The organism is Streptomyces sp. NPDC054932 (assembly GCF_053610205.1).
Genome location: NZ_JBSGXU010000058.1, coordinates 1 through 42,117 on the forward strand (window position 1 = coordinate 1; position 42,117 = coordinate 42,117).

A 42,117-nucleotide genomic window follows, 5' to 3' on the forward strand; every position below is an offset into this window, starting at 1 on the left:
TCCGTGGGCCGCGGTGCGTGGCGCCCCTGGGCCGTCCGTGGCAATGCGGCCGCGCCCGTGTGCGGCTGTGGCCCGGCGGCCCCCGGCACGATGAACAATCGCGGTCATCACGACCGAGGGGTACCGCCCATGCAGACAGCAGGACGTCCGGCGCGCAGAGCCCTGCTGGCGGGTGGTCTCGCCGCCGGCGCCGCCGCACTCGCGGGATGCGGGGCGGCGAGCACCCCGAAGGCGACGACCGCCGCCCCGCAGCCGCGGCCGGACACACCCGGGGCCGCGTTCGCACGCCTGATGGAGGGCAACGCGCGCTGGGTGAACGGGGACCTCGAACACCCCGACCGGGATCCCGAGCGCCGCGAGCTCGTCGCCGGGGCGCAGGACCCGTTCGGGGTGGTCCTGGCCTGCATCGACTCCCGGGTGGCACCGGAACTCGTCTTCGACACCGGGCTCGGCGATCTGTACGTGCTGCGCACGGGCGGGCAGGCGATCGGCCCGGTGGTCACCGGATCCGTCGAGTACGGGCCGATGACGGGCGGCACCCCACTGATCGTCGTGCTCGGGCACCAGCGCTGCGGAGCCATCGAGGCCGCCTACAAATCGCTCAAGGACGACGCACCCCTGCCCGGGAACCTCCAGGCGATCGTGAAGGCGGTGGAGCCGGCGTACCGGCTGACCGTCAGGAACCCCGGCGCCGACCCCGTGGACACCATGATCCACAACCAGATCAGGGTCACCGCCGACGATCTGCGCGCCAACGGCGACCTGGCGCCCCTCGTGAAGAAGGGCGCCCTGGCCGTCGTCGGCGCCTACTACTCGCTGGACACCGGCAAGGTGGACGTCCTGACGGGGGCGCCCGCCTGAGCCGTCACTCCGGCTTCTGCGCCCCCGGGATCGCGTCGATCGCGGCGAGCAGCTCGGCGTCGAGCGGGCGGTCGGCGACGGCCGCGTTGGCCCGTACCTGCTCGGCGGAGGTGGCTCCGGCGATGACGGAGGCGCAGCCGGGCTGGGCGGAGAGCCAGCCGATGGCGAGTTCGAGGACGGTCCGGTCGTGCTTCTCGGCGAGCGCGGCCAGCGCTTCGACGACGTCGAGGCGCTCCTCGGTGAGGTACGAGTCGCGGCCTTCGAGGCGGGAGCCGGCCGGTACGGCGGCGCCCCGGCGGATCTTGCCGGTCAGCAGGCCGTTGGCGAGCGGGAAGTACGGGAGCACGCCGACGCCGTAGTGCAGGGCCGCGGGGACCAGGTCGCGCTCGGCCGACCGCTCCAGCAGCGACCACTCGTTCTGCGCCGACACGAAGGGGACCGAACCGGTCTCGCGGGCGACATGGGCGGCCTCGGCGAGCTGCCATCCGGAGAGGTTGGAGTGGCCGATGTAGCGGACCTTGCCCTCGGCTACGAGCTCGGTGAGCGCGGCCAGGGTCTCGGCCACCGGGGTGGCCGGGTCGGGGCTGTGCAGCTGGAAGAGGTCGATGTGGTCGGTGTCGAGGCGGCGCAGGGACTCCTCGACGGCCCGCCGGATGTAGGCACGGCCACCGCGGGATCCGGCGGCGGGACCGTACTTCATGTCGACGCCGTCGTAACCGAACTTGGTGGCGAGGACGACCTGGTCGCGACGGCCCTTGAGGGCCTGCCCGAGGTGGATCTCGGAGCCGCCGGCGCCTCCGTAGATGTCGGCCGTGTCCAGAAGGGTGATGCCCGCGTCCAGGGCGGCGTCGACGACGGCGCGGGTGGCCTGGGCATCCAGTCGGCCGCCGAAGTTGTTGCAGCCGAGGCCGACGGCGGAGACCTGCAGTCCTGAACTGCCCAGGGGGAGATGGCGCATGCGTTTCGTTCCTCCGACTCGACGAGTACATGATCAACCGAATGGTCAGTCTAGGCCGCCCGGTCGGGCGCCGGAACGGAATCCGGACGGGGCGGTGTGAACACCGTGTGTCATGCGCCGGGCGGTGGGCCGGGGGCTCAGTTCGTGGCGTCCCACTCGGCCTCGGTCATCGGCCTGGCGTCCGGGTAGTGCCGTCGGATCTCGCCCAGCACCCAGGCGTCGGCCGTGCGGACGTCCCAGCTGGAACTGTCGAACTCCCGCAGGATCAGTACGAGTTCGTCTCCCGCGTACCCCGCGAAGTCCGCGTCGATCGCCTGCAGGTGGGGCGCGTCCATGGCCAGCAGTTCCAGGGTGGGAATGCCGGGGCCCGCCGAAGCCTCCACCAGCCGGGCGAACGCGGGGTGCGGTGGGTCGTCCACGAGCAGGGCCTTCCAGGTCAGCCCCAGCCCGTAGCTCCCCAGCCGGACGAGCAGCTCGGCCAGGGTGACGTAGTGCGGACCGGCCGGGCGGCCCGCGTGCGCCGGACCGTCCCGCCAGGCCGCGAAGGTGACCATGTGCGGGGTGGGTGGAGTGGGGATGGACGGGTTCGGGGTTCGCGTCATGCGTTCGGCATCCTGGTTCGGGCTAGACAAGGCGGGTCGCGCCGGGGGACGGGGCTGCCGTCGTGATGCGGGGCGGTTCGAAGTCCGCCCGGCGGAAGGCCGCCGTGACCGCCCGCGTCACCGCCTGCTCGGCGTCCGCGTCGATCAGGGCCAGTGCCGAGCCTCCGAAGCCGCCGCCCGTCATCCGGGAGCCGTACGCGCCCGCCGCGTCGGCGGTGGCCACCGCCAGGTCGAGCTCCGGGCAGGACACCTCGTAGTCGTCGCGCAGCGAGACGTGGCCTTCGGTGAGCAGCGGGCCCGTTTCGCGCAGCCGGCCGGCGCGCAGCAGCTCCTCGATCCGCAGGACCCGCGCGTTCTCGGTCACCACGTGCCGGACCCGCTTGCGCCCGACCGGGTCGTCGAGCCGGGCGAGTGCCCGCTCCAGCCCCTGGTACGGGAGGTCGCGCAGGGCGGGCAGGCCGAGGGCCTCTGCCGCCCGGTGGCAGGAGGCCCGGCGCCGGGCGTAGGCCCCGTCGGCCAGTGCGTGCTTGACCCGGGTGTCGATGACGAGGAGGCGCAGGCCGGCCGCCGCGCAGTCGAAGGGGATGTGGCTCTGTTCGAGGCTGCGGGTGTCCAGGTGCAGGGCGTGCCCCTCGGTCGCGCACGCCGAGGCCATCTGGTCCATGACCCCGCAGGGGACGCCGACGTACGCGTTTTCGGCGCGGCGGGCGAGTGCGGCCAGCTCGGGGCGGGCGAGCGGGATCCCGTACAGGTCGGTGAGGGCCAGGGCGGTGGCCACCTCCAGGGCGGCGGAGGAGGACAGGCCGGCGCCGGTCGGTACGTCGGACCGTACGTGCACATCGGCGCCGCCGACCGGAAGCCCGGCGTCCAGCAGCGCCCATACGACCCCGGCCGGGTACGCGGCCCAGGTCTCGGCGCCCTGCGGTGGGCTCGCCGGATCGAGACCGGCGAGGTCGAGGGTGACCGCGCCCGAGGGGGCGGCGGCGGAGTGGACCCGCAGGATCCGGTCGGTGCGCCGGGCGGCGGCCACCTCGGTGCGCTGCGGGAGGGCGAAGGGCAGGGCGAAGCCGTCGTTGTAGTCGGTGTGTTCGCCGATCAGGTTGACCCGGCCGGGGGCCGCCCAGACCCCCTCGGGCGGGTAGCCGTACAGCTCCCGGAAACCGTCCTGCGCCGTCCCGCTCACGGGCTCGCCACCTCCCGCAGCCGCGCGGCCGCGTCCTCGGGCCGGACGTCGTTCATGTAGGCCTCCATGCCGGACTCGGTCCCGGCCAGGTACTTCAGCTTGTCCGCGGTCCGGCGGATCGTGAACAGCTCCAGGTGGAGCGCGAAGTCCGCCCGCCCCTCGCCCGCCGGGGCCTGGTGCCAGGCGGAGATGTACGGGGTCGGCTCGGGCCGGTCGAAGAGCCGGTCGAAGCGGCGCAGCAGCTCCAGGTAGACCCGGGGGAACTCGGCACGGGCCGCGTCGCCGAGGGCGGGCAGGTCGGCGACCCGGTGGCGCGGGTAGAGGTGGACCTCGTACGGCCAGCGCGCCGCGTAGGGCACGAACGCGCTCCAGTGCTCCGTTTCCAGGACGACGCGGGTGCCTTCGGCGCGCTCGGCGGCCAGGACCTCCTCGAAGAGGTTGCCTCCGGTGCGCTCGCGGTGGGCGGCGACGGCGCTGAGCATCCGGGCGGTGCGCGGGGTGACGAAGGGGAAGGCGTAGATCTGCCCGTGCGGATGGCCGAGGGTGACGCCGATCTCGGTGCCCCGGTTCTCGAAGCAGTAGACCTGCCGGATCCCCTCTCGGGCGGAGAGTTCGGCGGTGCGGTCGCTCCATGCGGCGAGGACGAGCGCGGCCCGCTCCTCGTCGAGCTCGGCGAAGGAGGTCCGGTGGTCGGGGGTGAAGCAGATGACCTCGCAGCGGCCGGTGTCGCCGGAGAGGGAGGGGAAGCGGTTCTCGAAGACGGCCACCTCGTAGTGGGGGGCAGGGATCTCGCTCGCACGTCCCTCGGTGGAGGGGCACAGCGGGCAGGCGTCGGCGGGCGGGTGGTAGGTGCGGGCCTGCCGGTGGGAGGCGATGACGACCCGGTCGCCGAGCAGCGGGTCGCGCCGCACCTCGGACCTGCTCGTGGTGGCGGACGCGTCGAGCGGACGCGTGTCGGGGAGGGCGCGGGCAGCGCCGTCGCCGGTGTCGTAGTAGTGGATCTCGCGGCCGTCGGCGAGGTGGGTGCTCGTGCGCTTCACGGAAGGAACTCTCTCATTCCAGGGTGACGACCGTGGTGCGGCCCAGGTCCGGCCGGTCACGCAGGGGCAGTTCGGTGCCGGGGCGCTCCAGTTCGAGAACGATGATCTCGTTCTCGCCGTCCTGCCAGAGGGGCCCGGGGGCGTAGAGCGTGCGCTGCGGGCCGCGGGGTGTGTCGTGGTGTCCGAGGAGGAAGCCGTTCAGCCAGACCAGGCCGGTCCCCCAGCCGGACATGTCGATGAAACCGTCGGCGGGCCCGTGCGTGGGGGTGTGGGTGAAGCGGTGGAAAGCGGGCCGGCCCGGCTCCGCCGGCTGCGGCGCGAAGTCGAGTCCGGTGAGGTCGGTGAGCGGCAGCGGCCTGATCTCCCACTCGAACAGCAGTTGATGGCCGTGGCGGACGCCCCGCCGGATGCCCTTGCGGTCGTCGAGCAGCGGCCCGTAGTTGACCCTCCCCTGCGCCCGGACGAGTACGTCGAGGACCAGCCCCGCCTCGCCGACCGGCAGGTCGAGCCCCTCGTCGGGGGCGTTGCGGTCGAGGACGCCGAGGGGCGCGCCGTCGGCGAAGAGGTACGCGCGGTCGCCCAGCCCGTCGATCCTGACGGGCATGGCGGGCCGCGGGCCGGTGAGGGTGGTGCGGTAGTGGATCAGGCCGTGACTCTGCCCGAGCCGCTCCATGGACTCGGGGGCGGGGCGCAGCACCGGCGGACCGCCGAGCAGGTCGAGGCGGTCGAGGAGCGGCGCGGTGCCGGCCCGGGTGGCGAGGGCGGGGGTGATCCGGGGCGGCGGTTCGGGCAGGGGGGTGTCGGGGAGCGGCAGGTACTTGCCGATGACCTCGCGGAACGCGTGGAACTTGGGGGTGAGTTCGCCGGCCTCGCCGATGGGCGCGTCGTAGTCGTAGCTGGTGACGGTGGGTCGGTAGCCCGGGTCGCCGGGCCGGGATCCGGTGTGGTTGGCTCCGGCCCAGAAGCCGAAGTTGGTGCCGCCGTGGGCCATGTAGAGGTTGACGGAGGCTCCGGTGGCGAGGAGTTCGTCGAGCGAGCGGGCCGCATCCTCGACGGCGCGGACGTGGTGGTCCTCGCCCCAGTGGTCGAACCAGCCGATCCAGAACTCCATGGCGGCGAGCGGGCCGGCCGGCTGGTAGCGGCGGAGCACGTCGAGGCGTTCGGCGGGCCGGGCGCCGAAGGTGGCGGTGGCGAGCCGGCCGGGGACCGTGCCGCCCTGGAGCATGGCGTCCTCGGGGCCGTCGGCGGTGAACAGCAGGCAGTCCACGCCGCGTGCGACGAGGGCCTGTTCCACATGGGCGCGGTAGCGGGTGTCGTTGCCGTACGAGCCGTACTCGTTCTCGATCTGCACGGCGACGACGGGGCCGCCGCGGCTCGCGAGCAACGGCAGCAGTTCGGGGACCACCAGGTCGAACCAGCCGTCGGCCTCGGCCTCGAACCGCGGGTCGGAGCAGCGCAGGTGGAGGCCGTCGACGGCGAGGAGGCGGGCTGGCAGGCCGCCGAAGTCCCATTCGGCGCAGATGTAGGGGCCCGGGCGGACGATGGCGTCGAGCCCGAGGTCCCGGGCGAGTCGCAGGAAGCGGCCGAGGTCGCGCGGGCCCGTGAAGTCGGCCTTCCCGGGGGCGGTTTCGTGGAAGTTCCAGGGAACGTAGGTGTCCACGGTGTTCACTCCGAGGGCGCGCAGGCGCGTCAGCCGGTCCTCCCAGAGGTCCGGATGGACCCGGAAGTAGTGCAGGGCCCCCGAGACGATGCGGTGGGGGCGGCCCGCGCGCCGGAATCCGTCCTGGTCGTACGTGAGCATGCCCTGACTCCCCCGAGAGCGATCGGATCGGTTCCCAATGATGCCGCTGCCGGGACGGAGCCGCACACAGACCGCCGGACCTCAGACCGCACGGGGGGCGACCGTGAGACCGCACGTGAACCAGCGTCAGGCCCGTGTGCTCGAACTGGTCCGGGCGCGCGGCACCGTGCGCATCACGGACCTGGCCCGGGAACTCGGCGTCTCGCCCGTGACCCTGCGGCGGGACATCGAGGCGAAGGCGGCCCGGGGCGAGATCCGGCGGATGCACGGCGGGATCGGCCGGGTGGAGCCGGTGCGGGCCGCGGGAGCTTCGGCCAGTGCGGGGCCGGTGGCGGCACGGGGACCGGCCCCCGGCAGCACGTGGAACTGCTCCCACGCCGGACGGTCCGCTCCTGAGCAGGGCACATGCATGCGAGAGTGTCGCCATGGGAAGCTCATACGCCTATCCGGTGATGCGGACGGCCGACGCCGTGGAGGCGTACCACATGGCCCGGCGTCTCTTCGGGCTCGCCGAGACCCTCCGGTACGCCGAGCCCACCGTGTGGGCGACGCTCAGTACGCGGCAAGAGGTCGAGCGGATCGGGCCCGTGCTTCCGGCCGGGGCCTGGCTCGACTCGGGTGAGGCCCCGGACGCCGTCTCGTTCCGTCCGGGCGAGCTCCCCGCCGACCCCGAGGAGCTTTCCGCCCTGCTGCCCCTGCACCTCTGTCTGGAGGAGGACGTTCCGTTCGGAAGCTTCGAGGCGGACCTCGCTGCGGTGGTCGGCGATGCCCCCGCCGGCGTGCACTGGTACCTGGGATCCTGGCCCGCCGTGCCCGGCCAGGACGGCCCGTCCTACAAGTATTCCGGGGTGCAGCTGGCCTTCAACTGCCGTGAGCTCTGGGGCGACCGGGCCGACGGGCACGTGCTGTCCGTGTGCGTGCGGCAGAACGACGTCCGGCGGGCCGAGTGGCTGGCCGCCCAGGTGGGCCTGCGGGTGCTGGGGCCGCCCGTGCAGTCGCTGTAGCGCAAGGAGCACCGCCGGGGCGGCCCCGGCCGGGCGCGGAGAAGGCGTACTTCGCCGCCGCGGCCCGTTCAGCCCTCGTAGTCGTACTTCATCCCGATGCCCAGCGTGCTCTGTGTCGGGAGGATCCCGGCGCCGACGATGTCGAGGACCGGGGGGAGGAGGAGTTCGGCGAGCCGGTCCGCTTCCTGCGGGCTCAGCGCCTCCCACGGGCCCGAGGCGAGTTCGTCGGTGAGCCGCTCGACGGCGGTGCGCAGCGCCAGTCCGGCTCCGGTGGCCGTGCCGTCCCCGGTCAGCAGGTCCCGGGCGGTGAGCCGCTCGCGGGCGGCGTTCCACTCGTCGGCGGACCACTGGCGGCTCTCGAACCACTGCGCCGGGGCGGCTCCCACACCCGAGTGCAGGACCAGGGACTCGACGGGGTCGAGGTGGTGGGTCTGGAGGGCGGCGAGGTGGCCGTCCCCGCGGTGCTCGCGCAGGATCGTCGCCGCCTGCCAGAGCACGGTGTGCGGTGCCGCGGGCCAGGGCAGGGCGGCGTTGGCTGCGGCCAGCGGTCGTCCGCCGGTGGCGGCCGCCTCGGCGGCGCGCCGGGCGAGCCGCGCGGCCTCGGCCAGGTCCGGGGAGGCGAGGCGCTCGCCGAGCAGGGAGTGGAGGGTGCGCTCGACGGCGCCGGCCCGGGCCTCGAGCACCCGGGCCGGCGGGGCGGTGTGCCAGGACCGGGTGAGGTACTGCTCCACCATGCGCGGGCTGAAGCTGTAGAAGAGGGCGGTCACGAGGTCCGCTCCGGCCGGGCCGAGCGGTGCGGCCCTGTAGGCGAAGTACATCGGCCACCGGTCGTCGGTGGCGTAGCCGAGCGCGCCGGCCTCCTCGTATGCCTCGGGGGCGAAGTAGACGACGGCGTGGACCGGTTCGAGCAGCTGCCACAGCCGGCGGACCGTGCCCTGTGCGTGTGCGGTGCTGTATGTCATCTCACGTTCCCCCGAAGTCGGTTCGTGCCCGGAACAACAGGGAGTCAGCCTAGGGCTCGCGCTGGTCCACGGCTCGGGTTACGAGTGCCTGTCCAGTCCCGGATGCTCCGACCGCACCATCCGCCGACGGCTCAAAGAGTGGGCCGTGCAAGGGATTTCCGAGGCCGTCCACGCGATCGCGCTCGAGGCGTACGACCGCGTGATCGGCCTGGAGCTGTCCGAGACATCCGTCGACGGCTGCACCACCAAGGCCCCGTGCGGCGGCGAGTGCGCAGGCCGGTCCCCGGTCGACCGCGGGAAGCAGGGCCTGAAGCGCTCGCTCGCCTCCGACGCGCGCGGCGTCCCGCCCGGCCCGGTCGCCGCAGGGGCCGACCGCCACCACTCGCCTCTCTCGGCCCGACGCCTCAAGTGATCCATCTGCCGGTCGGTCTTAATCGAGTGCGAGAGTCCCGGTCCGGGTGATAGAAGGTCCGCGTGACTGATCATCTCTCCTTCCCCACCCTGCTGCGGATGATTGACGAGCGTTCCGCCGCGTTCCGCTCCGCCGTCGCCGCGGCCCCCAGCCTCGACGCCGACGTCCCGTCCTGCCCGGGCTGGACGCTGTACGACCTGGCGAACCACCTCAGTGAGGGGGACCGCTTCTGGGCCTACATCGTGCTGAACACCGCGCCGGGCGACGAACGGCCGAGCAAGGACGGGCTGGCGGCGCCCAGGGAGCGCGAGGAGCTCATAACCTGGCTGGCCGACTCGACGGAGCAGCTGCTCACTGCTCTGCGCGGGGCCGGCCCGGACCGGGGCTGTTGGGCCTGGTGGGAGCCGCTGGCCTCGCCGCACACGGTTGCCGCCGTGGCCCGCCGCCGCGTCCCGGAATCGCTGATCCACACCTACGACGCCCAGCTGGCCTCCGGTACCCCGCAGGAGCTGCCGACGACCGAGGCGGCCGACGCCATCGAGGAGTTCCTCGCCACCGTCTGCACCGGCACGGTCCCGTGGCCGGGCGAGCCCGCCACCATGGACTACCACGCAGCCGAGGCCGGCTCCTGGCGCCAGACGGTGGACGCCGCCGGTTCCCGCTTCACCCGCCTCACCGCGGCGGAGGCCGCCGAGAGCAAGCCCACCGCCGCCATCCACGGCACGGCGAGCGAGATGGCCCTGCTCATGTACATGCGCATCCCGGCCGGCTCGCTGCGGATCGAGGGCGACGCCGACCTGCTCCAGCAGCTGCAGGACTGGGGCTGAGGCCGACCGGCAGATGGATCACTTGAGGCGTCGGGTGGTGGGGCGGCCGTCCCAGCGGTAGCGGCAGCAGAGCGGCGAAGTGGTCCCACAGGGGTTCCGAAAGGCATGCCGGGACCGCAGGCACAAGCCCTCCGGGTGATCACAGAGCGTCAAGAACTCCATGATCCCTCAGGCTCGTGCCTGCCTTGCGTTCGGGCCCGCCCGGGCTGCCCCACCCACCATTTGCCGGTCGGTCCAAGGCGGTGTCGTGTGCTTCGGATCGGGCAGGCCGGTGGAAGCGTGGGCCTGAGCGTCACATAACGTGCCCTCCATGCATCAGATGTACTCGGCCGGGCCCGCCGCGGACGGCGAAGGCGCAGGCAGGCGGCGGTTCCTCGCGATCGCGACGGGGGCGGCCACGGCTGCGGGGCTCGGGGCGGTGTCCGGCTGCGGGGGCGGCGACGGCAGCAACGGCGGCGGCCGCGCGAGCGCCGTCGACGCGAACGGGCGTGCCGACGAGCAGGGCGGGAAGCCGCCGGTGGCGGGATCGCCCGGCTTCGACGTCAAGGCCGAGAACGCCCGCCCGGGGAATGCCGACTGGCCGGTCACCAAGGCCGGTCCGGCGCGGGCGATCGAGGGGTTCGCGGACAGGGTCGGCGTCCTGCCCGGCGAGTCCTTCGGGCTGCACGTGTCGACGACCGCACCCCGGTTCACCGTCTCCGCCTACCGGATGGGCTGGTACGGCGGCGCCCGCGCACGGCTGGTGTGGCGCTCCGAGGCCCTGCCCGGGGCCCGGCAGCCGGAGCACACGGTGGACGCCGGGACCCGGATGGTCCGCACGCGGTGGGCCCGTACCACCACGGTGGAGACGAAGGACTGGCCGGAGGGCTGCTATCTGCTGCGGCTGGACGCACAGGGCGGCGAGGGCCAACGCTTCGTACCGCTCACGGTCCGGTCGGCGACGACGGCCGGGCGCACGGTGGTGGTCAACGCGGTGGCCACCTGGCAGGCGTACAACCGCTGGGGCGGCTACGGCAGCTACGACGGCCCGGGCGGCGGCTTCGCCTCCCGCTCCCTCGCCGTGAGCTTCGACCGGCCGTACGAGTACGACGACGGCGCGGGCCTGTTCCTGGTGTACGAGGCTCCGCTGATCGCGCTGGCCGAGCGGCTGGGCATACCCCTCGCGTACACGACCACCACCGACGTGGCGCGGGAGAAGCGGCTCCTGGAGGGAGCCGCGGCGGTCCTCTCGCTCGGGCACGACGAGTACTGGTCGCCGGAGCAGCGGGCCCATTTCACGGCTGCCCGCGACGCCGGTACCAACATCGCGATCCTGGGCGCGAACTGCTGCTTCCGCCGGATCCGGCTGGAGGCCTCCGACCTGGGGCCGGACCGCACCCTGATCTGCTACAAGTCCTCCTACGCACAGGACCCGGGATTCAAGCGGGGCCATCCGGCGACGGTGGACTTCCGCTCGGCGCCCGGCGCGGACCCGGAGAGCTCCCTGCTCGGCGTGATCTACGACGGCTACCCGGTGGACGCCCCGTACGTGGTGACCAACCCCGGGCACTGGCTCTTCGAGGGCACCGGCGCGCGGGCGGGCGACCGCTTCGAGCACCTGGTCGGCGTCGAGTACGACAAGGTCAACACCGGTTTCCCGACGCCCCGGCCGATCGAGATCCTGGCCCACTCCCCCGTGGTGTGCGAGGGCCGTCCCAGCCACCAGGACACGGCCTACTACACGGTGCCGAGCGGGGCGGGGGTGTTCGCGACCGGCACCATGCGGTGGGTGGAGGCCCTGGACGCGACGGGCGACGGCCGGAACGGGAAGAACCACGGTCTGGACGCACGGTCGGGCGCGCTGACCACGCGGGTGACCGAGAACCTGCTGCGGGTCTTCGCTGCGGGCCCGGCCGGCCGCACACACCCGGCTCAGGACAACGTCAAGGCGGTGTACGGGAGTTCGTGAGGCACGGGCGGGGTGGACTTCGGCCGGACGGGATGCCTAGGATTGTGATCACGGCATCGCGTGTCGGTCACCGGTCGGGTGAGGCATGGAGGCGCCGTGACGTGCCTTTCGGAGGCATTCACTCATGTCCGTTCATCTGAACCACACGATCATCCACTCCCGTGACAACCGGGAGTCCGCCACCTTCCTGGCAGACATCCTCGGCCTCGAGGTCGGAACCGAGTGGGGACCCTTCATCCCCGTCGACACCGCGAACGGGGTCACCCTGGACTTCGCGACCGTTCCGGCCGGGTCCATCACCGTCCAGCACTACGCGTTCCTCCTCTCCGAGGAGGAGTTCGACGTGGCCTTCGAGAAGATCAGGTCGGGGAAGGTCCCGTACTTCGCCGATCCGCACGGTCGGCACCCGGGCGAGATCAACCACAACGACGGGGGCCGCGGGGTGTACTTCACGGACCCCAGCGGGCACGGGATGGAGATCATCACCCGCCCGTACGGCTACCAGGAGCCCGACGCCGAGTAGGAGCGGGCGCCGGCCGCGCGTCGGCCGGATGACGGCCGTCGGCCATCGGGCCGTCGGCCATCGGGCCGCCGTCATCCGGCCGCCGTCATCCGCTCCATGACGGCCACCGGCAGCGCCGGGTTGCGGGCCGCGGCCTCCGCCGTCGCCCCGTCCTCCAGCAGCCCGATGAGGACGGGTACGGGCACCCGTGGATGCCGGGCGGCCACCGCGCGCACGCCGCCGTCCGGGTCGTCGAGCATCCGCACCACGGAGTCCGGCGACAGCCTTGGGTCGGTGGCGGCGCGCAGCCGGACCTCCGCGTCCCCGTCCCTGCTGAACCGTTCCACCAGCGCGGGCGTCGAGTCCGGGTCGTCCAGCGCCAGCTGCCGCAGGCGTGGGTGCGGGTCGTCCGCGTGGCGGAGCAGGTCGCGCCGTGGGAAGTTCGGGTGCCCGTAGGGCCGGTCGGGGGTGGAGAGGCTCCCGTTCCACCACTGCCACACCTCCAGCAGCATGTCCGCCGGGGCATCGTCGCAGTGCTCGGCGAGGAAGAGCCGGACGACCCGGTCCTCGTCCCGGGCCAGCCGTTCCACCACGTCCGGCGGCAGCCGCGGGGCCATCGCGACCGTGCTGCGCAGCAGCAGGTGCGGGGACACCGCGAGGCGGCGCATCGCCTCCGCGTCCCCGTGCAGCGCCACCACCCATGGGATCGGCCGCCGGATGAGCCGTGGGTCGATGTCGACCCGCACGGCCGACCGCTGCTCCTCCGTCAGCTCGGGCCGCGTGGACACGGCGAGGCGTACGTCGTCGTCCGGGTCGGCGGCGAGTACCTCGACCAGGTCGGGGTCCAGGTAGGGGTTCCGGGCCAGGCCCAGGCGCCACTGGGGGTCCTGGTCGGCGCAGAGCCGCGTGGCGAGGTCCCGGTCCAGCCGGTAGCCCTCGACGAGGCGGCCGGCCCCGTGCGCGGAGTCCACGTACTGCGCCGTGAGCGGTGCCTCCTCGTGCCGGGCGAGCGTGACCGCGGCCCGGACGGCGGGGGCTGGATCGGCCGCGAGCCGGGCCCGGGTCTCCTCGTCGAGGACGGGCCAGGCGGTCTCGCACGCGGCGGCCCGTACCCGTGGCAGTGGGTCCGCCAGCAGGACGAGGGACAGTGGGAGGGGCAGGGCGGGCATGAGGGCCAGCTCCTCCCGGACCGCGCCGGAGGGGTCCTCGGCGAGCGTCGCGTACGCCGTGGCCGTCAGCTCCCGCCCGGTGGCGGCCGCGGCCTGGAGCATCAGTTGGCGCCGGGCGCCGCCCTGTTCACCGAGCACGAGCCGCGACCACTGTTCCGGCGACAGCGCGAGGCAGGCGGGCCATTCGGCGAGGCGGCCGCGTACCTGCCGGTCCGGGTGGTCGACGGCGGCGTCGACGAGGGCGGCGGGCAGGTCGCGGCGTGCCAGGAGGTACAGGTCCAGCTGCCGGTCCACGTCCAGCATCCGGATCCGGATGTCGTCCGGTGTGGCCGCGTTGAAGCTCAGCCCCCGGAGCCGGGCCCGCCGCAGGCCCGGCTCCGCGTGCGGCCCCCAGTCCCGCGCCCGCCACCGGTCGTCATCGGGCCGTCGTACGTCTGTCCCCATCCAAGGGAAGGTAGACGATGTTCGGCGTGCCCGTGTCCGGGTGGACCCGGACTCGGGTCCGTACCCCGTACACCTCGGCCAGCAGTTCCTCGGTGAGCACCTCCTGCGGCGGGCCCGAGGCGGCGACCCGGCCGCCCGACAGGACGTACAGGCGGTCGCAGTAGGCGGCGGCGAGGTTGAGGTCGTGCAGGACGAGCAGGCCGGTGGCGGGCAGCCCGCGGACCAGGGCCAGGATCTCCAGCTGGTAGCGGATGTCCAGGTGGTTGGTCGGCTCGTCCAGGGCGAGCAGGCCGGGTTCCTGGACGAGGGCTCGGGCCACCAGGGCGCGTTGCCGTTCGCCGCCGGAGAGCTCGTCGAAGCGGCGGCCGGCGAAGGGGCCGGCGCCCACGGTCTCCAGGGCTTCGGCGACGCGCCGCGCGTCGTGCGGACCGTCCTGTTCCCAGAACCGTTTGTGCGGGCTGCGTCCCATGGCGACGACCTCGCGGACGCTCAGCCCGAGGGTGCCGCTCGCGTCCTGCGGTACGACCGCCACGCGGCGCGCCCGGTCCTTGACGGTGAGCGTGCTCGCGTCCGCGCCGTCCAGCAGGACCCGGCCGGCGGTGGGGCGCAGGGCGCCGTAGACGCAGCGCAGCAGTGTGGTCTTGCCGCTGCCGTTGGGACCGACCACGCCCACCGTCTCGCCGGGGCGGGCGGCGAGGTCGATTCCGTGCAGCAGTGTGTGCCCGTCGGTCTCGTAACGGACGCCCTGGACGGTGAGTTCCACGGGCGGCCGCGCCGGGTTCCCGGTCATCCGGTGACCCCTTCGGTCCGGGTGGAGCGGCGCAGCATCCACAGGAAGAACGGTCCGCCGACCAGCGCCGTGACCACGCCCACCGGTATCTCCGCGGGTGCGGCGGCGGTGCGGGCGACCAGGTCGGCCAGGATCAGGAACACCGCGCCGCCCAGAGCGGCCACGGGGAGCAGCGCCCGGTGTCCGGCGCCGACGACCATCCGGGCGGCGTGCGGGACCATCAGGCCGACGAAGCCGATCGCCCCGCTGTAGGCGACGAGCACGCCGATGACGAGCGAGGTGAGGACGAAGGCGGCGGCCCGGAAGCGCCCGGTGTCCAGTCCGAGGGTGCGCGCGCCCTCCTCCCCGGCGAGGAGCAGGTCGAGCGGCCGGGCGAGGGCGATGAGCAGGCCGGTGCCGATCACCAGCGCGAGGGAGGGCAGGACCAGTTCGTCCCAGCGGGCCCCGCCGAGGCCGCCGAGGGTCCAGAAGAGGACCGAGCGGATCTGGTCCGGGTGCGCGGAGAGCACGAGGACGAGACTGGTGAGGGCGGACAGGATGTACTGGACGGCGACGCCGGCGAGGGTGAGCCGGCCGGTGGTCATCGTTCCGCCGCGCCGGGCCATCGCGTAGACGGCGACGAGGGCGGCCATGGAACCGGCGAAGGCGGCCAGCGGCAGGCCCATGCCGAACGCGAAGGCTCCCGTACCGAAGACGATCACGAGGACGGCTCCGGCGGAGGCCCCGGAGGAGGCGCCGAGCAGGAAGGGGTCCGCGAGCTCGTTGCGTACGAGGGCCTGCAGCACGGTGCCCGCGACCGCGAGCCCGGCGCCGACGACGGCCCCGAGGAGGACGCGCGGGAGCCGGACGTCCCAGACGATGGAAGCGAAGGCTCCGGTGCGCCGCTCCCCGGACAGGCCGCTGACGACTATGTCGAGTACGCGCTCGGGGGCGATCCGTACGGCCCCCAGTGCCAGCCCCGCGACCGCCGCGGCGGCGAGCGCGGCGACCAGCGCGAGGAGGACGGTGGCGGTGCGCAGCCTCACGGGGCGGCGGGGTGGAGCTGACCGCTCAGGGACTCGACGGCGTCGGCGACGCGCACGCCGAGGACGGCCGAGGAGAGCGGCAGCACGACGAAGCGCCGGTTCTTGACGGCGGGTACCTCGGCGAGGGCCGGGTCGTTCAGCAGGCGCTGCTTCTTGGCCTCGACGGGGGTGCCGCCGTAGTCGTAGATGAGGACGACATCGGGCCGGCGCTCGATGACCTGCTCCCACGACACGTCGCCGAAGGAGTCCTTGAGGTCGGCGAAGACGTTCGTGCCGCCTGCGAGCGAGATGATCTCGTTGCCGATGCCGTTGCCCCCGGAAGTGGAGGCGGAGGCGTCGCCGGAGTCGTAGACGAAGACGGACGGGCGGGGCCCGTCCTTGACGCGGGCGGTCACGGCGTCGATGCGGCGCTGCTCGTCCTCGATGAGCCGGGTGCCGCGCTCCGGTACGCCGAAGGTCCGTGCGACCTCGGTGATCTCGGTCTTGAGCTGGTCGAGGCCGACCTTGCCCTCGGTGCAGTACTCCACGTTGAGCCGGGAGTCGATACCGGACTTGGCGAGTCCCTCGCGGTCGCGCCCCTGCGCCTTGTCGAAGGCGCTGGCGTACCCGCCGTACACGAAGTCGGGGTCGGCGCCGAGCAGGACCTCCTTGGAGGGGTACTCCTCGGCCAGCACCTTGATCTTGTCGTAGCCGGGCCGGTACGCGGGCAGCACGGCGTCGTCGAGGTACGCGGACCCGGCGATCCGGTCGCCCAGCCCGAGGGCGAGGAGCAGCTCGGTGGCGTGCTGGTTCATGGTGACCGCGCGCCGGGGCGGGGACTGGTAGGTGCTGCTCACACCGCAGTTGGTGAGGGTGTACGGAAACCCGGGCGCCGCGGGCTCCTCCGCGGCCTTGTCCTCGCCCGCCCCGGGAGAACCGGCGCAGGCAGTCAGGGGTATCAGGAGGGCGAAGGGGACGAGTGCGCGCAGAACTGCGCGGGAACGCGACGGCATGACGAGGCCTCTCCGGGGGATCCGCGTCCCCTGGTCGACGTGAACTGTGAGAGAGGCGGCGCGTCAGTGTCTGACTCCCGGTCTCCCGCGCGGGGACGACCGGTCACAGTGGCGGGACCGCACCGGAATCACACCGGTTTCCTGTCCTGCACCGCCTGGGGCAACACGGACAGTCTGCCAGAAAGCACCAGCCAACCGACCCTGCGGGGTCACGCGGGGCGGCCACCCCGGCGGCGGCAACGCCGACACCGGCTCCTTGCGCAGCATCCACCGCGGGGTGGTCGGTTGGTGGGCTTCTCAGGTCCGGGGGACGAACCGGGCGTCCTGTCGGCACGCACTCCGTGCGTTGTCGGTGATGCTCCGCAGTGGCGACAGCGCGTACCTGGCCATCACGTACCCTGCGGCGATCGACAGGGCGGCGAGGGCGACCAGGGCGAGCAGTGTGAACAACAGCGGAGATTCCCAGGCCTGTTGTCCCTGGCCGGCCGCACAGGGGTGCGGCCCGCTGTCCGTCGGTCCCGACCCGACGGCGGGCGTTGGCGCCGCACAGTCGCCGGTCATCAGTACGACCGACGTTTCGGATCCCAGCTCAAGGACCGGCGCGCTGCCCCTGCTCACGGCTTGCATCGCGAGCAGGGAGAGAACGGCGAGCAGCACCGCCCCGGCCACCATGAACACCCCGCCGTAGAGGCAGGTGAGACGTAAGAGGGTCACGGAACGGCGCTGTGGCGAAGGCTGCTCGTGGAGGCGCAGCCCGTCTGCCGTCCCTGCGCCACGGCCGGCGTGCACGGCGGTCGAAGTGACGCTGTTCGCGCCGCCGTTGACGTCGCCACCTCGGACTCGGATCGACATCGGCGCTTCCCCCTCAAGACGTGACAGCCCCCACTCTCTCCTGATGACCCTTAAGCGGCGCGTCAGTACGGGTACGGCCCGGGAGCGGGCCGGCCGGCGGTCTTGAACACGGCGGAGCCCCGCCGAATCATCGACGGGGCTCATTCCTTCCCGGCACGGGACCGTATGGCAGGGGCGGCAGGATTCGAACCTGCGACCATCGGTTTTGGAGACCGGTGCTCTGGCCGGCTGAGCTACGCCCCTTCGGTGGGACCAACGATGGCACGGCCGGACCCGGAGATCCATTTGTTTTGGGGCGCATCCGGCCGTTCCCGCATGATGGTGGTGATCGGAGCGGCCTTCGGGGGGCATGGTGGAGGACGCCGGGGTGGACCTGATCCGGCTGGTCGCCGAGGACAGCAGTGTCCGGTTGCCGGTGCTCGGCCGTCATCGGCCCGGGGCGACCCCGTACAACGACCATCTCGACGCCGAGATCGTCGTCACCAGCGGCTTCGCCAACGGACGCCTCAAGCTGCGCCTTTCGCCCGAGGACCTGGACGACTGGGCCGCAGGTCTCGATGAACCGGCCGCCGACAGAGGCATCCGCCGGCTGCGCGGCAACGGGATCCGCATCGAGGTCGACCGCCGGTTCTCGGTTCCCGTTCCGGTTGTCACCGTGGCGGACGAGGACGCCTCCGCCTCCTCGGTCCGCGTCCGGCTGGACGTGGGCCACGGCTGGGTCGACGACCTGCGCCGGCAGTACCGCCGGGTCCGGGATGCCTGACCCAACGAGGTGGTGACCGCTCCGCGCTCCAGGAGCCACTGGCAGTGAAGGGTGGCGGGGCCCGGGGATGCGGAGGATCGTGAGGAAGGGGAGCCGTGGAACGGGAGGTTCCGTCATGGCCCGAAGCCGACGACCCGGCCGCACGGGACTCCGGGCCGTTCTCGTGGCGCTCGCACTCCTCGCTCCCGCCCTGTCGGGAGCGTCCCCGGGCGGCTCGGGCGAGACGATCTCCCTTGCCGGGAGCCTGCCCGGTGAGCGGCTCGACGTCACGTTGACGCAGGTGGTGGACCCCGCGACCCCCGCGGCCCCTGCGACCCCCGCCGCACCCGTTGGCTCCACCGGCCCCGACCGGCTCGTCGCGACGCGCTTCCGCCTGGAGAACACCGGGACGGCCGTCTACCAGGACTCCCCCGCGCCGGCCGCGCACCTGCTGGACACCACCGGGCGCCGGTTCACCGGGCTCGGCGTCCCCACCACTGCCGGACCGGCCTTCCCGGACACCGTCACGCTCGACCCAGGAGACACGGCGGAGGGTCTCATCACCTTCCGGCTCCCGCAGGACGCCGACCCGGCCGCGGTCCAGTTCGCCCTCGACGGCGGACTGGCCGACGACGTCGGCCAGTGGAGCCTGCAGCCCCAGTAGCGGGCGGCGAGTTTCGGCCACCCCCTTGACCGCTCTGGTCCAGACCAATAGTTTCCGGCATGCACAGCGCACGCGCACACGCCCCGCTCCCCGCATCCGCAAAGGAAGCCCATGCGCCGCAGCATGCTCGGCAGGATGGCCGTCGCCGCCTGCTCCCTCTCCCTGCTGACCGCCTTCGCGCCCGCCGCCGCCGCGCAGGCCGACGGCGGCCACGACCGCCCGTACAAGAAGGTCGGCTACTTCACCCAATGGGGTGTCTACGGACGGGACTTCCAGGTCCAGGACCTGGAGGCGAACGGCTCCGCCGGAAAGCTCACCCACATCAACTACGCCTTCGGCAACGTCAGTCCGCAGGGCAAGTGCTTCACCGGGAACATGCCGGGTGAGGCCGACGCCTGGGCCGACTACGTGCGCCCGCTCGACGCCGCGAACTCCGTCGACGGGGTGGCCGACACCGGTGAACAGCCGCTCGCCGGCAACTTCAACCAGCTGCGCGAGCTCAAGGCCAGGCACCCCGGGCTGAAGGTGCTGATCTCGCTCGGCGGCTGGAGCTGGTCCACCCACTTCTCTGACGCCGCGCTCACGCCGGCCTCCCGCAAGGCCTTCGTCGAGTCCTGCATCGACCTCTACATCAAGGGCAACCTCCCGCAGGACGGCGCCCGCGGCGGAGCCGGAGCGGCCGCCGGCGTCTTCGACGGGATCGACCTCGACTGGGAGTGGCCCGGTTCCGCGGGCGACACCGACACGAAGTACCGGCCCGAGGACAAGCAGAACTTCACGGCGCTCGTCCGGGAGTTCCGCACGCAGCTCGACGCGTACGCGCGGAGCCAGAAGAGGAAGACCAAGTACGAGCTGACGGCCTTCGTCCCGACCGCCCCCGCCAAGATCGACGCGGGGTTCGACGTCCGCCGGATCATGCGCGACCTCGACTTCGTCACCCTCCAGGGCTACGACTTCCACGTCTCCGGCGAACCGAGGACCGCCCAGCAGTCCGCCCTCCGCGCCCGCGGCGACTTCAGTGTCGACGGCACGGTGGACGCCTGGCGCCGGCGCGGCGCGCCCGTGAACAAGCTGGTGATGGGCATGCCGTTCTACGGGCAGGGCTGGACCGGCGTCAGCGGTGGCGGGGACGGCATGGGCCAGCCCGCCACGGGCCCGGCACCGGCCACCTGGTCCGCCGGGTACGAGGACTACAAGGCGCTGAAGAAGCTCGCCGACTCCGGTGCCTACACGATCCACCGGGACCGGCGCGGCGGTCACGCCTGGCTGTTCGACGGCACCACCCTGTGGACGTACGACGACCCCCAGGTCCTGCGTGCCAAGACCGGGTACATCCGCGAACACGGCCTCGGCGGAGCGATGTTCTGGTCGCTCGACGCGGACACCGCCGACGGCGAGCTGATGACGGCCGTCGACCGGGGCCTGCGCGGCCGCTGACCCGGGCCGCCCCTGACCGGCGCCGCCGGGCCGCGGAAAACCATCCGGCCCGGCGGCGTCCCTCCACCTACGCTCCCCCGCATGAGGAACTCGACGGTACGGGCGGTCAATCTGCTGACGACGCGCTGGGCCGCGGCCGCGCAGGCCCCGGCCGGGAGCCCGGGCACTGTGTTCACCGCGGCCGGGCTCTGGCCGCTGCTCGCCCTGCTCGCGGACGGCTCGGCCGGCTCGGCCCGCGCCGAGCTGGAGGAGGCCCTGGGCATACCCGCCGAGGCCGCGGGGGAGGCTGCCCGGGAGCTGCTGGCCGCTTTGGGCGGCGTACAGGGCCTTCGGACGGCGACCGGGCTGTGGACCGATGCCGGGCTCCCCCTGGAGGAAGACTGGTCGGTGAAGCTCCCGGACGGCGCCCGGGGGACGCTGACCGGGGACCGGGACGCCGATGCCAAGGCGCTCGACGCGTGGGCTTCGGACCGGACGGACGGGCTGATCGAGCGCATGCCGGTGGTCCTGGACGAGAGCACCCTGATGGTCCTCGCCTCCGCGCTCGCGCTGCGGCTGCGGTGGATCCAGCCGTTCGGCGAGTGGGAAGGGGAGGCGCACACCGGCGCGTGGGCCGGGCGCCGCGTGCGCACGCTGCACCGCAACACCTCGCTGCTCGACCGGGTCCGGGTGGCGCACGGCCCCTCGGGGACGGTCACCCTGCTGGAGGTCGTCGGGGCGGCGGGCGTGGACGTCCACCTCGTGCTGGGCGAGCCCGAAGCGCCGGCCGGCGGCACGCTCACCACCGGGATCGCCGCCGTCACCAGGGCCCTGCCCGCCACGGGAGCGAGCCTGCTCCCCGACGGGCGACCCGGTCCGGGGCTGGCGGTCCGCACGGTGGCCGCCTTCTCCCCCGAACCCCGGCTGGACATCGAGACGGTGGCCTTCGAAGTGCGGTCGGAACACGACCTCCTGGACCACGCCCGGCTGTTCGGGCTGGAGACCGCCACCGACACGGATCGAGGTCACTTCCCCGGCGTCAGCTCCCAGCCGCTGGCCGTCGCTTCGGCACGGCAGTCCGCACTGGCCCGGTTCGACGCCGCGGGCTTCGAGGCCGCCGCCGTCACCGCCTTCGGCATGCCGGTCGGCTGCTCGGCGTGGGCGCGGCCCAGGTACAGGGCCCGCAGGGCCGAGGTGTGCTTCGACAGGCCGTTCGGGTTCCTGGCCGTCCACCGGACCTCGCGGCTGGTACTGACGGCCGGCTGGGTCGCCGAGCCCGACACCCCCTAGAGGGCGTCCCGGCCGGATCGGCGGTGGGCGGCGGCCAGTGCCAGCGTCTCGGTGAAGGCGGGGACGCGTCCGGTGCCGCCGTGGCCGGAGACCGAGAGGGAGGCCGCGGCCATTCCGTACGCCACCGCGTCCGCGAGGGTGTCGCCGAGGGCGAGCCGGGCGGTGGTGGTGCCGGTGAAGCAGTCGCCCGCGCCGGTCGCGTCCACCGGCTCGGGGTTGACGGGCACGGGGTGGTGCACCGCCCGCGTACCGTCGTCCAGCAGCAGCCGGTCGGCGCCCGCGGTGACCGCGACCGCACGGGCTCCCAGCGCGCGGCAGCGGGCGGCGGCCGTGCGCGGGTCGGCGGTGTCGACGAGGGCCCGCGCGTCGGCCGGGCAGGAGGTCTTGAGCAGCCCGGTCAGCGGCGCGATCCGGGCCAGCAGTTCGCGGGCCTCGGCCCGGCCGGTCAGCCGGGACCGGAAGTTGGCGTCGTACGTCAGATGGCGGCCCGCCCCGTGCACGAGGCGGGCCGCGGCCAGCACGGCGTCGCGGCTGCTGGGTGACAGGGCCCCGGTGATGCCGCTGGTGACGAGCGCGCCGCAGCGGGTCAGCAGCTCGCGCCAGGACGCGATGTGCCGGGGCGCGAGGGTGGAACCGGCGCTGTGGGTGCGCCAGTAGACGAACGCGCGGTCGCCGTCGGTGTCGGCGCCGAGCAGGTAGGCGCCGTTGGGCTGCGGGGCGCGGCGGACGTGGGAGACGTCCACCCCGAGCTCGGCGGCCCGGCGCAGCAGAGGGGCGCCGAGCTCGTCGTCGCCGACCACGGCGAGCAAGGCGGTCCGGGCGCCGGCCGCGGCTGCGGCGGCCGCCGCGTTGAGGGCGTCCCCCGAGTAGGAGAGTCGGGCCGGGGTGCCGTCGGCGGCCTCGCCCAGGGCGGTCCCCGCGTGGATCTCGACCAGGACCTCGCCGAGTACGAGGACGTCGTAGTGCGGGTCGGCTCGTCCGGCCACGGTCACTGCCCCGCGGCAGCGTCGCGAGGACCGCAGCACGATGTGGCCGTCCCGGCGAACACGGCGGCCAGCTCGGCCGGGTCGCAGGGCAGCCCGTCCCCGATGCCGACGGCCGTTGCACCCGCGGCGAGCCATGCGGGGACCTCGGCGGGCCGGATGCCGCCGGTCGGGACGAGCACCGCCGCGGGCAGGACGGCCCTGAGGGAGCGGAGGAACGTGGGGCCGCCGACGTGCGCCGGGAAGACCTTGGCGGCTCCGGCGACCCGGACGGCTGCGGCGATCTCGCCGGGGGTGAACCCGCCCTCGATGAAGACGGCTTCGCGGCGTGCGGCCACCGCGCGGACCTCGGGGGCCGGGTAGGGGGAGACCAGGAAGGCGGCGCCGGCGTCCAGGGCGGTCTCGGCCTGCGCGGTGGTGGTGACCGTGCCGACGCCGATCAGCGCCGGGCGGCCGTGGACCTCCCTCAGCGGGGCGGTGCGGGTCACGGCGGCCGACCAGCCGGGGGTGGATGTCGTGAGCTCGACCGCTCGGCAACCGGCGGCCAGCAGGGCGGTGGTGCGGCGGACGGCCTCGTCGGCATCGGCGTTGCGCAGCACCGGCAGCACACGCTGGGCGGCCAGCACCGCGTACAGGTGGTCAGGCATCGAACCCTCCCCAGTTGTTCCACGTAGTGGAACGGCGTACCGTATGACGGAACCACGTGGTCTAGACCTTACACACGCCAGGAGTCCCCGTGTCAAGGGACGAAGCGTCAAGGGACGAAGCGGCGGAGGACCGGGCGGCGGGGGACGGGCCCGCGGGCCGGAGCTCCACGGGCGGCCGGAGCTCCGCGGCCGGTTCCGCCCTGGAGAAGTCCCTGCGCGTCCTGGAGGCGGTGGCCGCGCCGGGCGGACCGCACCGGCTGGCCGATCTGACGGCCGCGGCCGCCGTGCCCAAGTCGAGCACCTTCCGCATCCTGTCCTCACTGGTCGACCAGGGCTTCGTACGCCAGGAGGCCGACAGCCGGTACGCGGTGGGGCCGCGGCTGCGCGGGCTGTCCGCCCTGGTCGGCGCCGGGGAACCGGCCAGCATCGGGCGCATCCTCGGCGACCTGCAGCGGGCCACCGGCCAGACGGTCCATCTGGCCCTGCACAGCGGGCGGACCGTCACCTGCATCCGCAAGCTGGAGAGCGGCGACCAGCCCTTCCGCACGGCGTCCCGTGTCGGCATGCGGATGCCGCTGCACACGACCGCGATCGGCAAGAGCGTCCTGGCCAACCTGCCCGCCGAGGAGGTGCGGGAGCTGATCGGCGCCACCGGGCTGCCGCGCCGGACCCCTCGCACGCTCACCACCGCGCGGGCCCTTGACGCCCAACTGGCGGCGGTCCGCGCCCGGGGCTTCGCGGTCGACGACGAGGAGAACGAGCCCACCATCCGCTGCATCGGCGCCGCGATCCTCGGTCCGACGGGCCGGCCGATCGGAGGGGTCAGCGTCACCACCGTCACCTTCCTGGTCTCCCGCGAGGAGATCGAGGCGTACGCGCCGGCCCTGCGCGCGGCCGTGGAGGCCCTGGCTCCACTGCTCTGACCCCCGGCGGGAGGTCCGGAAAACTTCTTCGGGAAAATTCTTCCGGATAACTGTTATCGACGCCCCGGTCGACGGTCTCCCATGTATCGGGCATCATCGACCGCCGGTACGGACAGGGAACATCACATGACTACTCAGCACACCGCAGCACTCGTGGCAGCGGCCCGCGCGGGCGACCCGCGTGCGCAGGACGAGCTCGTCAGCACCCATCTCCCGCTCGTCTACAACATCGTCGGGCGGGCCCTCAACGGGTCCTGCGACGTGGACGACGTGGTGCAGGACACGATGCTGCGGGCGCTCGACGGGCTGGGCGGCCTGCGGGTGGACGAGAGCTTCCGGTCCTGGCTGGTGGCGATAGCGATGAACCGGGTGCGGGCGCACTGGCAGGCCCGGCAGAGCGGTTTCGGTGAGAGCACGCTGGAGGCGGCGAGCGATGTCGCCGACCCGGGTGCCGACTTCGTCGACCTGACCGTCACCCGCCTCCAGCTCGCCGGACAGCGGCGCGAGACGGCCCGGGCCACCCGCTGGCTGGAGCCCGAGGACCGGGCGCTGCTGTCCCTGTGGTGGCTGGAGTGCGCCGGGGAGCTGACCCGGGCGGAGGTGGCCACTGCGCTGGAACTGTCCCCGCAGCACACGGCCGTCCGGGTGCAGCGGATGAAGGCGCAGCTGGAGTCGGCCCGTGTGGTGGAGCGCGCGCTGGACACCCACCCGGCGTGCGAGGAGCTGCGGACCGTGATGGCGGGCTGGGACGGGCAGCCCTCGGCGCTGTGGCGCAAGCGAATAGCCCGGCACGCCCGTGAATGCGTACGTTGCTCCGGTCTGTGGAGCGGACTGGTTCCGGCGGAGGGACTGCTGGCCGGCCTGGCGCTGGTACCGGTCTCTGCGGCCCTGCTGGCAGGCATGAGGACGGCCGGGACGGCCGGCTTCGCCCCCGAGAGCGTTGCCTTCGCCGACGGCCTCGACCCGAGCTTCGCCGACGCGGCGACCCAGCTCACTCCGGTCACGGGCCCGGGCGGCGGTGGCCGCGGCGTGCTGCGCAAGCGCCGGCAGAGCCGGCGCCGGGTGGTCGGCGGCGCGGTGCTCGCCGCCTGTGTCGCTGGCGGCGGGCTCGTGTACCTCGGGGGGCTGCCCGGTTCGGGTGACACGAAGGAGGGGGCCGCCGCGCCCGCCAGCCCGCTGGCCGCGCTCTCGGCGACGGAATCCGCCGCGCCGCCCTCGGAGTCGGCCTCGCCCTCCGCGTCCGCTTCGCCCTCCCCGTCGGCCTCCGCCTCGCCCAGCGCTTCGGCGAGCCCGAGCCCGACGCAGTCCAAGAGCAAGTCCCCGAGCCCGAAGGCCTCGGCGGTCAAGCCGGCGCCCGCCCCGCCGTCGGGCGTGGCCGGCCAGGTCGTGGCACTGGTCAACAGCGAGCGGGCGGCGGCCGGCTGCGGCCCCCTCAAGGAGGACGGGCAGCTGCGCGCGGCCGCGCAGGGGCACTCCGACGACATGGCGGCCCGGAACTTCTTCGATCACACCAGCCCCGACGGCAAGGACCCGGGCGACCGCACCACCGCGTCGGGGTACCGCTGGTCGACGTACGGGGAGAACATCGCGCGGGGCCAGCAGACGGCCCAGTCGGTGATGGACTCCTGGATGAAGAGCCCGGGCCACCGCGCGAACATCCTCAACTGCTCCTTCAAGGACATCGGCGTGGGCATCCACCAGGGCTCGGGCGGCCCCTGGTGGACCCAGAACTTCGGCGCCCGCTAGAAGGCGGGGGCGGGGGCCTTCGTACCCGTCCGGGGGCCTTCGTATCAGGGCCGGGGGCCTTCGCGAGCTCGGCCGCCTCGGCGGTGAAGCGGGGCCGCCGCGCCCGGACGTGTTCGCGGGCCCGGTGCCCTGACTGGCGCACGCTCGCCTCGGACTTCCCGATTTCGGCGTAGGAGTACCCGAACACCTCACGGAGCATGAAGACCGCGCGCTCGGTCGGGGTGAGGGTCTCCAGGACGACCAGGATCGCCATGGAGACGGTGTCGGCCAGTTCGGCCTCTTCGGCGATGTCGGGTGAGGTGAGGAGGGGTTCGGGGAGCCAGGGCCCGACGTACGCCTCGCGGACCGCCTGGGCCGACGTGAGCCGGCCCAGGCTCAAGTTGGTGACGGTACGCACCAGGTAGGCCCTGGGGTGCTCGACGGTCGCCCGGTCGGTGCGGTGCCGGGCGAGCCAGGCATCCTGCGTTCATGCCCATGGGACAAGGCCTCCTCGGCGGTTGTGACACCCCCTGAGTACGACGCGCGTCACACGGCGCTGCGGGTCAGTGGTGGAAGCCGGAGCGCGGCTCGGCGGCCGGGACGGGCGGGGGCGAGGCGGTCAGGTGTTCCACGGCCAGGCGCAGGTCGGTGACGAGCAGGGCGATCTGATCGCGGGTCACGCCGTGCCGGACGAGGACGCGTTGGATGACCGTGTCGTTGCGGTTGGCCGGCAGCGGGTACGAGGGCACCTGCCAGCCGCGCATGCGCAGCCGGTCGGAGAGGTCGTAGAGGGTGAAGCCGGCGCCGGCCGGGTCGGTGAGTTTGTAGGAGACGGCGGGCAGCGCGCCCTGGCCGTCGTAGAGGAGGGTGAAGGGGCCCATGGCGGCGATCTCGCCGGCCAGGTACTGGGCGGTGTCGGCGCAGGCCTGCTGGACGCGGCGGTAGCCGGCCCGGCCGAGGCGCAGGAAGAGGTAGTACTGGGCGATGACCTCGCCGCCGGGGCGGGAGAAGTTGAGGGCGAAGGTCGGCATGTCGCCGCCCAGGTAGTCCACCTTGAAGACGAGGTCCGCGGGGAGCAGGTCCGCGGTGCGCCAGATGATCCAGCCGACTCCGAGGGGCGCGAGCCCGTACTTGTGGCCGGAGGTGTTGACGGAGGCGACACGGGGCAGCCGGAAGTCCCACACCACGTCGGGGTGGAGGAAGGGCGCGACGAAGCCGCCGCTCGCGGCGTCCACGTGGATGGGGACGTCCCAGCCGTGTTCGGCCTGGATCCGGTCGAGTTCGGCGGCGAGCTCGGCGACGGGCTCGTAGTCGCAGGTGTAGGTGACGCCGAGGATGGCGACGACGCCGATGGTGTTCTCGTCGACGTACTCGGCGAGCTGATGGGGCTGCAGGCCGGTGGCGCCCTCCTCCAGGGGGACCTGGCGCAGTTCGACGTCGAAGTAGCGGGCGAACTTGTCCCAGCAGATCTGGACCGGGCCGCACACCAGGTTGGGGCGGTCGGTGGGAAGACCTGCGGCGCGGCGGCGCTCGCGCCACCTCCACTTGAGGGCCAGGCCGCCGAGCATGGCGGCCTCGCTGGAGCCGGTGGTGGAGCAGCCGGCCCCGGTGGTTCCGGAGGGTGCGTTCCACAGGTCGGCCAGGATGTTGACGCAGCGGGACTCGATCTCCGCGGTCTGCGGGTACTCGTCCTTGTCGATCATGTTCTTGTCGAGGCAGACGTTCATCAGGCGGTGCACGCCCTCGTCCGACCAGGTGGTGCAGAAGGTGGCCAGGTTCTGGGCCGCGTTGCCGTCCAGGAGCAGCTCGTTGCGGAGGAGTTCGTAGACGACCTCCGTGGGTGAGTGGTCCTCAGGAATCCGGTACTTGGGGAGGATCTGGCCGCTCAGCGTGGACGCGAACACATCCGTGTCGGCGTCCTGGGCGCGTGCATCCTTCGTCTCATGAAGAGCCATATCGGGACTATAGGGGACGAAAGGCTTCGATCCCGGGTGAGATCGGAGCAACGCGAGGCGCGACGGCACCACGGGCCCCGGAGGGTCCGTGACAGACCGCGAAGGGTTGCTGACACTCTGCTTCCGGCCGACTCTGCGGTGTGACCCCGCCCATACGACCCCCGCGAGCCCGAAGAAATTACTGTCCAGTAGACTTCATCCCGCAGATCTTCCCGTTCGGACCGCTGAAGCCGCTCCGGACGGGAAGATCATCCAACTTGTTCTATCGGCAACATATCCGCCGATGTCCGGATACAGGCCAACCCCCTCCCCGACCCTGATACCTCTTCGGATCATGAAGAAGATCACTCGCCGTCAGGCCCTGGGGACAACTGCCGGTGCACTCACCGCCCTCGGCCTGACCGCAGCCGCCGCGGGCGCCACGAACGCCGCCGCGACCCCCTCCGAGCCCACCACCCCGGGCACGGTCGACGAGGTCTACCAGGGCCGCCGCATCCAGATCACCGCGGGCGGAGGCGGCCACCACGGTGGCCACCACTCGCCCGGTCAACCCACCGTCCGAATAGACGGCAGAGAACTGCACATCATGCGCAACGCCGATGGGACCTGGATCAGCGTGATCAACCACTACGAGACCTTCTCCGACCCGAAGCTGCTCGCCCGCGCCGCGGTCCGCGACCTCCAGGGTGCCGCCCTCGTTCCCTTCGGAGGTGCGGCATGACCGTCCGCAAGAACCAGGCCACGCTGTCCCCCGAGGAGAAGCGCGCCTTCACCTCGGCCCTGCTGGAGCTCAAGCGCAACGGCAGCTACGACCGTTTCGTCACCACCCACAACGGCTTCATCATGAGCGACACCGACTCGGGCGACCGGGTCGGCCACCGCTCCCCCTCGTTCCTGCCGTGGCACCGCCGCTTCCTCCTGGAGTTCGAGGAGGCGCTGCAGAAAGTGGACGCGAACGTCGCGCTCCCGTACTGGGACTGGACCGTGGACCGCACCTCCCGCTCCTCCCTCTGGGCCCCCGACTTCCTCGGCGGCACCGGACGGGCCCGTGACGGACAGGTCATGGACGGTCCGTTCGCCTACTCGACGGGCCGGTGGAACATAGACGTGCGCGTGGACGGGCGCGCCTACCTGCGCCGCGCACTCGGCACGGCCGTGGCCCAGCTGCCGACCAAGGCCGAGGTGGACGCGGTACTCGCCATGCCGGTCTACGACATGGCGCCCTGGAACAGCTCCTCCAACGGTTTCCGCAACCACCTGGAGGGCTGGCGCGGCGCCAACCTGCACAACCGGGTGCACGTATGGGTCGGCGGGCAGATGTCCACCGGGGTCTCGCCCAACGACCCGGTGTTCTGGATGCACCACGCCTTCATCGACAAGCTGTGGGCCGACTGGCAGGCCAGGCACCCCCAGTCCACGTACCTGCCGGGTGCGGGCACGCAGAACGTCGTCGACCTCAACGACACCATGCGGCCCTGGAACAACGTGACCCCGGCGGACATGCTGGATCACCGGAAGTTCTACACCTTCGACACCGAACCGGCCGCCGCCAGCCAGCGGTAGTGCAGTTCGGGGCGGCCGACCTGGCCGTACCGGGGGGTGCGGTCCGCGCGGCCGGTGTCCACCAGGTGCTCCAGGTAACGGCGGGCGGTGATCCGGGAGATCCCGGCCGCCTCGGCCGCCCCGGCGGAGGTCAGCCCCTCGGGCGCCGCCCGCAGAAGGGCGGCGACCCGGTCCAGGGTCGGTGCGCTCAGCCCCTTGGGAAGCTCGGCGGGGCGGGGTGAACGCAGGGCGGCCATCGCCCGGTCCACGTCGTCCTGGCCGGCCGCCTCGCCCGCCGCCTGGCGGAACTCGGCGTAGCGCAGGAGCCGTTCGCGCAGGGTGGGGAAGGCGAACGGCTTCAGTACGTACTGGACCACGCCGAGGGAGACGCTCTCCCTGACCACGGCCAGATCCCGCGCGGAGGTCACCACGATCACGTCGACGGGGTGTCCGGCGGCGCGCAGCCCGCGCGCGAAGCGCAGGCCGTGCCCGTCGGGCAGGCCGAGGTCGAGCAGCAGCAGATCGACGGGGGTCCGCTCCAGGAACCGGGTGGCCTCGGCGAGCGAATGGACCGCACCGACCGCGGTGAAGCCCGGCACCCGGCCGATGTAGAGCACGTGCGCGTCGGCGGCCACCGGGTCGTCCTCGACGACCAGCACGCGTACCCGGGCCCCGCTCATCGCGGGCCGCCGGGTGCCGCACAGGATGCGGGTGCGATCGGCAGGCGGACCGTGAACTCGGCTCCGCCGCCCGGGCCCGGAGCGGCGACCACCTCACCGCCGTAGCGCTCCGCCACCTGCCGGACCAGTGCGAGGCCGAGACCGCGGCCCTCCCCCTTGCCGGACCATCCGCGGCGGAACACATCCACCCCCTCGGGCAGCCCGGGTCCGTTGTCCGCGACCCGCAGCAGCAGCTCGTCGGGCTCGGGCCGCAGCGTCACCGCGATCCGGGCCCCCGGTACGGCGGTGAGCGCGTCGACCGCGTTGTCGATGAGGTTGCCCAGCACGGTGACCAGGTCCCGGGCCGGCGGCAGCCCGCCCCCTTCGGCGAGGCTGCGGCTGTCGGCGGTGACGACCAGCTCGACGCCCCGCTCGTGCGCCTGGGCGGCCTTGCCCAGCAGCAGTGCCACCAGCACCGGCTCCCCCACCGCGGTGACGACCTCGTCGGTGAGCGCCTGGGCGAGCTCCAGCTCGGCGGTGGCGAAGTCCACCGCCTCGTCCGCACGGCCGAGTTCGATGAGCGAGACCACGGTGTGCAGCCGGTTGGCCGCCTCGTGGGCCTGGGAGCGCAGGGCCTGGGTGAAGCCCCGCTCGTGGTCCAGTTCGCCGGTCAGCGCCTGCAGTTCCGTGTGGTCGCGCAGGGTGACCACGGTGCCCCGGCGGCCTCCGCCGGCGACCGGTGAGCTGTTGACCACCAGCACCCGGTCCGCGGTCAGGTGCACCTCGTCCACCCGGGGCCGGTCGGCGAGCAGGGCCCCGGTGAGCGGGGCCGGCAGACCGAGGTCGGCGACCCCGCTGCCGGTGACCTCGCCCGGCAGACCCAGGAGTTCGCGTCCGGCGTCGTTGATCAAGGTGATCCGGCGCTGCCCGTCGATCATCAGCAGTCCCTCGCGGACCCCGTGCAGGGCCGCCTGGTGGTAGTCGTACATCCGGCTGAGCTCGGCCGCGTTCATGCCATGAGTGTGGCGGCGCAGCCTCGCGTTGACGATGTACGTGCCCACCCCGCCGAGGGCGAGCGCGCCGCCCGCGACCCAGGCGAGGGCGGAGAGCTGCGCCGCGAGCCGGTCGCTGATGGCTCGGACGGTGATCCCCGCACTGACCAGGCCGACGATCCGGCCGTCGTCCCGGAGCGGGGTGACCACGCGGATGGAGGGGCCGAGGGTGCCGGTGTACGTCTCGCTGAAGGTCTCGCCGCGCAGGGCGGGGGCCGTGTTGCCCATGAAGGGCTCGCCGATGCGGCGCGGGTCCGGGTGGGTCCAGCGCCGCCCCTCGGGGGACATGATCGTCACGAAGGCCACCCCGGAGTCGGCGCGGACCTGCTGCGCGTAGGGCTGGAGGGCGATGGACGGGTCGATCCCGCGCGCCGCTCCGCGTACGGCCTCGCGTACGGACGGCGAGTCGGCGACCGCATGGGCCACGGCTCCGGCCTGGCGGCGGGCGGCCTCCTCGGCCTGGCCGCGGGCGGTGACGTACGCGTAGACGGCGCAGCCCGCGACGACCACGGCGACCAGCAGCACCTGCATGGCGAAGAGCTGGCCGGCGAGGCTGCGCGGAGGGCGGGGGAAGCGGAACATGGCGCTCAGTGTGCACCGGGTCGTGAACTCAATGAACGCAAGGGTGACCGGGGTCACATGCCTGGGCGATGGTCTCCCAGAACGTAATCACCACCGGGAGGCATCGTGGCCGCCAGACGCGACAGAACGCACTATCTCTACATCGCGGTGATCGGCGCGGTGCTGCTCGGCATCGCCGTCGGCTTCGCCGCCCCCGGCGTGGCCGTGGAGCTCAAACCGCTGGGCACCGGCTTCGTCAACCTCATCAAGATGATGATCTCGCCCGTGATCTTCTGCACGATCGTGCTGGGCATCGGATCCGTGCGCAAGGCCGCCAAGGTGGGCGCCGTGGGCGGGCTCGCTCTCGGCTACTTCATGGTCATGTCCACGGTGGCGCTGGCCATCGGCCTGCTGGTCGGAAACCTGCTGGAGCCCGGCAGCGGGCTGCACCTGACCGAGGCGGCCCGCAGTGCGGGCGAGGCCCAGGCCAAGGCGGGCGGGGCCGAGAGCACACCGGAGTTCCTGCTCGGGATCATCCCGACCACGCTGGTGTCCGCCTTCACCGGGGGCGAGGTGCTGCAGACGCTGCTGGTGGCACTGCTCTGCGGATTCGCGCTGCAGGCCATGGGCGCGGCGGGCGAGCCGGTACTGCGGGGCATCGGCCACATCCAGAAGCTGGTCTTCCGGGTGCTCGCCATGATCATGTGGGCGGCTCCGGTCGGCGCCTTCGGGGCGATCGCGGCGGTGGTCGGGGCCACCGGCATCGACGCGCTGAAGTCCCTCGCCGTCATCATGATCGGCTTCTACACCACCTGCCTGGTCTTCGTGTTCGTGATCCTCGGCACCCTGCTGCGGGTGTGCACCGGGGTCAGCATCTTCAGCCTGCTGCGCTATCTGGGCCGGGAGTTCCTGCTGATCCTCTCGACCTCCTCCTCCGAATCGGCGCTGCCGCGGCTGATCGCGAAGATGGAACACCTGGGGGTGTCCCGGCCGGTCACCGGCATCACGGTGCCGACCGGCTACTCCTTCAACCTGGACGGGACCGCGATCTATCTGACGATGTCCTCGCTGTTCGTCGCCGAGGCGATGGGCACGCCGCTCGCACTGGGCGAGCAGATCTCGCTCCTGCTCTTCATGATCATCGCCTCGAAGGGCGCGGCCGGAGTGACCGGAGCGGGCCTGGCCACCCTCGCCGGCGGACTGCAGTCGCACCGGCCGGAACTGGTGGACGGCGTCGGTCTGATCGTGGGCATCGACCGGTTCATGAGCGAGGCCCGGGCCCTGACGAACTTCGCGGGCAACGCGGTCGCGACGGTGCTCATCGGGACGTGGACGAAGGAGTTCGACCAGAAGCGGGCCGCCGAAGTCCTCGCGGGACGGCTGCCGTTCGACGAGAGCACGCTGGTGGACGACGCGCACGGGGTGGAGCCGACCGCGCCGACCGGGCCCGGCACCGTTCCGACCGCCGCTCCGGCCACCGCTCCGGTTCCCTCGCACAGCCCCAAGGACGGCGTACCGGTCTGACCGGCACGCCCGCACGGGCCGGCCGGGCAGGGCTCGCCCCCACGGTGCCCAGCCCGGCCGGCCCGCCGCATTCTCCGCACTTGTACCTATAGTCGGTATTCAGCCACCGATAAACGAACCCCGGTGCTGGAAAAGGTACTTCCGTTACCGGCCGCGTGCATGACATCTTGCGTCCACCACTTGTTTCGTACGACCCGGCCTGACCACCGGGTCTTCGGAGGACGCATTGATACCCCACATATCCAGCCGACCTCGGCGTGCGCTCGTGCTGGCCGCCACGCTCGGCGCGGCACTCGCGCTCGGGGCCCCCGCCGCACTCGCCGGCACCGCCCCGGTCTCTCCTTCCGGCTCCCCGGCCTCGGCCCCCGCGGCGGCCCCCAAGGCTGCGGCCCCGACTTCCCAGAGTGCGACCTGGGTTGCCGGTACCCGTGCCTACCTCGTGATCACCGCTCCCGGTGACACCACGGCGGTCCGCAACGCGGTCACCGCCAACGGCGGAACGGTGTTCCAGTACTACGACGCGATCGGCGTCATCACCGCCCACTCGGCGTCCGCCTCCTTCGCCACCACCATGCGCGGTGTGAGCGGGGTCCAGCAGGTCGGCGCCACCCGCACCTCGGACGTGCCGGCGGACGCCTACAACCCGGCCCTGCCCGCCAACCCGGCGCAGTCCACGACGCCTTCGGGCGAGCCGGTCCGCGCCGACATGACCCAGATCAAGGCCGACCAGGCCTGGGCCGTCACCACCGGATCCGCCTCCGTCAAGGTCGGCATCCTGGACACCGGTGTGGACGACCAGCACCAGGACCTGGCCCCGAACTTCAACGCGGCGGACTCCGCGTCCTGCGCCTACGGCAAGCCGGACACCCGTACCGGCGCCTGGCGCGACGTCGGCACCCACGGCACGCACGTGGCCGGCACGGTGGCCGCCGCCAAGAACGGCAAGGGCGTCATCGGCGTCGCCCCGGGCGTGAAGATCTCCTCGGTGCGCATCGCCGAGCCGAACTCCTCCCTCTTCTTCGCCGAGAACACCGTCTGTGGCTTCATGTGGGCCGGTGACCACGGCTTCAAGGTCACCAACAACAGCTACTACACGGACCCGTGGCAGTTCAACTGCCCGGACAACGCCGACCAGGCCGCGATCATCGAGGGCGTCAAGCGCGCCCAGGAGTACGCGGAGGGCAAGGGCTCGCTGCAGGTCGCGGCAGCCGGCAACTCCAACCTCGACCTGGCGAACAAGACGACCGACACCGAGAGCCCGAACGACTCGACGCCGGTCACCCGCACCATCACCAACGCGTGCCTGGACATCCCGACCGAGCTCCCGGGCGTGGTCACGGTCTCGGCGATGGGCACCACCGCCAAGGCCTCGTACTCCAACTACGGCCTGAACGTCGTCGACGTGACGGCCCCCGGCGGCGACACCACCGGCATCTACAGCACCCTGCCGGGCGGCAAGTACGGCAGCATGAGCGGTACGTCGATGGCGTCCCCGCACGTCGCCGGTGTGGCGGCCCTGCTGGTCAGCACCAACCCGGGCATCACCCCGGCGCAGCTGCGCGACAAGCTGGCCACCCAGGCCAACGACGTCGCCTGCCCGTCGGACAGCCGTTGCAAGGGCACCACGGCGAAGAACGGCTTCTTCGGCGAGGGCCAGGTCGACGCGCTGAAGGCCGTCGGCAGCACCCCGCCGCCCGGCAAGTACTTCGAGAACACCGGTGACGTCGCCATCGGCGACAACACCACGGTGGAGAGCCCGATCACCGTCAGCGGTGTCACGGGCAACGCCCCGGCCACCCTCAAGGTCGGCGTGAACATCGTGCACACCTACATCGGTGACCTCAAGGTCGACCTGATCGCCCCGGACGGCACCGTCTACACGGTGCACAACCGCTCGGGCGGCAGCACCGACAACATCAACCAGGTCTACACCGTGAACGCCTCCTCCGAGGTCGCGAACGGCACCTGGAAGCTGCGGGTCAACGACAACGCCGGCGGCGACACCGGCAAGGTCGACGCCTGGAACCTGACCTTCTAGGAGGTCCGCCAGACGTTCTGCTAGCGCTGGAGCACGTCGGCGAGCCAGTCGAAGACGACGTCGCAGTGCTGCTGCGGGGCCATCGGGGAGCAGTGCAACTGCGCCCCGGTGGCCTCCGTCAGTTTCACGTACTCGCGGCGGCTGCGCAGCAGGTCGTACATCTGCTGCGGCTGGCCCGGGTAGAACAGTTCGAAGTCGTAGTCCAGGACCAGCGTCGGGGCCTTGATCCTCGCCACCACCTTCGTGATGTCGAGGCCCATGGCGACCTGCGCCGGCGTCCAGATGTCCGTGAGCACCCTGCCCTCGCGGGCCTGGCGCAGTGCCTGCCTGTCGAAGATCTCGAAGCGCTTCTTGACCGTGAAGGCGAGCTCCGGGGTCAGCTCCGGGACGACCTCCTCGTTCCAGACCCGGTTGGTCTCCTGCTTGTCGGGCGTGATGATGGCGCGCAGCTCCGCGTCGAAGCCCAGCCAGGGGCTGACACAGCCCGGCTGGCAGGCGACCGCCGCGAGCCGGTGCTCGAAGGCGGCGGCGCGGGCGACGAGGTTGCCGCCCATGCTCAGGCCGGTGAGCGCGATCCGGCCGCTGTCCACGTCCTTGCGACCGACCAGCCAGTCGACGAGCGGGCCGACCACCTTCTCCCAGCGGGTGGTGAAGGGGATCTCCTCCACGAACAGCAACTGCCCCTGGCCGGGCCCGTCGTGGACGAGGGCGTTCCAGCCCCGGCCGAGGGCGGCGGCCACGCCGTAGGTCCACATGTCCACGTTCTGGCCGTCGCTGCCGTTGGTGAGGATCACGGTGGGGCGCGGCTCGACCGGACCGTCGGGGCGGAAGAACCAGACCGGCAGGTGGGTCTTCCCGTACGGGACCCTCGCGCGGACCGCGGCCGGTGTGCACAGCTCGGCGAAGGTGTCCCAGGCCCTGCGCCCGGCCAGGTAGACCGCCTCCTCGTCGCCGGGGTGGTCCGTGCCGAGCACGTAGAACAGCGCCTGCGCGTAGTACTGGGCGGCGCGCAGGGAGCGGAAGCGGCGGGTCTGCGAGGGCGCCTCATGGCCGTGGCGGCCGGCGGCCGGGGGCGCCGCGAGCCGGTCCCCCCAGGCGCGGAAGGTGTCACTGAACGTCTGTTCGGACAGACCGGCCGCGTTGATGGCGTTGACCGCGGTCAGTACCTCGCCCACCTCGGAGGCGCGCATCCCGGCGGCGCCGAGTGCGAGCAGGCCCGCGTAGTTGAAGCCGGGATCCTCGAAGAGCTTCATCGCTCCGGGCGTGGGATCGGCGGCCTTGGCCGACGGCTGGGGCGCCGCCGCCGCAGTTCGGACCCCGCCCCCGACGGCGAGGGCCCCGGCGCCCGCGGCGAGCCCGGTCAGGGCCGCGCGGCGGGTGAGCGCGGAGGGCTGGTGCGGTGTGCGAGCCGTCATGCAGCGGACCGTACGCCGCGGACGCGCCGCCTCGCGGCGCGGCACGCCCCCGCTTGCTCCGAACGGCCGCGCACCCGGCCGCCCCGGCCCGCCGGGCCCTGCGCCGGGACCTCCTCCGGGCCGTCCGTCAGGAAGTCCGCCGACCGGTCCCCCGCCCGGACCGCAGCACGCAGTCCCCGCAGAGCCCGCCTCCGGGCACCTGGTAGTAGAGGCAGCAGCTGCGCCGCACGAAGGCCACCCCGAGGCCCTCCTCGTGGATGAAGGTGCCGGTGCCCGCCAGCGCCCCGCCCTCGGCCAGCAGGGCGCCCGCCAGCTCCACGGCGGCGCCGCCCGGCACCCGGTCGATCAGCACGCGCAGCGCCCCGACCAGCCCGGACGCCGCGTTCCCCCGCAGCACCTTCGGTGAGACCCCGAACCGCTCCCGCAGGCCCTCGTCGAGCACGGCCAGGTGGGCGAGGACGTTCTCCCCGAGCGCCTCGGCCGGCAGCCCGGGGCCGGGCTCGGGCAGCCACAGCTGCAACGAACCCGCCTCCGGCAGCCGCCACCACACCCGGCCGGCGTCCAGGTCCGGCACCCGGCCCGCCAGTGCCGCGCAGCCGAGCCCCAGCGACCACAGCCGGGAGACGATCCCGAACTGCGCGGTCGAGGCGGCGACCCGGCCGGGGCCGCTGCCGATCCGCCGGCCCACTTCGGCCACGTACGGCCCGAGCCGCTCCCCGTACAGCTCGGTCAGCGGCCGGAAGCCGGGGCCGGGCGGCACCGTCCCGTACGGAACGGTGAAGAAGGGTCCTACGGCGGCCAGTCGCCGCAGTACGTCGTCCATACCCGGAATGATCTCAGCGGCGCGGGAGCCCGGTCAGGCCGGGTCCGGGGTCGCCCCTTCGAGGACCTCCAGGTAGTGCGGGTTGCGCATGATGCCCAGCACGTTGCCGAAGGGATCGGTGACGGCCGCCGTGACGAAGCCGCCGTCCCCGTGCGCGGTCACCGGCTGGTACTCCTCGGCCCCCAGGTCCAGCAGCCGCTGCCGGACCGCGGGAAGATCGTCGACCGCCCAGTAGGCCACCGCCCCGCCCGGGTCCTTGGCCGCGCCCGGCGGGGCGTGGCGGCGGTCGACGATGCCCAGCTCGTGCTGGTAGTCGCCGATGCGGAACTCGGCGTACCCGGGCCGCTCGAAGTACGGGGCGATCCCGAGGAGCTCGGTGTACCAGGCCTTCGCGGCCTCCAGGTCGTCGGCCCAGAAGTTGATCGTCGCAAACCCTCGCAGCATGAACGCCCTCCTCGACGGAAACTCCGTCCCGACTGTACGGCGGGCCCCGCGGCCCTGCTCGGAGACCGGCTCAGAGACCGGCGAGGAAGTCCAGCAGCGCGCGGTTGAAGGCCTCCGGCCGCTCCAGCCCCGGCAGGTGGCCCGCCCCCTCGATGACGGTGAGCACCGCATGGGGCAGCAGCGCGTGCAGGGCCTCGGCCTCCGCGACCGGGGTGTAGACGTCGTCCGCGCCGACGACGACCAGGCAGGGCTCGGCGGCCCCGGCGAGGACGGGCCGGTAGTCGGGGCGCTCGGCCCTGCCGCGCAGCGCCGCGGCCGCGCCCTCGGGATCGGTCGCGCACATCATGGCGCTCACCCGTGCGGCTGCCTCGGGCATGCCGATCACGTTGTAGGGCGCGAGCATCTTGTCGATGACCTCTTCGGCATAGGGCCGCATGCCCTCGGCGAGGAGTCTCTCAGCGGTCTCGCGGCGGAGCTTCGCACCGTCCGGCGTCTCCGGAACCGGGGAGGTGTCGGACAGTACGAGGGCCCGTACCAGACCCGGGTGGCGCAGTCGCATCTCCATGGCGATCTGGCCGCCCATGGACACACCACCGACGACCACCTGTTCGATTCCCAGAACGGCGAGGAGGGAGGCGATGTCATCGGCGAGATCGGCAAGCAGCGCCTTGCCCGGAAGCACCGGACTTTCCCCGTATCCCCGCAGGTCAGGCGTGATCACGCGATACCCGGAGGCCGTCAGGGCGGCCGTCTGGGGGGCCCACATCGTGCGGTTGAAGGGATGTCCGTGGATGAGGATTACGGGTGCTCCGCCGCGGGGACCCAAGTCGTCGAAAATCAGTGGCACGCCATTGCCAAATTGGGGGTTCATGAGAGGACTTTAAGGGGCTACATTGAGCCACTCGCGTTCACCTGACAGCCGGTTGCCTTTCACTCGTGTTTTGCACGGGGGGCGACGTCATGGACGCAGACTGTGCAACCACCCCACCGCCCAGAAGGACCGAAGGCTCCGTGCCCGTACCCGTACACCTCGCGGGCCGCACCGTGCGGCTCGAGCCCCTCGCCCCCCACCACACCGAGGCCCTGGCCCTGGCCGGGGCCGAGGATCGTACGACTTACGCCTTCACTCCCGTACCCCACGGGGTGCAGGCGTCCCACGAGTACATCGACCGTGCCCTCGCCGATCAGGCTGCGGGTCGATCGCTCCCGTTCGCGGTGGTCAGAGCCACCGACGGGCGGGTCGTCGGTTCGACCCGGTTCCTGGAACTCGACTACTGGCAGGGGCCTCTGGTCTGGCCCGCCGTGCCCGGCGTCCCGTTCGGCGATCCGGCGACGGCGATCCCCGATGCCGCCGAGATCGGCAATACCTGGCTGTCCCCGGGCGCCCAGGGAACCGGCATCAACACCGAGGCGAAGCTGCTCATGCTCCGCCATGCCTTCGAGACCTGGGGGGTGCGGCGCATCTCGCTGCGTGCCGATGCGCGCAACGGCCGCTCGCGGGCCGCCATGGAACGTCTGGGCTTCACCTGTGAGGGGGTCCGCCGGGCCCATTCGCGGGGGCTCGACGGCGCCGTCCGCAGTACGGCCTTCTACTCGATCCTCGACGAGGAGTGGCCGGCCGTGCGGTCAATCATCGAGCTGAGGCTGTCGGCCGGCGCGCAGCGCAAGCGGCGGCGCAAGACCCTGATTCCCGCCTAGCCGGACGGAAGAGCGGAAAAACGGTCCTGCCCCACGGCCCTCGCCGCGGCCGCCTCATCCGAGGAAGGCCGGGGCGAGGGCCGAGTCCATGAGCCGGGCGGGGGCGCCGCTCCCGTCGGCCGGTACGGCGTACAGGTCGGCGCCGAAGTCCCCGGGCAGGGCGTAGACGACGGTCCCGCCGTCGGTCCACACCACCTGGTCGTCCACGCTCCGCTGCTCGCCGAGCGGCGTCTCGGTGCCGGACGCCAGGTCCAGGACGTGGAGACGCCACGGCGCCTCGGCGGGCAGGCCCGCCACCCGCTTCTTGAACGCCACCCGGGTCCCGTCGGGCGACAGCGACGGGCACTCGACGTTCTCTCGCAGGGTGGTCACGGTGCGCTCGGCCAGGTCCCCGCGGACCAGGTGGGTCCGGCCGGCGGTGGCGAGCGTCGCGTAGAAGGTCCGCTCGTCGGCGGCGAAGGTGACCCCCCAGAAGTTGACGTCGGCGCTGCGGTACGACTTGCCGTCCTTGAGGATCGTGAAGTCCTCCAGCGAGGCGTCGAGCCTGCCCGTGCGCAGGTCGAGCACCGAGGTCCGCGTCGAGAAGTCCGTGCCCGCGTACGAGTCCCCGCCGACGAAGACGGTCCAGGCGGCGAGGTGCCCGCCCGGGGAGACCCGGGCCCGGGTGGGGAGCCCGCCCAGCGGGTGGGCGGCCACCTCCTTCAGGCGGGCGTCGAGGACGACCGCCCGGTAGCCGTCCTGGACCCCGCTCCGGTCCGCCTGGAGGCAGATCCCGGTGCCCCCGGCGGCGTGGAAGCGCAGGCAGCCCACCCCTGACGCGGTACGGGTCCCCTCCGGCGCGCCGGCCGCGACGGTGGCGAGCTCGTCCCGGTGCGGCCCCCAGGCCATGTTGCGGAACACGATCCGCCGGCCGCCGTCGCCCGGCTCCAGCGAGACCGCGCCCGGGCTGATCCGCGGGCCGCCCGCCCGGGCCTGGCCCTGCTCGTCGGCGCGGGAGGAGGCCCGCAGGACGGCGAGTACGCCCACGGTGGCGAGCAGGGCCACGGCGACGGCCAGGATCAGGATGCGGCGCTGGAGCGTCATGGGGTGACTCCGGGGCGGGATGGGGTTCCGGGGGCGGCGCGGGGGCACCATACCCAGCGGCCTGCACAAGAGCCAGGCATGGACGGAGGCGGGACCGTGAACTCCACCGGCCGTCCGGTCGCCGGGCAATGGCCTCCCCCAGGGCACCCCAAGAGAAGGGAAAGTGCGGAACCCTGACATGCTTTCGTTCATCCTTCGAACGGAAGGACCCAACAGTTTGACCGACCCGCCCCCTGTGGGGGCAGCACCAGCCGGAGAGCCACCGCACATGTCGTACGCACCCGACGGGCAGCAGTACCAGCCGTACCGGCCGGAAGGACAGATACCGCAGCCGCCCCACGGCGACCAGTACGGCCGGCCGTACGGCCAGCAGGGACAGGGGCAGCAGGGCCCTTACGGACAGCAGGCGCAGTACGCACCGCAGGACCCGTACGAGCAGACGGCGCGGTACGGACCGCAGGACCTCTACCCGGAGGAACCGCCGCGCCGCCGCAAGGGGCGCCGCTGGCTCATAGCCGGCGCCGCCGTCCTCGCGCTCGCGGGTACGGCCGCGCTCGTGCTGAACCACTACGAGATACCCCCGTTCACCGACAAGGGCTCCGCGGTCTCGTTCGGGCAGACGCCCGCGGGTGGCGGCAAGAAGGACGACACTCCCCCGCCGGCGAACTCCAAGATGCTGATGCCGACCGGGCCGGCCGCCGAGTTCAAGAACTCGATGACCCTCCCCGACGGCACCCACGTGGCCGTCACCACGCTGGACGGCAAGAAGTCCGGCTTCAAGGGCAAGGTCTGGGTCTGGGCCCCCAAGGAGTACAACGACCCGAAGTTCGCCAAGAGCGGCTTCCCGGTCATGATCGCCCTGCCGGGCGGCGCCGGTTACCCCAGCAACTACTGGATGGGCACCGACCTCGGTCTCCAGACCAGCATCAGCAAGTGGTACGCGGAGGGCAAGAGCAAGCCCTTCATCCTGGCCATGCCGGTGCTCAACCCGGCGCCGGACGACAAGGGCGTCTACTGGGACGGCTCCGACATCCCCGCCCAGCCCAAGATGGGCACCTGGCTGACCGAGGACGTCCCGGACCTGATGAAGGCGAACTTCCGCACCGTCAAGTCCCGTGACGGCTGGGCCTTCATGGGCTCCTCCACCGGCGGGTTCGCGGGCCTGAAGGCCGTGCTGAAGCACCCGGACAAGTTCAAGGCCGTGATCGCCTCCGGCCCGGACATCGTCCCGGACTCCTCCCTGTGGAAGGGCCACGACAAGGAGAAGGCCGAGAACAACCCGGAACTGCTGGCGAAGCAGCTCATCGACACCAAGGGCCCGGACGTGTACCTGGCCTTCCAGGTCGGCGACAGCGAGAACAACAAGAAGACCCTGCCGGACGTGCAGAAGTTCATCGCCACCTACGGCAACAAGGGCCCCGTGCACGCCGAGTTGAGGGTCATCAAGGGCGGCCAGCACAACGCCAAGACCTACGTCCCCAACATGGGCGAGGGACCGATCCAGTACATCAGCAAGGTCATGGAAGGGCCCGTCGAATAGCCACCGGCGCCCCCGCACGAC

General features: G+C 72.6%; 38 protein-coding genes, 1 tRNA gene, 4 pseudogenes and 1 riboswitch. Of the genes and pseudogenes, 19 read left to right on the forward strand and 24 right to left on the reverse strand.

All coding sequences use genetic code 11. From position 1 onward, the window contains the following. Positions 1–129 precede the first annotated feature (129 nt). A complete protein-coding gene (locus ACWGE1_RS17865) occupies positions 130–861 on the forward strand; it encodes a carbonic anhydrase (protein WP_453421441.1) in 732 nt (243 codons plus the stop codon). Between the two features lie 4 nt (positions 862–865). On the opposite strand, the gene ACWGE1_RS17870 is transcribed toward ACWGE1_RS17865, so the two are convergent. The 5 genes from ACWGE1_RS17870 to ACWGE1_RS17890 all read right to left on the reverse strand — a co-directional run bounded on the left by ACWGE1_RS17870 (position 866) and on the right by ACWGE1_RS17890 (position 6,445). After that, entirely contained in the window at positions 866–1,819 is a 954-nt protein-coding gene (locus tag ACWGE1_RS17870; RefSeq protein ID WP_453421442.1) for an aldo/keto reductase, read from the reverse strand. Between the two features lie 137 nt (positions 1,820–1,956). Continuing rightward, on the reverse strand, positions 1,957–2,421 hold the full coding sequence (locus tag ACWGE1_RS17875) for a hypothetical protein (protein WP_453421443.1): 465 nt from the start codon (positions 2,419–2,421) through the stop codon (positions 1,957–1,959). 22 nt (positions 2,422–2,443) lie between these two features. Beyond that, positions 2,444–3,604, reverse strand: coding sequence for a galactokinase (galK, locus tag ACWGE1_RS17880; RefSeq protein ID WP_453421444.1), 1,161 nt, complete (start codon positions 3,602–3,604; stop codon positions 2,444–2,446). Continuing rightward, a complete protein-coding gene (gene galT / locus ACWGE1_RS17885) occupies positions 3,601–4,644 on the reverse strand; it encodes a galactose-1-phosphate uridylyltransferase (protein ID WP_453421445.1) in 1,044 nt (347 codons plus the stop codon). Before galT ends, galK begins: the two co-directional genes overlap by 4 nt. 13 nt (positions 4,645–4,657) lie before the next feature. Next, positions 4,658–6,445, reverse strand: a complete 1,788-nt coding sequence (locus ACWGE1_RS17890; protein ID WP_453421446.1) for a glycoside hydrolase family 35 protein — start codon at positions 6,443–6,445, stop codon at positions 4,658–4,660. Positions 6,446–6,485: 40 nt separating this feature from the next. Between ACWGE1_RS17890 and ACWGE1_RS17895 the strand changes: the two are divergent. Both ACWGE1_RS17895 and ACWGE1_RS17900 read left to right on the forward strand, forming a co-directional pair. Then, positions 6,486–6,722, forward strand: a pseudogene (locus tag ACWGE1_RS17895) (DeoR family transcriptional regulator); the annotation flags it as partial. 148 nt (positions 6,723–6,870) lie between these two features. Then, the gene (locus ACWGE1_RS17900; protein WP_453421478.1) at positions 6,871–7,449 is read left to right on the forward strand and encodes a hypothetical protein; all 579 of its coding nucleotides are present in this window, start codon (positions 6,871–6,873) and stop codon (positions 7,447–7,449) included. Between the two features lie 68 nt (positions 7,450–7,517). Here the strand turns inward: ACWGE1_RS17900 and ACWGE1_RS17905 are convergent, their stop codons facing one another. Then, positions 7,518–8,411, reverse strand: coding sequence for an SCO6745 family protein (locus ACWGE1_RS17905; RefSeq protein ID WP_453421447.1), 894 nt, complete (start codon positions 8,409–8,411; stop codon positions 7,518–7,520). A 58-nt stretch (positions 8,412–8,469) separates the two neighbouring features. Between ACWGE1_RS17905 and ACWGE1_RS17910 the strand changes: the two are divergent. Both ACWGE1_RS17910 and ACWGE1_RS17915 read left to right on the forward strand, forming a co-directional pair. Next, a pseudogene (locus tag ACWGE1_RS17910) lies at positions 8,470–8,802 on the forward strand (IS5/IS1182 family transposase); the annotation flags it as partial. Between the two features lie 83 nt (positions 8,803–8,885). After that, entirely contained in the window at positions 8,886–9,650 is a 765-nt protein-coding gene (locus tag ACWGE1_RS17915) for a maleylpyruvate isomerase family mycothiol-dependent enzyme (RefSeq protein ID WP_453421448.1), read from the forward strand. Between the two features lie 31 nt (positions 9,651–9,681). Here ACWGE1_RS17915 and ACWGE1_RS17920 read toward each other — a convergent pair. Continuing rightward, a pseudogene (locus ACWGE1_RS17920) lies at positions 9,682–9,774 on the reverse strand (IS5/IS1182 family transposase); the annotation flags it as partial. 186 nt (positions 9,775–9,960) lie between these two features. Between ACWGE1_RS17920 and ACWGE1_RS17925 the strand changes: the two are divergent. Together ACWGE1_RS17925 and ACWGE1_RS17930 are read left to right on the forward strand one after the other, a co-directional pair. After that, the gene (locus ACWGE1_RS17925; protein ID WP_453421449.1) at positions 9,961–11,598 is read left to right on the forward strand and encodes a N,N-dimethylformamidase beta subunit family domain-containing protein; all 1,638 of its coding nucleotides are present in this window, start codon (positions 9,961–9,963) and stop codon (positions 11,596–11,598) included. Between the two features lie 124 nt (positions 11,599–11,722). Continuing rightward, entirely contained in the window at positions 11,723–12,121 is a 399-nt protein-coding gene (locus ACWGE1_RS17930) for a VOC family protein (protein WP_453421450.1), read from the forward strand. A gap of 71 nt (positions 12,122–12,192) precedes the next feature. Here ACWGE1_RS17930 and ACWGE1_RS17935 read toward each other — a convergent pair whose 3' ends face one another. From ACWGE1_RS17935 to ACWGE1_RS17960, 6 genes are all read right to left on the reverse strand, one after another. Continuing rightward, the gene (locus ACWGE1_RS17935) at positions 12,193–13,713 is read right to left on the reverse strand and encodes a PE-PGRS family protein (protein WP_453421451.1); all 1,521 of its coding nucleotides are present in this window, start codon (positions 13,711–13,713) and stop codon (positions 12,193–12,195) included. Then, positions 13,685–14,503 carry an ABC transporter ATP-binding protein gene (locus tag ACWGE1_RS17940; protein WP_453421452.1) on the reverse strand — a complete coding sequence of 273 codons (819 nt, stop codon included), beginning with the start codon at positions 14,501–14,503 and terminating at the stop codon, positions 13,685–13,687. Before ACWGE1_RS17940 ends, ACWGE1_RS17935 begins: the two co-directional genes overlap by 29 nt. Continuing rightward, entirely contained in the window at positions 14,500–15,528 is a 1,029-nt protein-coding gene (locus ACWGE1_RS17945; protein WP_453421453.1) for a FecCD family ABC transporter permease, read from the reverse strand. The genes ACWGE1_RS17940 and ACWGE1_RS17945 overlap by 4 nt, the downstream gene beginning before the upstream one ends. Beyond that, positions 15,525–16,520: an ABC transporter substrate-binding protein gene (locus ACWGE1_RS17950; RefSeq protein ID WP_453421454.1), complete on the reverse strand. Its 996-nt coding sequence runs from the start codon at positions 16,518–16,520 to the stop codon at positions 15,525–15,527. Before ACWGE1_RS17950 ends, ACWGE1_RS17945 begins: the two co-directional genes overlap by 4 nt. Before the next feature lie 44 nt (positions 16,521–16,564). Next, positions 16,565–16,706, reverse strand: a riboswitch (cobalamin riboswitch). 111 nt (positions 16,707–16,817) lie between these two features. Further along, positions 16,818–17,234, reverse strand: a complete 417-nt coding sequence (locus ACWGE1_RS17955; RefSeq protein WP_453421455.1) for a hypothetical protein — start codon at positions 17,232–17,234, stop codon at positions 16,818–16,820. A 304-nt stretch (positions 17,235–17,538) separates the two neighbouring features. Further along, a tRNA-Trp gene (locus ACWGE1_RS17960) sits at positions 17,539–17,615 on the reverse strand. Positions 17,616–17,721: 106 nt separating this feature from the next. Between ACWGE1_RS17960 and ACWGE1_RS17965 the strand changes: the two genes are divergently transcribed. From ACWGE1_RS17965 to ACWGE1_RS17980, 4 genes are all read left to right on the forward strand, one after another. Beyond that, positions 17,722–18,135 carry a DUF5959 family protein gene (locus ACWGE1_RS17965; protein ID WP_453421456.1) on the forward strand — a complete coding sequence of 138 codons (414 nt, stop codon included), beginning with the start codon at positions 17,722–17,724 and terminating at the stop codon, positions 18,133–18,135. A gap of 115 nt (positions 18,136–18,250) precedes the next feature. Continuing rightward, positions 18,251–18,778, forward strand: a complete 528-nt coding sequence (locus tag ACWGE1_RS17970) for a DUF4352 domain-containing protein (protein ID WP_453421457.1) — start codon at positions 18,251–18,253, stop codon at positions 18,776–18,778. Between the two features lie 111 nt (positions 18,779–18,889). After that, a complete protein-coding gene (locus ACWGE1_RS17975; protein WP_453421458.1) occupies positions 18,890–20,215 on the forward strand; it encodes a glycoside hydrolase family 18 protein in 1,326 nt (441 codons plus the stop codon). Positions 20,216–20,296: 81 nt separating this feature from the next. After that, positions 20,297–21,484: a serpin family protein gene (locus ACWGE1_RS17980; RefSeq protein ID WP_453421459.1), complete on the forward strand. Its 1,188-nt coding sequence runs from the start codon at positions 20,297–20,299 to the stop codon at positions 21,482–21,484. Here the strand turns inward: ACWGE1_RS17980 and ACWGE1_RS17985 are convergent. Together ACWGE1_RS17985 and ACWGE1_RS17990 are read right to left on the reverse strand one after the other, a co-directional pair. Continuing rightward, the gene (locus ACWGE1_RS17985; protein ID WP_453421460.1) at positions 21,481–22,470 is read right to left on the reverse strand and encodes a PfkB family carbohydrate kinase; all 990 of its coding nucleotides are present in this window, start codon (positions 22,468–22,470) and stop codon (positions 21,481–21,483) included. The two genes, ACWGE1_RS17980 and ACWGE1_RS17985, sit on opposite strands and share 4 nt — an antisense overlap. A 2-nt stretch (positions 22,471–22,472) precedes the next feature. Next, on the reverse strand, positions 22,473–23,114 hold the full coding sequence (locus tag ACWGE1_RS17990) for a bifunctional 4-hydroxy-2-oxoglutarate aldolase/2-dehydro-3-deoxy-phosphogluconate aldolase (RefSeq protein ID WP_453421461.1): 642 nt from the start codon (positions 23,112–23,114) through the stop codon (positions 22,473–22,475). Positions 23,115–23,203: 89 nt separating this feature from the next. On the opposite strand from ACWGE1_RS17990, the gene ACWGE1_RS17995 reads away from it, so the two are divergent. Further along, positions 23,204–24,037 carry an IclR family transcriptional regulator gene (locus ACWGE1_RS17995; RefSeq protein WP_453421462.1) on the forward strand — a complete coding sequence of 278 codons (834 nt, stop codon included), beginning with the start codon at positions 23,204–23,206 and terminating at the stop codon, positions 24,035–24,037. A 126-nt stretch (positions 24,038–24,163) separates the two neighbouring features. Further along, positions 24,164–25,783 (forward strand): sigma-70 family RNA polymerase sigma factor, encoded by a 1,620-nt coding sequence (locus tag ACWGE1_RS18000; RefSeq protein WP_453421463.1) that lies wholly within the window; start codon positions 24,164–24,166, stop codon positions 25,781–25,783. Between the two features lie 67 nt (positions 25,784–25,850). Here the strand turns inward: ACWGE1_RS18000 and ACWGE1_RS18005 are convergent. Further along, positions 25,851–26,246, reverse strand: a pseudogene (locus ACWGE1_RS18005) (sigma factor-like helix-turn-helix DNA-binding protein); the annotation flags it as partial. A gap of 79 nt (positions 26,247–26,325) precedes the next feature. Further along, the gene (locus ACWGE1_RS18010) at positions 26,326–27,717 is read right to left on the reverse strand and encodes a glutamate decarboxylase (protein ID WP_453421464.1); all 1,392 of its coding nucleotides are present in this window, start codon (positions 27,715–27,717) and stop codon (positions 26,326–26,328) included. Positions 27,718–28,051: 334 nt separating this feature from the next. On the opposite strand from ACWGE1_RS18010, the gene melC1 reads away from it, so the two are divergent. Both melC1 and melC2 read left to right on the forward strand, forming a co-directional pair. Further along, a complete protein-coding gene (melC1, locus tag ACWGE1_RS18015; RefSeq protein WP_453421465.1) occupies positions 28,052–28,438 on the forward strand; it encodes an apotyrosinase chaperone MelC1 in 387 nt (128 codons plus the stop codon). Continuing rightward, positions 28,435–29,280 carry a tyrosinase MelC2 gene (melC2, locus tag ACWGE1_RS18020; RefSeq protein ID WP_453421466.1) on the forward strand — a complete coding sequence of 282 codons (846 nt, stop codon included), beginning with the start codon at positions 28,435–28,437 and terminating at the stop codon, positions 29,278–29,280. Before melC1 ends, melC2 begins: the two co-directional genes overlap by 4 nt. Here melC2 and ACWGE1_RS18025 read toward each other — a convergent pair. Then, complete coding sequence (locus ACWGE1_RS18025; protein WP_453421467.1) at positions 29,238–29,939, reverse strand: response regulator; 702 nt, start codon at positions 29,937–29,939, stop codon at positions 29,238–29,240. The two genes, melC2 and ACWGE1_RS18025, sit on opposite strands and share 43 nt — an antisense overlap. Continuing rightward, positions 29,936–31,552: a sensor histidine kinase gene (locus ACWGE1_RS18030; protein ID WP_453421468.1), complete on the reverse strand. Its 1,617-nt coding sequence runs from the start codon at positions 31,550–31,552 to the stop codon at positions 29,936–29,938. Before ACWGE1_RS18030 ends, ACWGE1_RS18025 begins: the two co-directional genes overlap by 4 nt. A 105-nt stretch (positions 31,553–31,657) precedes the next feature. Here ACWGE1_RS18030 and ACWGE1_RS18035 point away from each other — a divergent pair, with 105 nt between their 5' ends. Then, the gene (locus tag ACWGE1_RS18035) at positions 31,658–33,055 is read left to right on the forward strand and encodes a cation:dicarboxylate symporter family transporter (RefSeq protein WP_453421469.1); all 1,398 of its coding nucleotides are present in this window, start codon (positions 31,658–31,660) and stop codon (positions 33,053–33,055) included. A gap of 265 nt (positions 33,056–33,320) precedes the next feature. Beyond that, positions 33,321–35,093 (forward strand): S8 family peptidase, encoded by a 1,773-nt coding sequence (locus ACWGE1_RS18040; protein WP_453421470.1) that lies wholly within the window; start codon positions 33,321–33,323, stop codon positions 35,091–35,093. A 20-nt stretch (positions 35,094–35,113) separates the two neighbouring features. On the opposite strand, the gene ACWGE1_RS18045 is transcribed toward ACWGE1_RS18040, so the two are convergent. From ACWGE1_RS18045 to ACWGE1_RS18060, 4 genes are all read right to left on the reverse strand, one after another. Beyond that, positions 35,114–36,508: an alpha/beta hydrolase family protein gene (locus ACWGE1_RS18045; RefSeq protein WP_453421471.1), complete on the reverse strand. Its 1,395-nt coding sequence runs from the start codon at positions 36,506–36,508 to the stop codon at positions 35,114–35,116. A 127-nt stretch (positions 36,509–36,635) separates the two neighbouring features. Then, entirely contained in the window at positions 36,636–37,331 is a 696-nt protein-coding gene (locus ACWGE1_RS18050; RefSeq protein ID WP_453421472.1) for a (2Fe-2S)-binding protein, read from the reverse strand. A 33-nt stretch (positions 37,332–37,364) separates the two neighbouring features. Then, positions 37,365–37,775: a VOC family protein gene (locus ACWGE1_RS18055; protein ID WP_453421473.1), complete on the reverse strand. Its 411-nt coding sequence runs from the start codon at positions 37,773–37,775 to the stop codon at positions 37,365–37,367. A 70-nt stretch (positions 37,776–37,845) separates the two neighbouring features. Continuing rightward, positions 37,846–38,646 (reverse strand): alpha/beta fold hydrolase, encoded by an 801-nt coding sequence (locus ACWGE1_RS18060; RefSeq protein WP_453421474.1) that lies wholly within the window; start codon positions 38,644–38,646, stop codon positions 37,846–37,848. A gap of 140 nt (positions 38,647–38,786) precedes the next feature. Between ACWGE1_RS18060 and ACWGE1_RS18065 the strand changes: the two genes are divergently transcribed. Beyond that, on the forward strand, positions 38,787–39,473 hold the full coding sequence (locus ACWGE1_RS18065) for a GNAT family N-acetyltransferase (RefSeq protein ID WP_453421475.1): 687 nt from the start codon (positions 38,787–38,789) through the stop codon (positions 39,471–39,473). Between the two features lie 54 nt (positions 39,474–39,527). Here the strand turns inward: ACWGE1_RS18065 and ACWGE1_RS18070 are convergent, their stop codons facing one another. Then, positions 39,528–40,556, reverse strand: coding sequence for a TolB family protein (locus ACWGE1_RS18070; RefSeq protein WP_453421476.1), 1,029 nt, complete (start codon positions 40,554–40,556; stop codon positions 39,528–39,530). A 268-nt stretch (positions 40,557–40,824) separates the two neighbouring features. Here ACWGE1_RS18070 and ACWGE1_RS18075 point away from each other — a divergent pair, with 268 nt between their 5' ends. Next, a complete protein-coding gene (locus ACWGE1_RS18075; protein ID WP_453421477.1) occupies positions 40,825–42,096 on the forward strand; it encodes an alpha/beta hydrolase in 1,272 nt (423 codons plus the stop codon). Positions 42,097–42,117 lie beyond the last annotated feature (21 nt).

Coding starts and splice junctions, on each gene's coding strand:
- ACWGE1_RS17950 (WP_453421454.1), bottom strand. CDS start 16,520: ATGCCGTCGCGTTCCCGCGCAGTTCTGCGCGCACTCGTCCCCTTCGCC.
- ACWGE1_RS18055 (WP_453421473.1), bottom strand. CDS start 37,775: ATGCTGCGAGGGTTTGCGACGATCAACTTCTGGGCCGACGACCTGGAG.
- ACWGE1_RS17905 (WP_453421447.1), bottom strand. CDS start 8,411: ATGACATACAGCACCGCACACGCACAGGGCACGGTCCGCCGGCTGTGG.
- melC2 (WP_453421466.1), top strand. CDS start 28,435: ATGACCGTCCGCAAGAACCAGGCCACGCTGTCCCCCGAGGAGAAGCGC.
- ACWGE1_RS17925 (WP_453421449.1), top strand. CDS start 9,961: ATGCATCAGATGTACTCGGCCGGGCCCGCCGCGGACGGCGAAGGCGCA.
- ACWGE1_RS17970 (WP_453421457.1), top strand. CDS start 18,251: ATGGCCCGAAGCCGACGACCCGGCCGCACGGGACTCCGGGCCGTTCTC.
- ACWGE1_RS17875 (WP_453421443.1), bottom strand. CDS start 2,421: ATGACGCGAACCCCGAACCCGTCCATCCCCACTCCACCCACCCCGCAC.
- ACWGE1_RS17980 (WP_453421459.1), top strand. CDS start 20,297: ATGAGGAACTCGACGGTACGGGCGGTCAATCTGCTGACGACGCGCTGG.
- ACWGE1_RS18070 (WP_453421476.1), bottom strand. CDS start 40,556: ATGACGCTCCAGCGCCGCATCCTGATCCTGGCCGTCGCCGTGGCCCTG.
- ACWGE1_RS17890 (WP_453421446.1), bottom strand. CDS start 6,445: ATGCTCACGTACGACCAGGACGGATTCCGGCGCGCGGGCCGCCCCCAC.
- ACWGE1_RS18000 (WP_453421463.1), top strand. CDS start 24,164: ATGACTACTCAGCACACCGCAGCACTCGTGGCAGCGGCCCGCGCGGGC.
- ACWGE1_RS18030 (WP_453421468.1), bottom strand. CDS start 31,552: ATGTTCCGCTTCCCCCGCCCTCCGCGCAGCCTCGCCGGCCAGCTCTTC.
- ACWGE1_RS17975 (WP_453421458.1), top strand. CDS start 18,890: ATGCGCCGCAGCATGCTCGGCAGGATGGCCGTCGCCGCCTGCTCCCTC.
- ACWGE1_RS17940 (WP_453421452.1), bottom strand. CDS start 14,503: ATGACCGGGAACCCGGCGCGGCCGCCCGTGGAACTCACCGTCCAGGGC.
- ACWGE1_RS18025 (WP_453421467.1), bottom strand. CDS start 29,939: ATGAGCGGGGCCCGGGTACGCGTGCTGGTCGTCGAGGACGACCCGGTG.
- ACWGE1_RS17870 (WP_453421442.1), bottom strand. CDS start 1,819: ATGCGCCATCTCCCCCTGGGCAGTTCAGGACTGCAGGTCTCCGCCGTC.
- ACWGE1_RS18045 (WP_453421471.1), bottom strand. CDS start 36,508: ATGACGGCTCGCACACCGCACCAGCCCTCCGCGCTCACCCGCCGCGCG.
- ACWGE1_RS17965 (WP_453421456.1), top strand. CDS start 17,722: ATGGTGGAGGACGCCGGGGTGGACCTGATCCGGCTGGTCGCCGAGGAC.
- ACWGE1_RS17900 (WP_453421478.1), top strand. CDS start 6,871: ATGGGAAGCTCATACGCCTATCCGGTGATGCGGACGGCCGACGCCGTG.
- ACWGE1_RS17990 (WP_453421461.1), bottom strand. CDS start 23,114: ATGCCTGACCACCTGTACGCGGTGCTGGCCGCCCAGCGTGTGCTGCCG.
- ACWGE1_RS18060 (WP_453421474.1), bottom strand. CDS start 38,646: ATGAACCCCCAATTTGGCAATGGCGTGCCACTGATTTTCGACGACTTG.
- melC1 (WP_453421465.1), top strand. CDS start 28,052: ATGAAGAAGATCACTCGCCGTCAGGCCCTGGGGACAACTGCCGGTGCA.
- ACWGE1_RS18010 (WP_453421464.1), bottom strand. CDS start 27,717: ATGGCTCTTCATGAGACGAAGGATGCACGCGCCCAGGACGCCGACACG.
- ACWGE1_RS17935 (WP_453421451.1), bottom strand. CDS start 13,713: ATGGGGACAGACGTACGACGGCCCGATGACGACCGGTGGCGGGCGCGG.
- ACWGE1_RS18050 (WP_453421472.1), bottom strand. CDS start 37,331: ATGGACGACGTACTGCGGCGACTGGCCGCCGTAGGACCCTTCTTCACC.
- ACWGE1_RS17865 (WP_453421441.1), top strand. CDS start 130: ATGCAGACAGCAGGACGTCCGGCGCGCAGAGCCCTGCTGGCGGGTGGT.
- ACWGE1_RS17930 (WP_453421450.1), top strand. CDS start 11,723: ATGTCCGTTCATCTGAACCACACGATCATCCACTCCCGTGACAACCGG.
- ACWGE1_RS18075 (WP_453421477.1), top strand. CDS start 40,825: ATGTCGTACGCACCCGACGGGCAGCAGTACCAGCCGTACCGGCCGGAA.